Origin of the sequence: Haliscomenobacter sp. (genome assembly GCF_033763495.1) — a bacterium.
Classification (GTDB): Bacteria; Bacteroidota; Bacteroidia; order Chitinophagales; family Saprospiraceae; genus Haliscomenobacter.
In genome coordinates this window covers 1-48707 of sequence record NZ_JANRKL010000037.1, presented here as the reverse complement: position 1 = coordinate 48707, position 48707 = coordinate 1, and the positions used below count along the sequence as shown (strand labels likewise).

35 protein-coding genes are annotated in these 48707 nt (G+C 45.7%); 18 read left to right on the top strand and 17 right to left on the bottom strand.

The features are described 5' to 3' along the window. Positions 1-98: 98 nt before the first annotated feature. Complete coding sequence (locus SFV55_RS04725) at positions 99-4427, bottom strand: PKD domain-containing protein (RefSeq protein ID WP_320028315.1); 4329 nt, start codon at positions 4425-4427, stop codon at positions 99-101. 250 nt (positions 4428-4677) lie between these two features. Between SFV55_RS04725 and SFV55_RS04720 the strand changes: the two genes are divergently transcribed. After that, on the top strand, positions 4678-6180 hold the full coding sequence (locus SFV55_RS04720; protein WP_320028314.1) for a GH3 auxin-responsive promoter family protein: 1503 nt from the start codon (positions 4678-4680) through the stop codon (positions 6178-6180). A 499-nt stretch (positions 6181-6679) separates the two neighbouring features. Here SFV55_RS04720 and SFV55_RS04715 read toward each other — a convergent pair whose 3' ends face one another. Next, a complete protein-coding gene (locus SFV55_RS04715; RefSeq protein ID WP_320028313.1) occupies positions 6680-9472 on the bottom strand; it encodes a histidine kinase in 2793 nt (930 codons plus the stop codon). Here SFV55_RS04715 and SFV55_RS04710 point away from each other — a divergent pair. Next, entirely contained in the window at positions 9461-9637 is a 177-nt protein-coding gene (locus SFV55_RS04710; protein WP_320028312.1) for a hypothetical protein, read from the top strand. The genes SFV55_RS04715 and SFV55_RS04710 overlap by 12 nt on opposite strands. Positions 9638-9809: 172 nt before the next feature. Here the strand turns inward: SFV55_RS04710 and SFV55_RS04705 are convergent, their stop codons facing one another. Continuing rightward, on the bottom strand, positions 9810-10292 hold the full coding sequence (locus SFV55_RS04705) for a hypothetical protein (protein WP_320028311.1): 483 nt from the start codon (positions 10290-10292) through the stop codon (positions 9810-9812). 109 nt (positions 10293-10401) lie between these two features. Here SFV55_RS04705 and SFV55_RS04700 point away from each other — a divergent pair, with 109 nt between their 5' ends. Further along, positions 10402-11823 carry a peroxidase family protein gene (locus SFV55_RS04700; RefSeq protein WP_320028310.1) on the top strand — a complete coding sequence of 474 codons (1422 nt, stop codon included), beginning with the start codon at positions 10402-10404 and terminating at the stop codon, positions 11821-11823. 9 nt (positions 11824-11832) lie between these two features. Here SFV55_RS04700 and SFV55_RS04695 read toward each other — a convergent pair whose 3' ends face one another. The 3 genes from SFV55_RS04695 to SFV55_RS04685 all read right to left on the bottom strand — a co-directional run bounded on the left by SFV55_RS04695 (position 11833) and on the right by SFV55_RS04685 (position 18345). Further along, on the bottom strand, positions 11833-12591 hold the full coding sequence (locus SFV55_RS04695) for a LytTR family DNA-binding domain-containing protein (RefSeq protein ID WP_320028309.1): 759 nt from the start codon (positions 12589-12591) through the stop codon (positions 11833-11835). Between the two features lie 207 nt (positions 12592-12798). Next, complete coding sequence (locus tag SFV55_RS04690; RefSeq protein WP_320028308.1) at positions 12799-17319, bottom strand: T9SS type A sorting domain-containing protein; 4521 nt, start codon at positions 17317-17319, stop codon at positions 12799-12801. Between the two features lie 255 nt (positions 17320-17574). After that, the gene (locus SFV55_RS04685; protein WP_320028307.1) at positions 17575-18345 is read right to left on the bottom strand and encodes a TerC family protein; all 771 of its coding nucleotides are present in this window, start codon (positions 18343-18345) and stop codon (positions 17575-17577) included. A gap of 373 nt (positions 18346-18718) precedes the next feature. Between SFV55_RS04685 and SFV55_RS04680 the strand changes: the two genes are divergently transcribed. Further along, entirely contained in the window at positions 18719-19795 is a 1077-nt protein-coding gene (locus SFV55_RS04680; RefSeq protein WP_320028306.1) for a trypsin-like peptidase domain-containing protein, read from the top strand. Between the two features lie 71 nt (positions 19796-19866). Here the strand turns inward: SFV55_RS04680 and SFV55_RS04675 are convergent, their stop codons facing one another. Continuing rightward, positions 19867-20910, bottom strand: a complete 1044-nt coding sequence (locus SFV55_RS04675; protein ID WP_320028305.1) for a PmoA family protein — start codon at positions 20908-20910, stop codon at positions 19867-19869. Between the two features lie 114 nt (positions 20911-21024). Between SFV55_RS04675 and SFV55_RS04670 the strand changes: the two genes are divergently transcribed. Continuing rightward, the gene (locus SFV55_RS04670; RefSeq protein ID WP_320028304.1) at positions 21025-21627 is read left to right on the top strand and encodes a Uma2 family endonuclease; all 603 of its coding nucleotides are present in this window, start codon (positions 21025-21027) and stop codon (positions 21625-21627) included. A gap of 5 nt (positions 21628-21632) precedes the next feature. Here the strand turns inward: SFV55_RS04670 and SFV55_RS04665 are convergent, their stop codons facing one another. After that, on the bottom strand, positions 21633-23702 hold the full coding sequence (locus SFV55_RS04665) for a S9 family peptidase (RefSeq protein ID WP_320028303.1): 2070 nt from the start codon (positions 23700-23702) through the stop codon (positions 21633-21635). A 110-nt stretch (positions 23703-23812) separates the two neighbouring features. Beyond that, positions 23813-24721: an alpha/beta hydrolase gene (locus tag SFV55_RS04660; RefSeq protein WP_320028302.1), complete on the bottom strand. Its 909-nt coding sequence runs from the start codon at positions 24719-24721 to the stop codon at positions 23813-23815. A gap of 174 nt (positions 24722-24895) precedes the next feature. On the opposite strand from SFV55_RS04660, the gene paaZ reads away from it, so the two are divergent. The 8 genes from paaZ (at position 24896) to SFV55_RS04620 (ending at position 34129) form a co-directional block, all read left to right on the top strand. Further along, on the top strand, positions 24896-26950 hold the full coding sequence (gene paaZ / locus SFV55_RS04655; protein WP_320028301.1) for a phenylacetic acid degradation bifunctional protein PaaZ: 2055 nt from the start codon (positions 24896-24898) through the stop codon (positions 26948-26950). 3 nt (positions 26951-26953) lie between these two features. Continuing rightward, on the top strand, positions 26954-27712 hold the full coding sequence (locus tag SFV55_RS04650) for an enoyl-CoA hydratase/isomerase family protein (RefSeq protein ID WP_320028300.1): 759 nt from the start codon (positions 26954-26956) through the stop codon (positions 27710-27712). Between the two features lie 107 nt (positions 27713-27819). Beyond that, positions 27820-29889, top strand: coding sequence for a thiamine pyrophosphate-dependent enzyme (locus SFV55_RS04645; RefSeq protein WP_320028299.1), 2070 nt, complete (start codon positions 27820-27822; stop codon positions 29887-29889). A 387-nt stretch (positions 29890-30276) separates the two neighbouring features. After that, the gene (locus SFV55_RS04640) at positions 30277-30672 is read left to right on the top strand and encodes a hypothetical protein (protein ID WP_320028298.1); all 396 of its coding nucleotides are present in this window, start codon (positions 30277-30279) and stop codon (positions 30670-30672) included. Positions 30673-30707: 35 nt separating this feature from the next. Then, positions 30708-31628: a hypothetical protein gene (locus tag SFV55_RS04635; protein WP_320028297.1), complete on the top strand. Its 921-nt coding sequence runs from the start codon at positions 30708-30710 to the stop codon at positions 31626-31628. An 80-nt stretch (positions 31629-31708) separates the two neighbouring features. After that, a complete protein-coding gene (locus tag SFV55_RS04630; protein WP_320028296.1) occupies positions 31709-32668 on the top strand; it encodes an SRPBCC family protein in 960 nt (319 codons plus the stop codon). 13 nt (positions 32669-32681) lie between these two features. Continuing rightward, positions 32682-33032 carry a hypothetical protein gene (locus tag SFV55_RS04625; protein WP_320028295.1) on the top strand — a complete coding sequence of 117 codons (351 nt, stop codon included), beginning with the start codon at positions 32682-32684 and terminating at the stop codon, positions 33030-33032. 134 nt (positions 33033-33166) lie between these two features. Then, the gene (locus SFV55_RS04620) at positions 33167-34129 is read left to right on the top strand and encodes a hypothetical protein (protein ID WP_320028294.1); all 963 of its coding nucleotides are present in this window, start codon (positions 33167-33169) and stop codon (positions 34127-34129) included. Positions 34130-34168: 39 nt separating this feature from the next. On the opposite strand, the gene SFV55_RS04615 is transcribed toward SFV55_RS04620, so the two are convergent. Next, positions 34169-34558 (bottom strand): hypothetical protein, encoded by a 390-nt coding sequence (locus tag SFV55_RS04615; RefSeq protein ID WP_320028293.1) that lies wholly within the window; start codon positions 34556-34558, stop codon positions 34169-34171. 157 nt (positions 34559-34715) lie between these two features. On the opposite strand from SFV55_RS04615, the gene SFV55_RS04610 reads away from it, so the two are divergent. Next, entirely contained in the window at positions 34716-35957 is a 1242-nt protein-coding gene (locus SFV55_RS04610) for a dipeptidase (protein WP_320028292.1), read from the top strand. Between the two features lie 157 nt (positions 35958-36114). Here SFV55_RS04610 and SFV55_RS04605 read toward each other — a convergent pair whose 3' ends face one another. From SFV55_RS04605 to SFV55_RS04595, 3 genes are all read right to left on the bottom strand, one after another. Further along, positions 36115-37659, bottom strand: a complete 1545-nt coding sequence (locus tag SFV55_RS04605; RefSeq protein ID WP_320028291.1) for a bifunctional metallophosphatase/5'-nucleotidase — start codon at positions 37657-37659, stop codon at positions 36115-36117. A gap of 477 nt (positions 37660-38136) precedes the next feature. After that, positions 38137-38874 (bottom strand): HAD family hydrolase, encoded by a 738-nt coding sequence (locus SFV55_RS04600; RefSeq protein WP_320028290.1) that lies wholly within the window; start codon positions 38872-38874, stop codon positions 38137-38139. Further along, positions 38871-40031, bottom strand: a complete 1161-nt coding sequence (locus SFV55_RS04595) for a TIGR03364 family FAD-dependent oxidoreductase (protein WP_320028289.1) — start codon at positions 40029-40031, stop codon at positions 38871-38873. Before SFV55_RS04595 ends, SFV55_RS04600 begins: the two co-directional genes overlap by 4 nt. A 241-nt stretch (positions 40032-40272) precedes the next feature. Here SFV55_RS04595 and SFV55_RS04590 point away from each other — a divergent pair, with 241 nt between their 5' ends. The 4 genes from SFV55_RS04590 (at position 40273) to lepA (ending at position 44880) form a co-directional block, all read left to right on the top strand. Next, positions 40273-41136 carry an AraC family transcriptional regulator gene (locus SFV55_RS04590; protein ID WP_320028288.1) on the top strand — a complete coding sequence of 288 codons (864 nt, stop codon included), beginning with the start codon at positions 40273-40275 and terminating at the stop codon, positions 41134-41136. 132 nt (positions 41137-41268) lie between these two features. Next, on the top strand, positions 41269-41688 hold the full coding sequence (locus tag SFV55_RS04585; RefSeq protein WP_320028287.1) for a hypothetical protein: 420 nt from the start codon (positions 41269-41271) through the stop codon (positions 41686-41688). Positions 41689-41826: 138 nt separating this feature from the next. Beyond that, on the top strand, positions 41827-42738 hold the full coding sequence (locus tag SFV55_RS04580) for a UDP-2,3-diacylglucosamine diphosphatase (protein ID WP_320028286.1): 912 nt from the start codon (positions 41827-41829) through the stop codon (positions 42736-42738). Between the two features lie 348 nt (positions 42739-43086). Continuing rightward, positions 43087-44880, top strand: coding sequence for a translation elongation factor 4 (gene lepA, locus SFV55_RS04575; protein WP_320028285.1), 1794 nt, complete (start codon positions 43087-43089; stop codon positions 44878-44880). Positions 44881-44991: 111 nt separating this feature from the next. Here the strand turns inward: lepA and SFV55_RS04570 are convergent, their stop codons facing one another. The 4 genes from SFV55_RS04570 to SFV55_RS04555 all read right to left on the bottom strand — a co-directional run. After that, positions 44992-46020 (bottom strand): rhodanese-related sulfurtransferase, encoded by a 1029-nt coding sequence (locus tag SFV55_RS04570; RefSeq protein ID WP_320028284.1) that lies wholly within the window; start codon positions 46018-46020, stop codon positions 44992-44994. 25 nt (positions 46021-46045) lie between these two features. Further along, the gene (locus SFV55_RS04565) at positions 46046-46411 is read right to left on the bottom strand and encodes a heavy metal-binding domain-containing protein (protein ID WP_320028283.1); all 366 of its coding nucleotides are present in this window, start codon (positions 46409-46411) and stop codon (positions 46046-46048) included. 108 nt (positions 46412-46519) lie between these two features. After that, positions 46520-46900: a heavy-metal-associated domain-containing protein gene (locus SFV55_RS04560; protein WP_320028282.1), complete on the bottom strand. Its 381-nt coding sequence runs from the start codon at positions 46898-46900 to the stop codon at positions 46520-46522. 21 nt (positions 46901-46921) lie between these two features. Further along, the coding region (locus tag SFV55_RS04555) for an efflux RND transporter periplasmic adaptor subunit (RefSeq protein WP_320028281.1) at positions 46922-48707 on the bottom strand (1786 nt) is incomplete at its 5' end.

Here is a 48707-nt window from a genome sequence, read left to right as displayed (position 1 = left end):
CACAAAGGTACATAGTTATTCTGTATTTCGGATTGGGGATTTCAGATTTCAATGAGTTTCAAGCCTGAAACTTAGCGAAATCCGAAATAGTTATACTCCTACCGCATCAATACTACATCCCCCTTATAGGTTTTTGTTTGCCCGCCCAACTGTTCTATTTCAATCCAATAAACATACACCCCGGGGATTGGCACATCGCCCTTGATTCGACCGTCCCAGCCGCTTAAGTTATCCATGGGAAAGTTTTCCTTTTCAAAAATCATCTCGCCCCAGCGGGTATAAATGCGCATCATGCGGATATTGGTGGCGCTAAATGGGCCGCCATAAATGGTGAAAAAGTCGTTTTTACCGTCGCCATTGGGGGAAAATACATTGGGGATAAACACGCCGCAATCGTCGGCATTGACCGCATCATCCAGGCGGAAGGTGTCCCGACAGGTGTTTTCGTAACTGGCGATCAAGGTGATGTCGTAAGTTCCGGCGCTGAATACGGTACCCGGGTTTTCCAGTTCCGATCGTTCACCATTTCCCAAATCCCATTCCCAGCGGTTGGCACCGCGGGAGAGGTTTTGCAGGATGACTGTAAAGGGAGCACAACCTGTGGAGTCGCCATTGATGGTAAAATTGGCTTCCGGTTTAGTCCGAATCAGGATGGGTTTGGTGACCGTGTTTTCACAACCATTCGGGAAATCCTTGATGGTCAGGCTGACATTGGCCATGTTGCCACCTGATTGGTAAATGTGTTGCGGAGAATAAGATACTGAATCGATCTGCCCATCGCCAAAATCCCAGCGGAAAGCCGCTTTTTCATCAGATCGGTTGAGGAATTGGGTCGGTTGCCCCTCACAAGCATAACGTTCGGTAGCAAAATTGACATCGGGCAAGGACTGGATGGTTACTTTCCTGCTCAGGGAATCATAGCCACAACCCGTTCGGGCAATTAAAGTCACCGTGAGGGTCGTATCTGGATCCCGGTAAACATAGGTTGGGTTAGGATCTTGTGAAACACCCCCATCCCCAAATTTCCAAAATACCCTTCCTGGTAAAGGAGTGGAAGCATCTCTGAACTGAATGGGTTTATTGGGACAAATATCGTAATCGTCCAGGCTAAAAAAGGCCTGTACTCCTGGAGAAGTAACTGTGAGTTGGAAAGTATCCATCGAGACCCCACAGAGGTTGCTTACTTCCAGTTTGATCAAATATTGGAGCGTGGTAGTATCTGCCACGTACTTTTGCACAAACACATTGCGGCAAGTGCTGTCGCGGGTTCCATTGCCAAAATCCCAGAAACAAGCTTCGGGAGCGCCCGTTGAGCGGTTGGTGATTGTAGCAGTAACCGGAGAACACTGGTTGCTCAAGGAGTCGAGACCAATCAGTGCTTTGGGGAGTGGCAATACACTGATGGTATTTTCCTCCTTACTCGAACCGCATTGGTTCACGATGTGGAGCGAGACTACAAAACTGCGGATTCTGTTGCTGTCATTGGTGTACACATAATTGGAATCAGGCAGAAAAGTTCGTAAAGAGTCAGCTGTCGTATGGCCAAAATTCCAGGTATAAGTCAGCCCATCCCTTTGTGGCTCATTGGGCCGGAAGCTCACACTAAATGGGGAACAACCTTCGTCCCCACTAGGGGTAAAGGCAGCCGAAGGTGGTGGGGCAATGACTGTTAGCGTTTGGGTCAAGGTATCCGCGCAAGCACCAATGATGGCAATTTGAGTGATTTGCTGATCACCATCCGGGATAAACTGGAAGGGCGGAGGGTCAAGTGGAATATCCCCTAACAACCAGCGTGAGCGCTCTGCTTTGGTGCCACTCAGGTCTATTTGAATCAACTGATTGGAACACAAATTTCCCTGGGGTTGAAAACCTGCTTGTGGGCGGGTAACCCTTACAAAAGCCGTATCGGTATTGCGGCAACCAATGGGATTGACCACCGTATAAAACACAGCTACCGAATCGGTCGGAGCGCTCAATTGGCGGGCATCAAAATTCTCCCCTACAATACAACCCGGGCAAGCAGTTGAACTCCAAGTACCTCCCAATGGTAAACCCTGCAATGGCGTTGCCGAGTTGAAACAAACATCCCCACGTTGGGCTTCCAGCGTAACCCTTTGCACATCAATGATTACAGAATCCTGTTGTGCACAAGTTCCGCTGCCCTGGTTATAGATGATTTTAAAGGAGCCGGCTTCTTGCGGATTAAAGCTGAATTGTCCGGCATTGTTGCTGATGAAGCGGGTATCCTGCCAGGTACCTCCGGCAGCTGAAACCGCCAGATTGAAGGAACCAGAACTTTCACAAACCGAAGTGTCGCGGGCAGGGCTGGTAATTTGCAAGGGATCCGGTGTGCGTACAAAAAATGTATCCGTTACGACCTGAGTGCCACAAACATCGGTTAACGTAGCCTCTACGACATAAGGTGCACTGGTTGCCCCCAAATCCAATGGGAAAGTGGGTACCCTTACCCCGTTCACACTGTACACTGCATTGGGGATAATCGGATTGGGGGTATAACTGATCTGGTTGCACTCGTCTTGTTGTGGGGTCAGGCGCAGAACCACCTTGGCTTGTACTTCAAAAGTAGTGGTGTCGCGGCGCTCACAACTACCGTCCCCACGCACGTAGATGACGGGGAAAGTTCCGGTGTTGACCGGATTAAAGGCAAATCCAGACCCAACCCGAATGACCTGGTTTCCGCGGAACTCTCCTCCCGCAGGTAAGGCAGACAGGCTACGGGCAGTATCTCCCTGGCACACCTGATTCACAGGCAACAAGGGCTGGGTAATCCCTACTGGAAGTGCCCCCGTGACTACAAAGGTATCGCGGGATTCCTGGCGACCACAAGTATTCTCCAGGGTGGCCAGTACGGTATACACATCTCGGTTCGTGCTCACCGTAATAGGTACAGGGAAAGTTGTGATTGGGGCTCCATTTAGGGTATACTGGGCTTTGTTGATTTGAGGGATGGTGGTATAATCAAAATCGACGCACTCATCCGTTTGTGGTCGAATGTTGAGGCGAACGTTTGCTTCCACAGTTACCTGCACAGTATCGCGGCGTTCGCAGGCTCCATTGCCTCGCACATAAATCAGCGGAAAAACGCCAGCCTGACTGGGGTTGAAAACATCCCGATTGCCCTGCCGACTGATATTGCTCCCAAGCCAACGTCCACCAACAGGTCCAGCGTTGAGGGTTATTGCATTGGTTCGTTCGCATACCGTAGTGTCTTTGCTGGGGGCAGAAATGCTAACATTTTCGGGTTGGAGTACAAAAAAAGTATCCGAACGCATTTGGTTGCCACATTCATTGTTGAGGCGTACCTCCACAATATAGGGTGTGTTGGTTGCAGACAGAGTAATGGGGAAATTGGATACTGATATATCAATGCCATTGATTTTATAAGCAGCATTGGTATTGAAGGGCTCAGGGCGGCAGTTCAGCGAAATACAGCCATCTTCCTGTAATTTCAAGGGCAGAAGGGCTTCTGCAGCTTTGGCTTCGATGGTCAAAACTTTGCGGCTCGGACGGTCACAAGCGTTGTTGGCTGTAAAAGTAACTGTATAGGTTCCAGGGTCGATGATGTCCAGGCGAACAATTTCACTGCGGTTGTTGCCTCTGACCCAATGAGTGCGGCCACCACCTGAAATGCTCCAGTTGTACAGGGTGGCATTTGTTGTACCTATACCGTTTAGCCTCACGATGCTGCCTTGTGACAAACACAAGACATAGCGGTCGGCAGCTACTTCGACTACATTCGAGTCGGCTTTTGCCACGGCCTTGGGTTCCCCCAATACCCGAATCTGTTGTTGGATACTTTCCGTACCACAGGTATTTTTAGCGGTGAGTTTTACGGTTCGATTGCCCAAATCGGTGTAAGTATGTTTAGGGCTTTTTTCCACACTGGTAGTACCATCCCCAAAATCCCAGGTAAACTGCATTTCCATGTCATTGTTGGGGCAGGTTTGATTGTTGAATTGAACTTCATTGCCTGTACAAACGACATTATTGGAGTTGATCAAAATCTCGGGTCTAGGGGGCATTTTATAGGTCAAAAACTTACTCACGTTTTCGGGCACGCTGTTGGAATAAGTTGCCAACACCGTAATCTGCACGCAAAAGCCACCTACATCGCCCAAAGGACAGGCATAGGCACATTCATTGAGGTATTGGCTGGTGTTGTATTTGTGGCGTAAGATCAGGGAATCACCCTTGGCAATGGTGACAGGAGCAGTACCATCCCCCCAATTGAGGGTAATGTTGCGTAAGTCCAGACTGGGATTGGGTGTAATTTGTACCTGTACTACACTGTCAGCAACACAACGAACCTCTTTCCCGTTCAGTACGGTAATTTGTACAGTTTGAGCTTTAACAACAAAGGCAGTAGCCACCAAGATTAAAATACCTGAAACAAGTTTCAGCGACATGATTCATGGGTTTTAATTGCGTAAAAGTGCAAAGATTGAACAGGGTAAGCTAGCTACATAACTTTGGGGAACCTTAGAGTAACGCAAAGAAAGCACATTTTTTTATTGAATATAAGTCGCGTGTTTAATGTTTAATTGATTTTTCGGTCATTTTATGTTAATTTTTTGACAAAGGGAAAGCAAAAAATGATGCCTTCTAAAATCCTGTAAAAACTTATTTTTGCGCGACTTAAATAGAACTTGCATCAAAATGGGGTTTCGTTCCAGAATTATCAGACCTTTTGCCAATAAAATTGCCCGCGATATCCAGCGTTGGTCAACATATGCTGTACAGGAGCAAGAACAAATTTTTAATCGTTTGATCGAAGTGGGCAAAACCACTGCTTTTGGCAAAGCACATGGGTTTGCACAAATTCGAAGTTACCAGGATTACATCGAGCGAGTCCCCATCCGCGATTACGAAGGCATTAAACCTTATATTGAACGCATCAAAGCCGGGGAACAGGATGTGTTATGGCGGGGCAAACCAGCCTATTTTGCCAAAACCTCGGGTACTACCTCTGGTGTCAAATACATTCCCATTTCCAAAGACAGCATTCCCAATCATTTTGGTTCAGCGCGCAATGCTTTGTTTAATTACTTCGCCCAAACCGGGAATGGAACTTGGTTGGATGGTAAGTTGATCTTTTTATCGGGTAGCCCGGAGTTGGGCGAAACTGCGGGTATTCCTACAGGGCGTTTGTCCGGCATCTCCAATCACATGATTCCAGCCTGGCTGCGGACCAACCAGATGCCGAGTTACAAAACCAACTGCATTGAAGACTGGGAAACCAAACTGGACAACATTGTAACGGAAACCCTCGGCCAAAACATGAGCCTCATCAGCGGCATTCCCCCCTGGGTACAAATGTATTACGAGCGTTTGCTCGAACGTTCGGGCAAAAAAAGGGTACTGGATATTTTCCCAAATTTTTCGGTTTTTGTTTATGGCGGAGTCAATTACGAACCCTATCGCGCCAAGCTGGAAGAACTGGTAGGGGCCAGTATTCCAAGTGTGGAAACCTACCCGGCCTCGGAGGGGTTCATCGCTTTTCAGGATAGTCAAAGTGAACCAGGGCTTTTGCTCAACTCAGCATCGGGGATCTTTTTTGAATTTGTACCCGCAGAGGAAATTTTTAACGAAAATCCCACCCGGCTATGGCTCAAAGATGTGGAACCGGGGGTTAATTACGCCCTCATCATCAACAACAACGCGGGGCTTTGGGGCTATAATCTTGGCGATACCGTACAGTTTGTTTCCACCAACCCGCATCGTTTGGTGGTTAGTGGTCGCATCAAACACTTTATATCTGCTTTTGGTGAACATGTAATTGGTAAGGAGGTAGAAGAGGCCATGCTGCAAGTGTGCAAAGAACAAGGGGTCAAAGTGGTAGAATTTACGGTTGCGCCACAGGTGAATCCCCCTGCTGGCGGCCTTCCTTATCACGAGTGGCTGGTTGAGTTCGATGAGGTTCCAGAAAATTTATCCGCTTTTGCCGCCCGTTTGGACGAGCTGATGATCGTGCAAAATATTTATTACCAGGATTTGATCGAAGGGAATATCCTCAAACCTTTGGTGATTACCCCGCTGCGCAGGGATGCCTTTCGGGAGTACATGAAAAGCCAGGGCAAGTTGGGCGGGCAGAACAAAGTGCCGAGGTTGGCAAATGATCGGGTGATTGCGGATGGGATGATGGGGTTTCACTTAGGTTAAGAGAAGGAACCGACATAAAAAAATGGAGGCAGGTTTTGACAAACTCTGCCTCCATTTTGCAAAAAAATAAAGGTAATTACACTTTAAATTTTTCAGGATATTTTCCTAATTCGTTAGAATTTTTTAATTGTAGGTACCTAATTATAAGAGGGTATAGTTCTACCAGGGCCGGACAATACTGGGACAATAGTTTATTAATTATCTAGCCAGGATTTCGGGGCAGTATCTTTCAGGAATTCCAGGCTGAATTTGTAAACCATAACGGATGTGGAAAAGACACCTGTTTGTTGAAAACAATAGAGGGATTTAGAGCTTGTATCTTAAAGTGTTGACATGTACAGTCAACTTTGGTAATTGTTGTACATTGTACTCAGCTTCTAAATCAAAAGTACAAGTTGTGATTTGATGACAAACCCCAAAATATTTCAAACTACGTGAAAATTGAATGAAAGGAGTGTTTCAACAAAGCAAGCAGTTTATAACAATTAGAAAAACAACGCTATCTTGCCTTATACGCCAAAGGCAAACGTAGCTCTACCCTGAATCCCGATTGAGAAGGGTCCATATCGGCTAAATTAAACCAGTTTAAAGAGGCGGCTTCTTTACCCGAGTTGGGGAGTAAGGCTATACGCCTTTTAGTAATCTCAATTGCTTTCGATTGGTGAGTATTGCCTGATTCTTTTTTGATAAACCCGTCCCCATCGTCTTCGACCACAACTTCCAACATGCCATTATTCTGACTAAAGTTTACCCTTATTTTACCTTGCCCATTTTTTCTTTTTAATCCGTGTACAATTGCATTTTCTACAAACGGTTGAACAATCATAGTGGGAATAAACACGCCGTCGGGATCTAAATCTTCGGCAATGTTGATCTCGAAATTTATTTTATTGTCAAAACGAAGAGACTCTGTAAGTAGGTAGGATTCCAATAAGTCTTTTTCTTCTTGTAAACTCAAATTGGCTTTGACTGAATCAGTGAGTATTTTACGCATCAGCTTGGCAAAATTACTGATCAAACGATCTGCTTTGTCTACATCTTGCTGGATGATATAGCTTTGAATTGCGGAAAGAGAATTGAAAATGAAATGCGGATTCATTTGTAAGCGCAGCACCTTGAGTTCGGTTTCGGCCTGCTCTTTCAGCCGTTTGATACGTCTTCGATGAATGCCATAGGAAAGGAATAAAATTGAGGCAATCAGTATAAAATAAAATAGGTTTGTTTCATACCACTTGGGTTGAATGTAAAAAGGAAAGCGAAATGCCTGCTCTTTTTTCATCCACAATCCATCTGAGTTCGCAGCAATTACTTCTAAGGTGTAATGCCCTTTAGAAAGGTTGGCCAAAGAGAGTAAAGGTGTTGTGCCTAAAGAAATCCAGGGGGCTTGGTCGTTTCTTCTTTTTAGAAATGACCTTTTGCTTAGACGATATTTAAATTCATTTTCATCTGGACTAAGGTAATCAATGGTAATAAATCGGAAAGAAAGGTTTCTTTGATTAGGTTTAAATTTCCAGGAACTTAAGCGATTGACATTCAAATGGGAAAAACTTTCTCGGCCATTGATGCTTATGCCATCTAAGAGTAACCTAGGCTGGATGGTGTCAGTATTTAAGCGCTCAGGATCAATCATGGTGATCCCATTGGTCCCTCCAAAATACAATTTGCCGGAGAGGTCTCGAAGGGACACTTCCATATTGAATTGACCACTCATGATGCCATCACTCACAGTAAACCTGCTGATCTTTTCGCCAGGCTTTTGAGGGGCAAATCTTAGCAATTGCTCGTTGCTGGATAGCCACAAACAACCCTTCTGGTCCTGTAAAACTCCGTTGAAGGTAACATTCAATAGCTTGTTTGCCTTAGGATTATGGTCAAAAATCCAACCTTCTTTGGTTTTAATTAAATGCATCAGTCCAAGAGTAGAGGATATCCAATACCCATTTTTAGTAATATCTTCAATTAAACCGTTGATTCTACCAACATTGGCCAAATTGGATTGCAATATCAAGTTCTGGCCTTTTATTTTAAAGATAGATAAATCTTTAATTTCTTGATTAATAAAGCAATTTCCTTGTTTATCCGTAAAAACGCCATTAATTGAACTGGGATCAATTGTTTGATTTTTGGAGCTGCTTAATTGCAATTTTGAAGCAATATTGCGGTTGAAATCAATTAAAAACAAACTAGTATTTGTAATAGCCAAAGCAAAACCGTTGGGAAGTTTTGCAATTTGTTGGATTTTTCCTTCAACAGAAATCGATTTTTTAAACGTTAAAGCTTGCAGTGTATTACCATTTACCCCCCAAACTGCGCCAAAAGCATCTGTGACTAAACGGCTGGCATTTTGCATAGTAAGTGCTTTATTTACTACAAGGCGATCGCCTTCAAAACAATAAATAGCATTGGCATCTCCCATACTAGCCCAAATTTTATTGTTATGATCAACAACTATACTATTGGCATTATACTGCCCTTGAAATAAGTTAATTTTATCCGGGATCAGATGCTGAAAAAAGTATTTATGCAAATTGGTGTGGTAAATTCCCGAGTTCCAATCAACCAACCATAAATTATTCATCCGATCAATAAAGGATTTATCCAAACTCAGAATGGGTAGGTATTTTTGATCAATTTTTAGGTATTTTTCAAGAGGGGTAAATAATTTTTCCTTATCAAACAGGTAGAACCTGGCATCTATAGCCCCAATCCAAAGTTTATTTTTTTTAAATATATTGACATCAAAAAATCCTTTTTTCCCAGCCGGAGGTGGGTATAAACTTTTTATTGTGTCCTTGACTAAATCATATTTGATCAGCCCGCTCATGGAGGCAAGCCACAAAATGGAGTCTGCTTCATTGGTTAAATTGGCAATCATATGCTGAGCAAGTCTTCTTGATGTTCTATCCTTATTTTGTTGCAGGTGTTTCAAATAAAAACCCTTTCCAAAATAAGAACCCGCAATCATTTTAGGTTGACCTTGTGCATCTTGAATGACCTTTACTCGCTGAAATTTTGAATCCAAACTAGTTTTAAAAATAGCTTTCCTGGGATTGTTTTGAGATAAGACATACCAATTAGGAGAGTCATAAACCCATAACTCCTTTTCGCCATTTATATAAAACAATTTAGGCAGAGTTAAATAACTACGGTCGTGAGGGCTGTAAATTCTATAGGAAGATATTGTATCCGTTTTAAGATCAATTCGATGTAGGCCACTTTGAGTGGAAAACCAATAATCCCCTTTGACATCTTTAAATAAACTACTGGTAATAATAGGGTTATGACTGAACAATTTATTATTGGGTTTGTACAACTTGGCTTTACGACCATCAAATCGATTATAGCCATCAGTACTGCTGATCCAGATGTATCCACTGGCGTCTTGATGGAAAAAGGAAGCTTGATAGTCAACCAGATTCTGACTTTGGCCCAAATGTTTAAAGACAAAGTTCCCTAGGCTGTCTTGTGCATTTATAGCCAGGAAGACAGCGCAAGTTAGAAGTGTACTTAGATATAGCTTAATCGGGATTAAAAAATAGGAGCTGGACATAGGTAGTATTTTCCAGCTCCTAAATTAAGAAAAAATAGATAAATTCATCTAAATGGTAAATTGGAAGATCAAACTTATATCAGTCTATTGGTGGGGCTTCATGCCAGGGGGGGCAATCAATTTTTGGAGGGCACTCAGATAGTGTGATAAAATTAGCTCCAGTGTCTTGATAATTGCCAAGCTCTTCGTTTGTAGCTACAACCGCAATCGTAAAGCTTGACGCGTCTGTATTCGGGTTTACTGGCATTGCGGGGAAGAGCCCTTGGATTAACTTCTCCGGATTAAAATTAGTTTCATGTGAACTGCTGGTCATATAAAGGAATACGCCAGTTCGTTTAGGCTCTGATTCTGATTCTAATTCAACTAATTCACCATCTCTCTCGACTACCCCTAAAGCTCTAAGTAGCTCTTTTCTAGGGATAAATACACTGTGAGGCATCAAAATATTTCTTTGCCTAAATGCTGTATAGATTAAGTTGACTTGTTCCTTAAAACTTGCCAATTCACCCTGATTTGAAAAATCAAGAAGCCTAATTGAAGGCGCAAAATTCTCGTCTGCCATAATTATTTTTTTTGTTGTACATAAAATTAAATAACTTTGATAATAAACTGCATCAAAAACCAACGAAATGCTCTGCAGAGCTAATATAGTTCACTAAAACCTCAATAAAATGTCTCACTCAGATTCCAACTTCAGTTTTAATGTCCCTAATTCTCGATCTTTTGAACGTGGGAAGTTCGGACGTATGTTCCCCAGTTTACCTCAAGCTCGTTTTAAGCCTGAATTAATAAATGCCATCGCGCAGAAAATGCGCCGCTTTGACGATGAAAACCCTACGGATGATTTAAATTCTATACCAGCAGGTTATACTTATTTAGGGCAATTCATCAGCCATGACCTAACCTACGACCCAACTTCTATCTCAGAAAGGCAAATAGATCCTGAATTTTTATGGAATTTTAGAACCCCTGCGCTTGACCTGGATTCATTATACGGGTCCCATCCAAAAGTTAACCCTGTCTATTATGCGTCCGATAAAGGCAATTTTTTATTGGGGAAGGACGGAAAGGATCTATTCAGAAAACCGATCGAAGACGATGGGGACCCAATTATGGCGGTTATCCCAGACCCCAGAAATGACGAAAATAAAATAATTGCTCAAATTCATCTGTTGTTTCAAAAACTGCATAATTATTTTCTAAAGAAAACAAAAAAATTTGATGAAGCCCAAAAATTAACCAAATGGCATTACCAATGGATCGTTCTGCATGATTATTTACCGCGTATTCTTGATCAGGAAACCTATCAAGAGATATTCGAATTTAGTGCACCCTCCAATGTCAAAAGAAAATTTTATGAGTGGAGGAACGAACCGTTTGTTCCAGTGGAATTTGCCGCAGCAGCATTTAGGTTTGGCCACTCAACAGTAAGAAACACATATAAAGTTGTTAGCAGAAAAAATATTCAACTGCAATCAAGAGGGGTTAGGAGGTCGAAGCCAGTACAAAGTACACTCCCTTTAGCATCGTTGATGAATCGGAATACAAGCGATGTTGAAGTTAACATTAACATCGACCTCTCTTTGTTTTTTGGGCCCCGTGCACAACGCAATCACCTCATTGAGCCAAGAATATCAGCAGGCTTGTATAATATTCCCGGGCTTGGCAATTTAGATAATGAATTTGAGTATAGAAATAGCTTGCCATTTCGCACAATAAAACGCGGTGAGATGGTGGGACTGCCTAGTGGAGAAGACGTGGCAAAAGCTTTGAATCAAAGAGTTATTCCTGTTGATCTTCAACGAGGTGACCCTAAATTTAATGTACCATCTTATGAAGCAGGTTATACACCAACTCCACTTTGGTATTACATTTTACATGAAGCAAAGGAGTATTCTGACATTTACAAAAAAAGTTCCAATACCTTAGGCCCAGTGGGTAGTACAATCGTTGGAGAGGTAATAATTGGTTTGTTACAAGGTGATAAAAACAGCTACATCAACCAGGATCCCAATTGGGTTTCGCCCTATTGGGGAAAGGATTTTGATATGGAAAAATTAGTTGAAGGTCCTCCAGATTATGACAACTGGTAAGACCTGAAATCACAATTTCCTTAAACGCATCAATAACTCTTCGCGATATTGCTCAGAAACGGGTATTTCTGCACTATCTGTCATAACCACACTTTTATCTCCCCTCAGGTACCTTCTTACCTCTTTCAAATTAATCAGGTGAGAGCGATGGGTTTTCATAAACTCAATGTAGGGTTCTAATTGCGGGATATAAGTGCCGATATTACGGCTAGAAATGATTTTTCTACTTTCTCCCTTTAGGAAGAATTGGGTATTGATCCCTTCTGCCTCTAGCCGAATCAGTTTGTCAATATCGATGAAGAGGATACCCTCTGAGTCTGGAATACCTAGCCGACTTGGGCGTACATTTTGTTTTAATTGCTGAAAAGCTTCAATCACTAGCTCAATCTGTTTTTTATACTCCCGATTATTCCGCTCTTTCCGAACTTTTTGAATCACTTCAACAAACTCTTCTTGATCAACCGGTTTTTGCAAAAAATCCAAGGCGCCCAATCTGATCGCTCTAGCTGCATATTTTTCAAAACCAGTTACAAAGACAACCATAAATTCAGGCTCAGCAAATTTTTGCAGTAAATCAAAACCCGTTTCACTCCCTATCTCCACATCCAAAAACACCAAATCCGGTTTTTGGTTAAGAATCAATTGATAAGCATCTTCTATATTATCAGCTCGCCCACACAATTCAATATCAGCAGCATATTTTTGCAAATAGCGCTCTAGAACTGGACCAATAACATCCAATTCATCATCAACGATCACGGCTTTCATGCTTTCCCTCTTTTTGTAATTATGACAGTATAGCCCTCTTCCTACATGGTTCAGTAAAAATACACAATTTGGGTATTTTCGAATCATAAATTTTGTTTCCCCCTCTTCTTCCGTACCCTGATCAAGCTACACCCTAGGAACCACAAAAACAAAGTGGGGAGCGAATGTACATTCTCTCCCCACTTTGTTTTACTTGGTAAAAAACAATTACTCCAGCACTATCATCTTGCGGGTAGCCGTGAAGCCATCTGCTTCCAATGTATAATAAAGCACCCCACTGCCCTTAAATGTCTCTGCATTGATGTTGATCCGATTGCTTCCTTTGGCGAACAAACTGCTGTTTGACCACAACAATCGCCCCGCCACATCCCGAATACTTAAGGTAGCATGAGTGGACTTGGGCAGGCTAAACTCAATTGTCGTTTCTTCCTTGAATGGATTGGGGGTGTTCTGTTGCAGCAGGGGTTCTGCTGAGTTCACTTTGGCATTGCCCCAATCCAACTGTACACCAATGACTTCATCACCATGCGTATAGGCTTCGGCAGGAGTACGCTTACCGTTGAGTTGGAAGGAATTTGGAAGGCTACCTCCTGCTTTTGCTTTGAAATGAAGCAGCAATAAGGTAGGATCCGAAGCAAGCTGCTTGCCATTTTCAAACCAGCTCAGGGTTATGTCTCCTTCCCGAGCAAAAACGCCAAGGTTTTCCGCCTTGATGCTGCGGTATTCTAGGTTTTCCAATGCCAGTAGCTTTGGATCAAAATTTAGGGTGAATTGATACCCTTGCACCGAGGCTAAATCTGTGGAACTCAAAGCCAAGGTCAAACTTTCGCCCGCAATGAAGTTTTGTTGGGTTTTGTTGAGTTGTTCAGCCTTGATGTGCAGGGTCTGGCCACTGCGCAAGGAAACAGCGGTTGCGCTGCTCTTCGTAGCACTTCCATTCACATCCCCCATCTTTATTCCTACAAAATCACTGCTTGTTTTGTCCTTCAGGTCGTTGACGTTGATGAACTGCGGGAACTCCTCTTGCCAGGGGCTGCTTGGGTTTGGGAACTTGTAAGATGTCGGAATAAAGCGCCAGCTTGGTGAAGCTGCAAATTTTTCTTCCAAACCAAGTATCAATTTGCGCACCAAAATTACATCGATGGTGGTGATGGTTCGGGAGTTGTTCACATCAGCGGCAATGATTTGGAAGGGATCCTTGAACAACTGGCTTCCCAGTATATGTTTTTGAATTTGCACCAAATCCAGCGTAGACACCCCATTTAAATAAGCCTTTTCGTACTGTGGCGTAATGGTATAATCGGCCCCCAATTGCAATTTGGAAAAGTTGAATTTACCCGTGGCATCCGAATTCTGACTTTGATTGGCATTTCCACTCACTTGTACATTGATGCCTGAAAGTGGTTCAGCATCCGGAGTAGTGATCAAGCCACTGATTTCGCCCGTATAACTCGCGCCAACCGGACATACCTTGCGATTGTCTTGTACCAGGAGATAGGTCACGCAAAAATCGTGGTTCCCGGCTTCGTCCCAGGCATGGATTTCTACATTAATGGTAACACCCGCATCGGCACAGGTCAAATTTAGTCCGGTTTGTTTAGCGTTAGGTGTCTCCCCTACCCGGTTGATGGAGTATTTGGTCACCAGTTTAAGGCCGTTTTGGGTTTCAGGGCCTTGCCCATTGCAATCGTAAATTTTGGATGCAACAAAATCCGTAGCCCAAACCGAAATCATCCCGCCACCGTTTCCATCGGGCATCAGATCGGTACTCAAGCCATTGGTGCAAATTGGCGCTGGTCCTTTCATGTCCTGGATTTCAAATGGAATTCGGGTTGGCAAGCTCAGGTTACCACACTCGTCCCGAACAACAACAATCAAGTCGTGTTTGCCCTCGGGCAGATCGCGGATGGTCACCTGATAAGCGTTGCCAGCACTCTCGCGAATATTCCAGCGCGGTGTGACGTAAGGAATCATCAGGCCAGGATCGAGCGTTTGGAAAGGAGCTACCATCAATTGCGCCCGTTCCAATTCTACTTTATCTGTACAATTGTCTTTCGCAGTGAAATTGATGATCGCGTCCGCTTGGCAATCCGTTTGGCGGGTCGGGATTTTGTCCAACTTGGGAATGTTCACCAAAGGCCTTTCTTCATCATAAACCTTGATGATTTGGGTGTACATATAAGAGTGGAAAAATTCGCCAATGGGCCGGCCCAGCTCACTTCCTACGTAAGCATTAGGGCAAAAGGCTGGGGTAAAAGATGTATCAATATTTTTTTCGGCCGGAATTAAATTTTGGGACAACCAAAATTCTTCTGTTTGATCCCGATCTTTATCTCTTACCAAAACGTAAATAGGTTCTTTGCCATAATTGTTAAAGATCGCTCGATCTACCAAATATACATTACCAACACTCATCGGGTCGCCACAACGGTCATCATAAGCACACCAGTTCAGTACGGTAAACGTGCGGAAGATTTTGTAACATTCACTATCTGAAGCATCGTAACGCTTATCAATCACATTGACGGTAAGCAAGTCACAAGCTAACTCATCTCTGATCAAACTATCGACCAGTGGCTGGGCACAGGTTTTTTGATCCGCATCTTTTGGAAAACAAATATTGTATTCGTGCAAAGGCAGAACTTTGATGATTTGTGTGCAGGTGGTCGACATTGGCCCTTTGGAAGACTGTTTGGTAATGGTCCAAATCCGCTCAATAGTGCCAACTCCACATTTCAGTTTTTTAATAACCTTGTAAGTAGTATCAATATTCTCGCAGTCATTTCCGCTCAATACAACCACATCTCCGAAGCAACCGTTAGCCGCAGCTCGATTATCTATTGATTTAATACATTCATCTGTGCAAAAAATTGTTGCGTCATAAGGGGCTGAACAGCGTGGAGAAATTTTATCTTCCAGCAAAATTTCAGTCCAAGCAAAATTCCGATTGCCGCTATTGTCTTCTCCCCACAGTTCAATGGTCACTTTTGCCGCCAAATCACAACAGAAAAAATCAACACAAGCCATCAAGGGAGTAAGCAGTTTTCCATCATCAGAAAGCACAAAGGTTTCCCCAAAGCTAGCCAGTTCGCCATCCCCATCTTGGTCAAATCCATCGGCTTTCGTCCAGTCACCATCAGCAGGGAGTGGATCAAGAACTCCGTTGTTGTTGCTGTCGTAACCTTTGCCGATAAAGGATTCAATACAAGCCTGTGGGACATTCCGCCGCACTTTCATCCATTTCAGGTTACAATTGTCGGAGGAGCCTTCATTTACATCACCTATACAAACCCTCGCATATCCCCGGATGCTATTGAGGCCATTGCTTAGCGCAACATGCAGTTCATCGTTGATTACCATAATCGGCGAAATCCGGTCCGCTACCGTAATCCTTATGGAATCTTTCACTCTATTGTAACAAGCATCAAAGGCATCAATGATCACCCAATGGCGGCCAGGATTGAGGCCACCAAGAACACCGTTGGTAATTGGATAAGGGGTTTCAAACCAGGGTTCATCCGGGCCTTTGGTTGCGATGAGAAATCCTTTGGTGTATAAATCTTCACTCTTGACTTTAACACTCAGGTTGGACAAAAAACAATTGTCGAACACATCAACACCAATCGCTTCTTTTAGCCCTTTAACAGTCAAAGGGATGGATGCCTCACAATTGATCGGCCCGGTAGACAATTCAACAGGGTGATGCGGCTTGCTGATTTTTGGCGCTTCAAAATCTCCAATTTTGATCAAAACATTAAAGGTATCCACTATACCACCACCACACCAATCAAAAATGTAAATCTGGCGGTCAATCTTTAAACCCCGCCCATCACAAACGGGAAACTCCTGATCCTTGATCTGCATAGAGTAACTACAGGGTTGTCTATCCAGAAATAGGGTGTCGGTTACCGTTCCGGACAAACCCCGTGTTTTTGTTGCGAATGGGGTAACATCAATGCGCCGAATCAAGGCTTTATCGGGCGAGCAAGAAGCATAGGTTACAACTCTGTCGTAACCCAGCGTATCCCGTCCATTAAAATAAAAATCAGAAACAGGCGGACGACAAACATTGATGATTTGAACCGTATCGATGAACTTTCCCTGACAATTGGTAGCAACCCAGGTACGGAAAATCCGCGCGTAGAGCCCATTTTTGGCCAAAGAATCACAGCCATACACGATGAGCCGGTCACTCCATTTGATGGTAAGCGGGCACTCAGGATCACAGTTGGCAAATTTTACGATACCCAGGTTGGGCACATTGTCTTCTACCTCAGAGTAATTTAAAAGCGTGCCTGGAATCAGTTGGCGCGGGCTACTGGTTCTGGTGGTATAACCAATGGTTTTGGGGTTGTTCAGAATGGTTTCTATCTTACTACAAATGACCGGAGTTGCATCAAACTGCGTGATGTCTATCCGGGGCATGTTTTTGTCTTCAACGGCAATGATCCCCCAACAGCCTTCGGGATTACAGATGGGGTGGCTCAAAAAATACTTGAGGCGTTGCCCAGCGTGTTCACCAGTTAATCGGTTTTTGGTTACTGGTTTACCACTTTTGTCGGTAATCAATAACTCCATGCCTTCAGGTTTACAATCATGGGGATTGAATTCTGCAAGCAATTCGGGCGTTACCTCAAACATACAATTCGCACCCAGAGTCACCTTGACTTCATCAAGACAAGCAATACCTTCGAAGGTATTTTTTTGTGCAATTTCAATCTTTGGCACGGATTTTGGTGCAACAGTACTAACACCCGGTTGTTTTTTCACCCAAGTGTGCTGCAACAAGAAGGGAAGGAGAAGTAGGAAGCTAATTCCATACAATGATACTTGAGCTGCATTTAACAGCTTCGGGAACCACTTTTTCATGAGATCAATGATTTGCCAAAAAAACAGTTAAAGATAGTCACAATTTGACAAAAACAAGCGCAAGTCAGTGTAAATACCAAAATTAGAGTAGTCAAATCCCCGCTATTTTGCAAATTATTTTCTCCGCTCAGGCCAGTTGAAAAAATAGGCGCTAGCCAGTGGCAAAACAAACAAAGCCACCGTTAAGATGGATGTGTACAGGTCGGCGGTCTCTCCTTCGGTAAGGATAGCCATAGTTGATTCAGGGAAATAATGATTAACTGCTGACAAGGTCAATTTTAAGCCCAGAATACCAATCACCACAAAGGCGATGGTCTCCAAAAAAGGGAAACGTTCCATCAAGCCCACAAAGCCCTGCGCTACAAAACGCATCGCCAAAATACCGATAAAAACGCCTATTACAATCAATTGAATACGATCGGTAAAAGCTACCGCTGCAAATACATTGTCAATTGAAAACGCCAGATCCATCAATTCCACCAAAGCTACTGTGGCCCAAAATTGTCCGAGTGACCCCAAAGTAGCACGGTACAACCAATTGGCTTTTTTATCGACATAGTCGTCCGAGGGGTCGTCTGGAGTAGATTTCCCTTTGAAATAACTGTAAGTCAGGTACAAAAGATACATACCTCCTACTGGCTTTAACCACCAAATTTGAACCAGCCATGCTGCAAAAATCAAGCACAGACCTCTGAATACATAAGCACCAATGATGCCATAGCGCAGTGCCCGGCTACGTTGATGAGCCGGTAGATCCATGACCATTGTGGCTAACACCGCGGCATTATCTACCGAAAGCAAGCTCTCAATGATGATGAGGTTTAACACCACGAGAAGGCCAGCTTGGATGTCTGAACCAAAGATGTATTGTAAAAATTCGGTCATGCAGTATGGTTTTAAGGGGCGAAAAAAATAAGTGATTCATTTTGTCAAAGGATTAGATAAGTGAACGATTCATTTTAAGTGGCTTATCTAATCCTTTGACTCAGAAAAAATGAATACTTATTTTTGCCCCACTACTAAAAGTGCAAAGATAGCCCCCTGGCCTAAAAAACAAACAGCTTAGGAACGAGAAAGAAATAAAAACGCAGATATTAAATTCGCGATTCACTATCTTTCAGCCGCAAACTACATTAAGTATGACGCAAAAAATTACTTCCCGATTTTTGGGAGACTTTTGAATAGGAAGCCATCTTAAAATGGAGCATTCAACTTGCTATTCAAAGAAGTTAATTTTTCTACGTTACCAAGCATCACCATGCAAAACGCCATCGACCTATATCATTCCGTTGTAATTGAAATCGCCACACCTTACTTCATTGGCACCGGGTTCTATTTGCGTGATGCTGGCATCATTGTCACCAATGAACACATTGTACGCGACAACCGGGAAGTTGTAATCAATGGCACCCATTTCCCCAAACAATTGGCCAAGGTTTTGTTCATTGATGAACGGCACGATCTGGCCTTTGTTGCGGCTCCAGCTACCGAAACGCCGAGCATCAAACTGGGCGTGGATAGTCCTGTTCGCCAAGGTGATACTGTAGTTGCCGTGGGCCATCCTTTTGGGTTCAAATATTCGGCAAGCCAGGGCATTGTATCCAATACACGGCATGAAATTGAACAGATTTTGTACATCCAGCACGATGCCGCGCTTAACCCGGGCAACAGCGGTGGTCCTTTGATCAACGAAAAAGGGGAAGTAGTGGGGGTCAATACCTTTAAGGTTAAAGATGGCAACAGCATAGGGATCAGCTTACCGGTGCAACACCTGGCGGAGGCCTTGGCTGAGTTTCAAAAAGGGAATGGCCAATTGGGTGTACGTTGTCATTCCTGTAGCAATGGCGTATTCAAGTCGACCATTGAAGGGCAGTATTGCCCCCATTGTGGGGCCAAGTTGAGTTTGCCGGATGGTGTTGAAGAATTTGAGCCGATGGGCGTGGCTGCCACTTTGGAAGAAATGATCGAACTAGCTGGACACCAGGCACCTCTTTCCCGTTCTGGCCCCAATTGTTGGACCATCACCCAGGGCAGTGCCAAAATCAACATCCACTACCACGAAGGCAACGGCATCATTACGGGCGATGCCTACCTCTGTTCCTTGCCCAAAACCAACATCAAGCCGCTCTACGAATTTTTATTGCGCCAAAATTATATCCTGGAAGGACTTGCGTTGAGTATCAAAGACCAGGCCATCATCCTTTCGCTGATCATCCATGATCGGTATTTGAATGTTGAAACGGGTCTCAAGATGTTTCAAAATCTGTTTGAACAAGCGGATCACTATGACAATGTTTTAGTTGAGGAGTATGGTGCTGTATGGCGAGCAGAGTGAAATGATTTCGGATTTCGGATGTGGGATTTCGGCGGCTCCGAGATCCGAAATCCCACATCCGAAATCAAATATCACTTCCCACCAAATTCCTTCGCCAATCCATTGATCTCCTCATCGCTCAATTTCCCGGTAGCTACCACCACCCGGTACTTAAAGGTCACTGATTGTCCTGGTGCCAATTTGAGGTTGAGTGCATCTTTGCCGTTTGAAAAAATCTTGGCACCCAGCGGGTTGGCCGCAAACAGACCATAACCCCGTGCATGCCAGTAAGTCGGATATTTCAGGTTTCGGGGATGATCGATGATACATACGGCAATGTTTTCGTTGCCAATGCGGCCACTGAGGTTCACCCATTTGCCCCGGGTGCTCCACACCTTTTCGCCTTCGATGCCCTCACTGCTGCGGTAATTTCCAGTGATGTTGGTGTTGTCCATTTTTTCCACTCGGGTTACAATCCCGTTGGCATCTACAAAATTATCGGCTCCGTTGGAAGGATGCTCCAATTCACGGGCCAGGCGGATGGCAAAAAAACCGTCTTTTACATCTTTAAAATGAACGGTATCGCCCTGAGCAGTGAGGGTAGTACTGCGGTCGATGATGCGCAGGTTTTGGCGGGCGTAAAAGTCGAAATCCGTTTTTTCAACCAATACGTGTTTGCCCTTGCCATCCGACAAGTACCAATCGGCACTCACCGCAAGAGCGCCTTTACCCTTGCCACTTTTGGTTTTGAGTATCGCTTTGTGTTTGATGGTGCCGTATTTGGAGCGGTCTTTGATGGCTGTGGAATTGTTCCAAAAATCATTGCCATTGACCGATTCATAATTGAGCCAGATGCCAACGTGGTGGGGGTGATCCACCCGTTCACCAGCGCGGGGCATCATAGGATAACCGCGGGTTACCATCGTACCTTGGGGGGTGTATACGGGGAAAAGCACTGGCTTTTTGAGCAAAGAATCACTGGGATAGATGTAGGAAGTAAAGGGTTTTCCATCTACCAAAATGTCAACTTTGCGTTCGCCTGGCTTAGAGACGACGTTTACTTTTTGAGCAGAGATTTGAGTCATGGTCGTTAGGCAGCAGAGGGTAACAAGCCATTGGGCAAGACTATTTTTCATTGTTTTGTTTTTGAAAAGACGAGCGGAATGCATAAAACCTGTACGGCAAGGTAAAGATTTTAGGCGTTTGCACGGTTCGTTTTTTTCAACGATATTTGTGTAAAATGTATTGAAATGAAAGGACAAGCTCAATCCATTTCGCCTTTTGATTCCGATCCCAATAAGCAATACAGCCTTGAGGAGTATTTTGAATTTGAACTTAAGGCTGAGCATCGACATGAATATTGGAATGGATTCATCCGAGCCATGTCTTATACTTCTCCTGAACATGGAGAAATCCAGACCAATCTTTCCGACACCCTTGCTACTTGTTTGAATGCCAAAGGTTGCAAGCGGTATTCAGCGGATCGGATGGTTTATGTTCCTAGTTGTAATAAAGTGTTCTATCCTGACCTGGTGATCGTTTGTGGCGAACAAGAGTTTTTCCAATACAAAAAGAAAATGAAGGCCACAATCAATCCAACCGCCATCATAGAGATATTATCGAATAGTACTGAACAACAAGACCGCATCGACAAATGGATGTGTTACCGTAGTATTCCTTATTTGCAACAGTATGTGATGGTGCAACAAGATGTACGGAGCATCCACAGTTATCGGCGCAAAAGTGAACGAGAATGGGAATACGCTTATGCGGATAAAGCCGAGGATGCAGTTGAGATTTTGGAGTGTGTGGTGAAGTTGGAGGCGGTGTATGCAGGGGTTAATTTACCTTAGAGCGCCTACTCCCCCATCACCACATCTTCCCCCCACAAATATTTATTGAACCACTCCCAGTTGTGCCACATGGCCGCCAGTCTTTCCTTAGGCTTAGTGATACCGTGGCCAAAACCTTTGTACACCACTAATCTTGCCGGAACCCGATTGTCTTGTAAGCCTTGTAATAACTCATACGCATTCGCGATAGGCACCCTCCGATCAAACTCCCCGTGCTGAATCAAAGTTGGTGTTTTGGCATTCCTGATGTTCGTCATCGGCGAGGTTTTTTGGTAAATCTCGGGATCGCTCCAGGGCGTAGCTTGCAGGTATTGGCGTGTAAAGGGGTGGATATCGGTGTTGACGTAGTAGGTCATCCAGTTGGAAATACCCGCTCCAACTGAAATCGCTTTGAAGCGGTCGGTATTGGTGGTCAAGAATGCCGAGATGTAACCACCCTGGCTCCAGCCCATACAACCCATGCGGTTTTCGTCCACTATCCCTTTACCAACGAGGTGATCTACCCCAGACATCACATCCCACATATCGCCTACCCCCAGGTTGCGCACATTGAGGGAGCGGAATTTTTCGCCATACCCAGCTGAGCCCCGATAATTCACCCGCAATACCAGGGCTCCCTTTTCCAGCCATTGAATCACTGGATAAACACTACCGGGTACTGGCTGGGGCAAGTCGATGCCCGTAGGGCCACCGTGAATCATCACCAGAAGTGGATATTTTTTAGCAGGGTCGTAGTTTTGAGGTTTGTGAAGTACGCCTTCAATTTCGGCTCCGTCTTTGCTTTTCCAACGAATCACTTCACTCACCGCAGTTTTCCAGCCTGCAATTTGTTTGCTCATCTGGGTGATTTGCACCGGTTTGAGGATCGCAGCAGGCGTTTTGAAAATTTCACTGAGGGTGGTAGCACTGGAGCTGCTGTAAGCCAGAGTTTTGCCATCTTTGGAAAAACTGTAGCCGCCTAAAACTATCTCATTCCCACTGATCAAGGCTTTGTATTGACCGCTGATAGGATCAAGCCGGAAGAGCCACCTTTTGGCCCCCTGAAAGGCAGTAAAAAAGACACCCTCCGTATTCCAGCTCAATCCACTGATGTCTTCATCAAAGTACTGGGCCAGCTGATTGGGTTTTCCTCCCTGCAAATCGGAAACCAGCACCTGGTCGTTTTTGTAATAATAAGCAGTGGTGTCATTCAGACTACTGGTGTACAAAATCTTTTTGGAATCTGGCGACCAGGCCGCAAAGTTGTCCACGGATGGGTTTTTCACACTGAATACCACTTTTTTACTCGCCACCTCTATCACCTCAATATCAGAATACAAGGAAAAATTGATCAATGGATTGGGTTGCCTCGTGTAAGCGATCATCTTTCCATCGGGCGACCAATCAAAATTGCTGATGGTAAAGGGGCCTTCGGTGAGGCGCACTGCTTTGGGGTAATTGATGCAATCACTTTTTTTACTCGAATCTTTTTTCTCTTCGTAGCAAGGCATTTCACTCGGCGCGGGGAGCAGATCGGGTTTAAAGTCCAATAACCAAAGGTGCGAAAGGCGGTATTCTGCGTCATCCGCAGCCCAGCCACCGAAGCGTTCTTTGCGTTTTTTTTCCTCCTTACTCTCCGGATTTTGTTTAAACAGGGCAAATTGTTTGCCATCCGGCGACCACTCAAAGCCACCTATCCCATCCTCTTCAAAACTCACTTGTTGCGCTTCACCCCCATTGGGGCGAATCACAAAGATTTGGTTTTTGTCGTTACGGCTGCTGCTGAAGGCAATCCATTTCCCATCGGGCGACCACTTCGGCGAGGTGCTGCTGCTTTTATTACTGCGGGTCAGTTGAAAAGGTTCCTCCCCATTTCGCGCCAGCCAGATTTCAGTGTCATAACCGTTTTCCTTCCAATCAGTGCTGGTCACGGTATAAAGAATGTGTTGGCCATCAGGCGAAAGAAGCGGCGTGCCCACATTGCGCAGCGCGATTACTTGCTCAAAGCTGGTGCTGGCTCCTTTTTGGGCCACAACTTTATTGGATAAAACACTACAAAGCGCCAATAGGAAGATGGGTAAAATAGGCATTTTCATTGTCAGTCGGATTTATGATTAAAGTTGAGGAGTTGAGGGGTTGAGAAGTTAAGGCTACCGCAGCCACTTGGACGCTACCGCCCTCAACTTCTAAACTCCTCAACCAAAAATTATAAACTTTTCATCCAGTTCCCCAGTCGATCAAACCACTTATCCGTTGTCGTTGGGTTGTTCATACCGTAGCCGTGCCCACCCTTGGGATACAGGTGCATTTCCACCGGGATTTTGAACTTGTTGCAAGCCTGATAAAAAGCGATACTGTTGTCCACTTTTACCGTGCCATCATCTGCTGAATGCACCAAAAAACTTGGTGGCGTGAGTGCAGTTACCTGTAGTTCATTGGAAAATTTGAACTGTTGGGCTGTGGTATGTTTTACCCCCAGCAAATTATTCCGAGAGCCCCCGTGTGCCAACTCGTAACTGAGACTAATGACTGGATAAATCAAAATGGCAAAATCAGGCCGCACACTGGTGGTGTCTTTTTCGGTAGGGTCAGCATTTTCATAAAAATGGGTAGCTGCAGTGGAGGCTAGGTGTCCGCCTGCCGAAAAGCCCATGATCCCTACTTTGCGCGGATTAACCTTCCACTTAGCCGCATTGTTGCGCACCAGTCGAATGGCTTGTTGAGCGTCCTGGAGCGGCGCAATACTTTTGTCAATACAGGAAGTATCCAGCGGCATACGGTATTTTAGCACAAAAGCAGCCACTCCGATGGCATTAAAAGCTTTGGCCACATCGAACCCTTCATGATCAATGGCGGTGCCCGAGTAGCCGCCTCCAGGGCAAATTACGACGCCTTGCCCATTTGGTTTTTGAGGAACATATACTGTTAAGGTGGGCTCAACGGTACCGAAAACAAACCGGGTACCATTGGGCCGTTTGTCAACTCTTTCCTTTGCCGCTGTGGGTTTGGAATTGGGAATGGAGCCTGGATAAAGTGGAATTTCAGAGGGTGTTTGTGCATTGGACATAACACAGATTAAGTTGAGCAAAATTCCAATTTGAAAGATCTTTAGCATGATGCAGGTGGTTTAAATGCATGGTTTTGTCTGAAATTAAAGGTAAAATACAATCTTCGGCAGGAAAGCTCATGGCAAAACACAAATTAATTATGTCTTAGTTTAAAAATCTTTTACCTTTGCAAACGAACATTCATTCGTATTGCTCAGTCTTTGACCAAATAGAACCAAAACATGTCTACCAAGCTCCACAATTACTTACTGGGAGCCTGGGTACCCCATGATGGAGAGGGTATCCCTCAATTTGACGCCATCGATGGTACACTCATTGGTACTTGCGGGAGTGAAGGGTTGGATTACAGTGCCATCCTCCACTACGCCTGCAAAGTGGGTGGACCAGCCTTGCGCAAAATGAGCTTTCAGGAGCGCGGGCGGATGCTCAAGGCCCTGGCCTTGTTCCTCAATGAGCAAAAGGAAAAGTACTACACTTTAAGCTACCGCAGCGGTGCCACCCGGGCGGATAGCTGGATCGACATCGATGGGGGCATTGGTACCCTCTTTGCCTACGCTAGCCTGCGGCGCAAGTTGCCCGATACCCGCTGGTACCTGGATGGCGAAGCCGCCAAATTGTCAAAAGAAGGCAGTTTTATCGGCCATCACCTCATGGTCCCCAAGCACGGGGTAGCCATCCACATCAATGCTTTTAATTTTCCCATTTGGGGCATGCTGGAAAAATTGTCTGCCAATTTGTTGGCAGGCATGCCCGCAGTAGTCAAACCCTCCGAAGTCACTTCGTATCTGAGTGAAATCGTGGTGCGCGACATCATTGCCTCGGGCATTTTGCCAGCAGGGGCACTACAATTGGTTTGTGGCAGCGGGATAGGTATTCTTGATGACTTGTGTGAGCAGGATGTGGTCACCTTCACCGGTTCGGCAGCTACTGGCCAACAATTGCGGGCTTTGCCCAGCATCATTCAGGCTAGCGTACCTTTCAACATGGAGGCAGATAGCCTCAACGCTATCGTGTTGGGCCCGGATGTAGAACCGAGTAGCCCGGATTTTGAGCTCTTCCTCAAAGAAATTCGCCGCGAAATGACGGCTAAAACCGGGCAAAAGTGCACGGCTATCCGCCGTATTTTTGTACCTGAAAATCGAATTGACGCCGTACAAAATGGCTTGTCCAAAATGCTGGCACAAACTACACTTGGCGACCCTCGTACCGAAGGAGTGCGTATGGGTGCCTTGGTCAGCAAAGTCCAACAACAGGAAGTTTCCCAACAAGTGGAAAAATTACTCCAGCATTCCAGTCTGGCCTTTGGCAACCTGGAACAATTTGAAGTACTTGGTGCCGACAAAGCCAAAGGTGCATTTTTCGCCCCTATCCTCCTGCGCAATGATCAACCCTCGAAATACACCAACACCCACAACATTGAAGCTTTTGGCCCAGTCAGCACCTTGATGCCATACCACGATCTGGAAGAGGCCATTGAATTGGTCAATCTGGGCAAAGGCTCACTTGTCAGCACCATTGCCACGGCCGATCCTCGTTTTGCGCAGGAGTACGTCATGGAAGCAGCCCCCTATCACGGGCGCATCCTGATCCTCAATGAGGCCAGTGCGAAGGAAAGCACTGGTCATGGTTCACCCATGCCCTTGTTGTCGCACGGTGGTCCGGGCCGGGCTGGTGGGGGTGAAGAACTGGGCGGTTTGCGGGGCATTAAACACTACCTGCAACGCACCGCCATTCAGGGGCATCCGAGTATGTTGAGCCAAATCACCGAAGTGTACCAGGTAGGGGGCGCTCAACCCGAGGCCGAAATTCATCCTTTCCGCAAATACTTCGAAGACTTGCAAATTGGCGAAACCCTGAGTACCCATAAACACACGGTTACCGAAAGCGACATCATCAATTTTGCCAACCTGACCGGGGATCATTTTTATGCCCACGTGGACGAAACTGCGCTGGAGGGAACTCCTTTTGAGCGCCGGGTTGCCCACGGGTATTGGATCCTTTCCAAAGCGGCAGGGATGTTTGTAGAACCGCGCAAAGGACCGGTTTTGCTCAATTATGGCCTGGAAGAATGCCGCTTCACCAAACCCGTTTATCCCGGCATGACCATCGGGGTGCGCCTTACTGTAAAAGAAAAAATCGCCCAAGAGCAACGCGATGAGAACGATGTGCCCAAAGGAATCGTTAAATGGTTGGTAGAAGTATTTGACCAAACGAATGAGACGGTGGCCATTGCCACTATTCTCACGATGGTCAGGAAAAAAACAAGCATTGCGTAGCGTATGTCAACAACGATTCAATCCGGCCAGGTGGGCTATCATGTCGAAAATGGAATTGGGGTCATCAGTTTTCATCACCCCACCCACAACTCCATGCCTAGTCCCCTGCTGCAAATACTGAGCGAAACCATTGAACAAGCCAGTCAGGACCCTGCAGCAAAAGTCATCATCCTGAAAAGTGCGGGTGACCGTACGTTTTGTGCAGGAGCCAGCTTTGATGAATTGGCGGCCATTGAAGATTTTGCCACAGGGAAACGATTTTTCACGGGTTTTGCTAAAGTCATCAATGCCTTGCGCAAAAGTCCCAAACTGGTGATCGGGCGCATCCAGGGCAAAGCGGTCGGCGGTGGCGTTGGCCTTGCCGCGGCTTGTGACTACTGCCTGGCTACCCAGGATGCGGCAGTCAAACTAAGCGAACTGGCCGTAGGCATCGGCCCATTTGTGGTTGGGCCTGCAGTAGAACGCAAAATCGGCACCTCGGCTTTTTCCCAAATGGCCATCAACGCCACGGAATGGTACTCCGCCCATTGGGCCATGGAACGTGGCTTGTTCGCCAATGTTTATCCCAGCATTGCAGAACTGGACCAAGGCATCCATGCTCTGGCGCAGAATCTGGCCCAATCCAGCCCCGAAGCCATGCGCGAGTTGAAAGCGATTTTTTGGGAAGGAACCAGCCATTGGGATCAATTTTTGGAAGAACGGGCTGCCATTAGTGGCAGATTGGTATTGACAGAATATGCTAAACGAGCAATAAAAAAATAGGAGTTGTGGATTTGAGAAGTTGAGGAGTTTAGATCGGTCGCTGCGCGGAGCCAAAGTGTCTATCTAAACTCCTCAACTTCTCAACTCCTCAACTACACCCTTAAACCATGACCATTATTAAAACCAAATTATCCATTCCGTCCAAAACCCTGCTTGAAGCCTTTCGTCTGATGGCTACCGCCAAAAGTATGTCAGACTTGTACGAAGAAAACTTCAAGCTGGTGTCCAAATACGTCCACGCCACCTCCCGTGGGCACGAAGCCGTGCAATTGGCCTTGGGCATGCAAATGTTGCCTCAGGATTATTTGTTTCCTTATTATCGGGACGATGCCATGTTGTTGAGCATCGGGATGCGGCCTTATGATTTGATGCTACAATTGTTGGCTAAACGCGACGATCCTTTTTCTGGCGGGCGTACTTATTACTCCCACCCCAGTCTGAGGGATGCCGACAAGCCCAAAATTCCGCATCAATCCTCCGCCACGGGTATGCAAGCCATTCCGGCCACAGGGGTAGCCTTGGGTTTTTGGTACAAGGAATCCCGCGCTTTGACCAAAGAATATCTGGTTGATAAACCCATCGTCGTCTGTTCGCTCGGCGATGCCTCCATGACTGAAGGCGAGGTGTCGGAAGCCATGCAAATGGCGGTGTTGAAAAAACTGCCGATCCTTTATCTGGTGCAAGACAATGGCTGGGACATTTCTGCTAGTGCCGCCGAGGTGCGCGCCCAAAGCGCGGCTGAATACGCAGCCGGATTCAAAGGCCTGGAAACCCGTAGCATTGGAGGCAACGACTTTTTTGAATGTTACGAAACCCTGAGGGAAGTCATCGATACGATCCGCAAAGAACGGCGGCCTTTTTTGGTGCACGCAGAAGTGCCCCTCCTGAGTCACCATACCTCCGGTGTGCGCAAGGAATGGTACCGCGACGATATGGATTACCATCTCACTCGTGATCCTTTCCCTTTGTTTTGGAAGCACCTGCTGGAAGAGGGCGTGGCGAGTGAAGATGAATTAGAAAGCATCCATCAACGAGCTCAGGCACAAGTCCGGGCAGATTTTGCAGCGGCCCAGGAAGCAGAAGATCCCGCACCTGGTGAATTGTATTTGCACGATTTTGCCCCCACTCCAGTCACTTCGGAAAAAGGCCAACGCCAACCCGCCCAGGGCGAAGAAAGCCTGATGGTGGACTGTGCCCTACACGCAGTAGAGGAACTGCTGCAAAAATACCCCGCATGCCTCCTGTACGGGCAAGACGTAGGCATGCGCCTGGGTGGCGTGTTCCGCGAAGCGGCCACCTTGGCCCAAAAATTTGGCAAAGAACGCGTATTCAACACGCCCATTCAGGAAGCCTTCATTGTGGGGAGCACGGTTGGCATGTCGGCTTTGGGACTCAAACCTATCGTGGAAGTCCAATTCGCCGATTACATCTGGCCAGGGCTCAACCAATTGTTCACCGAAGTCAGTCGCTCCTGTTACCTCTCCAATGGCAAATGGCCAGTGAGTTGTGTGATTCGCATTCCGGTGGGTGCTTATGGCAGCGGCGGGCCCTACCATAGCTCCAGCGTCGAATCGGTGCTGAGCAACATCCGAGGCATTAAGATTGCCTACCCCAGCAATGGTGCCGACATGAAGGGCTTGATGAAAGCGGCTTACCATGACCCAAATCCGGTCATCGTACTGGAACACAAGGGCTTGTACTGGTCTAAAGTAAAAGGCACCGAAGCGGCTAAAGTCATTGAGCCGGATGCAGAATACATGGTGCCACTGGGTAAAGCCCGATTGGCCCTGGAAGCCAGCGCTTCAAACAATACGCTTTTTGTAGTCACTTACGGCATGGGTGTGCACTGGGCTTTGAACGCGGCCAAAAGTTACCCAGGCCGCATCGAAATCCTCGATTTGCGGAGCATTGCTCCACTGGATGAGGAGGCGATTTATACTGGGGCTAAAAAACACGGCCGGGTGCTGGTGATTACCGAAGAACCCGTAAATTGTAGCTTTGCCCAAAGCATCGCTGCACGGATTCAGCAGAACTGCTTTAAGTTTTTGGATGCGCCAGTGGTGACGATCGGGGCAGCGAATGTTCCGGCGATTCCGTTGAGTGAAGTGCTGGAACGGGAGATGTTGTTGAGTGCGGAGAAAGTGGCTGGGGAGATGGGTAAAGTGTTGGGGTATTGAGCCACAATTAGCCCTGAAGGGGCGACATCTCTGAAGAATGGGCAGCGCCCTTTCGACACACAAGAATGATCAAACTTCTCTATAGCCCTGAAGGGGCGACATCATCCGACCAAGAGATGCCGCCCCTTCAGGGCTAGTTAATGAACGATGTGGTGGTTATTAGAACGGGCTGTGCCCATTCTTCAGAGATGCCGCCCCTTCAGGGCTAGTCCGACGAATGGACGATTCCCTTATAGACATGAACCAATTACAAATCCAATGAATAATACCTTCATCCACCTATTTTTATCTCTCATAGTCTTACCCCTGCTCCTCCCCGCGCAAAGCCCAAAATCCACCTACGCCCCACAAAAAATCAGCAAATCCATCCTCCAAATCGCCAAAGACATGGCCAAGGAGAATGAAGTACACAATGCTGCGATAAGTGTCGCGGGTGAAAAAACCCTGCAATATCGCCGATTTGAGGGATTGGTTAAAAAAGCGACTTTAAATGAATTGCTTGAGTTGGTCGAGCACCCCAATCCTGCCGTTCGAGTTTATGCGTTTTGGGCTTTGGCCAAAAGGGAATTCGAAAAGTTGGAAGCTGTATTGATGGCGCATGCTGCTGATGAGCAGTTGATTTACTATATTGAGGGATGCCTTGGTGGAGACCTCAAAGTGATTGATTTTATGATTCGGGTAGTTACGCCTGAAATGATTGATTGGGAATGCAAAAAATTAAATGCTGCTGCGTTAGATAGATTGCAGGAAAGGCGAGGTCTGTTAAAAAAATCAAGAGAGTGATTGGGTAAAAAGTCCACAATAAACCATAAACACTGATGAGTACAAATAGAAAAGAGAGGCAACAATTGCTGAATTGCCCCAAATGCAGAAGAATTAGGTTGATGTCCTTATTAATGGCATTTTGTAGTCTGTTCAGCACTTGTACGGACCGTGCTGTCTCTCAATCTAAAGTCCCCAACGCCCAGCCAAGTACAACTCAAGAACTAACGGATAGCCTCATCTTAAAGTTAATCTTTGGCAATGTAGCCCAAAAAAAAGAGGTAGGTTATATCAAAAATTATGATAGCTTTTACGCTAACGCAAGCTTGGATTCTACAACATTTTCTGCCAAAAATTGGGCCAATTTAGGTCGTGAGGGCTTCACTCATTATTTTGTGGAATCCATTTATGACATTGAAGAAGCAGGAGTTGAAAAAAAATTAGTCATCCTGAGTGGCGAAGGAATAAGTTGCCATGTTTGCGCAGGAGTGAGCGGTGCAGCGGTTTTTTCCGAGGAAGCTAACGAGTGGAAATTGGAAGTCTGGGAAAATGACATTGCCGTGTTGGGCACTACGGGTTATCCAGTAGATCAGATAGAGATTAACCCGATCGGTAAGGGACGTTATGCTATTGTGCTAAAAAGAGGTAGCATATGGCAAGGTGTCGAATTCCGTTTTTTCACGCTGGTGCTTTACGAAAAAGGAATTTTTAAGGAAGTATTAGATAAACCCATCACTTTTTCTTCAAATAACTGGGCCAACGCCGAACCCGATGGAATGTTCACCAAAGCATACTCCTATACAGCACCCGTATATTTCGATTGGCGTAAAGCAGGAGAATATCCCAACATGGTAATGCATTTTCAAGGCACTACACTTAGCAAGAGTGGCACTGAATCAATACTTTTGAACCAGAAGGTACGATTTGAATATAAAGAAGGTAAATACATGACTCAGCAAAAAATTCCGTCTGAATAATCTAGAACACCCTAAAAACTGAAGCAAATTCCCTACTTTCACCACTACACCCATACAATAACCCTAAAACCTCCTCCTCCATGCGCCAGCTTATTGAAAAAGTCCTCCCTGAAAATGACCTAGCCCTCAAGGCCCTCGCCATTGGCGTAACCGTCTTATTAGCAGGGCTATTGTCCCTCTGGGGCATTTATCAAATTGGGGAATACGGCCTGGCCTTATTCATGTTGACCCCCTTATTTATAGGTGCAGCGCCGTGCATTTTATACGGCATAAAAAAAGAAATAAGTAGTGCAGAAGCCAGGAACCTAGCCTTACTGAGCCTTTTGGTTTTTACCCTTGCCTTAATCATTTTCGCCATTGAAGGTTTACTGTGTGTTGCCATGGCTGCTCCAATCGGCTTGTTTTTCACCTGGATTGGCAGCCTGATCGGCTACGCCATCACCAAAAACACACCGGGCAATGCACCAACAGCGATGTTGGCCCTGCTCTGTGCCATTCCCGGTTTAGCTTTTGTAGAAAAAGAACAAGACATCAAACTGACTACCGTGGTCAGCTCCATTGAAATAGACGCCGATCCTCAAACCGTCTGGAAAAACGTAGTTGAATTTCCACAACTGGAAGAACCCAGCGAATTCATTTTTAAAACCGGGATTGCCTACCCCATTAATGCCAAAATAGAAGGTACGGGAGTCGGTGCAATCCGGCACTGCAATTTCACCACCGGAAGTTTTGTAGAACCCATCACCGTTTGGGATGAGCCCCGGCTTTTAAAATTCGATGTACTCGACCAACCTGAGCCGATGAAAGAGTTGAGCTTTTGGGACATCGATGCCCCCCACCTGCACGATTTTTTTGTATCCAAACAAGGGCAGTTTAAATTGACGGCCTTGCCCAATGGCAAAACCCTGCTGGAAGGAACAACCTGGTACCACCACCGCATCAAACCCGCATTTTATTGGCAGTTGTGGAGCGACCAGATTGTCCATGCGATCCACCAGCGGGTTTTAACCCACATCAAAAAAAATTCAGAGCAGCAATAAAAACCAGGAACTGATGCGTGAAGTACTTGACGAAGTCGAAGCTGACAAACCATTGGGCGGAAAGGTATTTTCAATCTTGTCTTTTTCCTTTGCCATGCTGACCATTGTGCTAGGCACCATTTTAATGCTCCTGATTTTATACCGCGAAAATGCAATGCTTTTGTGGCGTCCACCAATGATGTTGATCAGGGGATTTCAACTGACCTGCCTTGCTGGTCTTGTTTTTGCCATCACCAGCATCGTCAAAAAAGAAAAACTGCCCTACCTGAAAGCAATAGGTGCCGTGTTGAATATTTTGATTTTCGGGTTGATCCTGGGGCTGATAGTATATGCGGCGATTCTTGATATGAGTCGGCAGCAGTAAGTCGCCCCCTCACAAAGTCATATAAAATCCGGTTAGCTATCTTTTTGACAGGGTAGGCCTTATCCCTTATTTGAAAAGTCCCCCGGATTCCCTATTGACTTCAAAAATTGGAAACTTGCAAAGAACGTACATCAATGGAAAAACTACTCGGCATTGGAGTCCTACTCATTCTAATGGGCTGCGCCAATTCAAAATCCAGCGTGAAACAGGCCGCCTCAGAAAAATCCTACAGCATTGCCTACAACATCCATCTCCCCGACAAAAATAAAGACGACTGGGAGATCATGCGGATGAACATGGATGGTTCGGACAAAAAAAACATCTCCAATCACCCAGATGTGGCCTGGACCTACCACGCCTACCAAAACCGGCTTTTTTTCATCAGCGACCGGGATACATCCTACCGCTGTTTCTTCCTGTATGAATGCGACCCGCAGGGAAATAAGGTTAAAAAAATCAGCGACTTGCGTCTGGAAGATAGCTGGATGAGTACGCGCAACAAAGGCAAAGAAATGATTGTAACGGGTAGAATCGGCAAGGCGATTCGTTATCAGTTTTTTATCCTCAACACCAGCACCGGAGCATACCGCCAGATCACCACAGATACCGCAGCCATGTATAGCGATCCCTGTTTTTCACCAGATGGCAAAAAAATCGTCTTCAGCTACAAAAAGAACCGCCGGGACAAATCGACCCACGAAGAATTGTACCTGATGAACGTGGATGGTGGTCCTATGACGCAACTCACCTATTATCCCGAAGACAACCCATCGGCCAAAGATTATGGCTATCGGGCAGGTTCGGCGCGCTGGCATCCTACGGAGAACTTCATCACCTACGTTTCCAAGCAGGATGGCCGGAACAGTATTTTTGCCGTCACCCCAGATGGCAAAAAACAATGGAAGCTGCTGGACAATCCCGATTCTGATGGCTGGCACGACTGGAGCCCAGATGGCCAATGGTTGGTGTTCAACAACTCTGACAATGCCGAAACCCAGTACCACATTACCTTGATGAATTGGAAAACCAAAGCACAGAAACAGCTCACGGATACCACTTATAAATCACAGCTAGGCCCTGTTTTTGTGGGCAAATAATCCGGTTCCAGGGTTGAAACGAACCCTGGAACCTTCTTTTTATTCATACGACACAATGGTTGTAATGTAACTCCCCGGATATCCCAATCTTTCCAATTCCGCCTTCAAGCGCTCCGCCTCGGCTCTACTCTTAAACGTCTTTTTAGACTCCACAATCCATACCTGCTCACAGGGCTGATAACGGGCCGCCAGGCTATTGTGAAAATGGTAATTGCGAGGGTCGGTATCTTTGAGTACGGCCACTTGCACCCGGTATTCCAATCCCGGTTTGGTATTAAACACGGGCAAGGCTTTCGGCTTGGGCTTGGCATCATAAGCACTGGGTAAGTTGTCGCAGTAGACTGGTTTCGCTTTGACTGGACTTTGTGCAAAAGCTTTTAGGCCAAAAAACAAAATACAAAGGCTTGGGACTAGGATTTTTCCAAACATGGTTCACACTTTAGATTATGATTGAACAGTTGCGTTTTTCTTGCATGTAAAATAAAAGAACTCGTACCGATTTTGACGCAAAAACGCCGAAAAGTATCTACATTTCCAACTTGAACTATTTTTAATACCAACTACTTTGTTTTAAAATTTTGTAGTCATGCTCAAAAAATTGCCCTACCTATGCCTACTATTGGTGCTGAGCTGGAGTTGTTCACCCAAGGTAGCCCTTAAAAACCAATCGGATGAAGCCACCCGTGCTTTGGCCGACCAATTGGCCCACAAGTACATCATCATCGATGGACATGTAGATTTGCCTTTCCGGCTCAAGGTGACCAATTTCCAGCTGACCCGCCAATACATCGGGATTCCGGTAGAAACCAAGGAAGGAGACTTCGATTATGTGCGCGCCAAAAAAGGTGGCCTGAGTTGCCCCTTCATGTCGATTTATGTCCCTTCGTCTTACCAGCTCAATGGCAAAGCCAAGTTGTTGGCCGATTCCCTGATCGATATGGTGAGTGGCATTGCCCGCGAGATTCCCGACAAGTTTAAGATTGCCCTCTCTCCTGCTGAAGTGGAGGCTAATTTTAAACAAGGCTTAATTTCCATGCCTATGGGTATGGAAAACGGCGCTCCGGTGATGGACGACATAGCCAATGTCGCCTACTTTCACCGCCGGGGTATTCGCTACATCACCCTCACGCACGGCAAGGACAACCAGATTTGTGATTCTTCTTACGACACCACGAGTACCTGGAATGGACTGAGCCCTTTTGGTGAAAAAGTGGTTCAGGAAATGAACCGGGTTGGCATCATGGTTGACGTGTCGCACATTTCAGATAGTGCGTTTTTTGACGTGGTCAAACTCACCAAGGTCCCGGTCATCGCCTCTCACTCTTCTTGCCGCAAGTTCACACCAGGCTGGCAGCGCAACATGAGTGATGATCAACTAAAGGCTTTGGCCAAAAATGGTGGCGTCATCCAGATCAATTTTGGCTCCACCTTTTTGGACTCCAAAATCCCGGAATACAACAACAAAAAACGCGATGAACTCAACGAGATCCTCAAAAAAGCGGGCCTTAAAGATTCTGACGCTGCGGCTAAACCCCTCATCGAGGAATTTGGCAAAAAGAACCCAAAATTGTACGCCGATGTAAAAACGGTAGCCGATCACATTGATCATGTGGTGAAACTAATTGGTATTGACCATGTTGGTATTGGTTCTGACTTTGATGGAGTGGGCGATTCCCTCCCCACCGGGCTCAAAGACGTATCCCAATACCCCAACCTCATTTTTGAATTATTGAAACGTGGATACAGCGAAGAAGACATCGCCAAAATTTGCTCCAAAAACGTACTGCGTGTATGGAAGGCGGTAGAGAAAGCAGCGAGTAAAAGTTGATTAAACACGTTTGAAACAAAAAAGACCCGGCCTAAACCGAGTCCCAAAGATTGCTTGACCTTTATTACAATTTCCATGCTGTAAAAATGCAAAGTGCCTTGATGAAAATCAAGGCACTTTGTGCTTGAAATGACCACCCCAAATTTGGGTTATTGAACTAATATGCCGTCGACATGTACTCTATCACCACATCCCGCACATCGTTTTTGATTTGTTTGCCTTTCGTGGTGGTCAGCATTTTGGGTTCATCCGCTTTGTATTTGCCCATAAAACCCAGGTTCGCCTCACTGCCTGCTGCCACAAAGGAAGAGATGACCAGTTTGTAGATTTGTTTATCGTCAATGGGTTTGCCGTTGATCTGCCAGGCACCGTTCACCTCACTGATGTGGCTGACTTGCAGGTACCCGCCTTCGGTTTTGTTCTTTTTCAGGCCATTGTCCAGCAAGTTTTTCAATTCTGATCCTGGAATTTCCTGTCGGGCAAAACCCCCTCCAAATGGGAAAGAGCGTACCACGTCATATACTGTCATGGTACCAGCCAGGTTATCATCCATCCGCATAGAGCCCGAGTTGATCAAATAAGCATCAGCACCCGGCATGGCGTATTCCATGGCTTGGGTAGTTATGGCACCAAAATTGGTTTGGCGACTGCGAATATCGGTTTCTTTACATTCCAGGGGCTCGCGCAGGGTAGCAATTTTTTGCTCCGGTTGGTAACCATTGTTGCGCAGGGTCTGGTCCACCTTGGAAACCCATTTGTTTACTACAGCCTCAGTTGCAGGATCAGAAGGAATGGAGGCATTGACATATTTAAGTGAGGACTGAATCCGCACCAATTTCGAGTGGGGATCAAATCTGCAACGGTGAATGTATACCGTTTTAGCGTTGGCATCCGCTTTGGTGATGATGGTATTGTCTACGTAGTGATCCTGATGGTCGTGGTCGTGACCACCAATGAAGAGGGGTACACCCGGCACTGCTGCCGCCAGAGCCCGATCGTCCGCAGCGGCAAGATGAGTCAGTGCTACCACTACATCACTCTGGGTTTTGGCTTGGGCAACAACCCGGCGAAAATTTTCTTCCACTGGCAAATAATGCACATAGGGTCGTTTGGTAAAGGGCAATAAAACCCCGGTGAAGGCCAACTTCATGGAGTCTCCCGCACTGTTTTTGAACGTATGATTGATAAAATCGGGAACGAGTTCGGTTTTTCCCTTGACGGTTTGTTTGAAGGGTGCAATGGCACCGCCTGTGTAGACCCGCCGCACATTCGCGCTCACAAAACGGAATCCGCATTGGTTGAAGCGTTTTTGTACCAGGGCAGAGTCCCTTTCGTCGAACTCGTGATTGCCAAATGTGGCGTAGTCCAGCCCCATGGCATTCAGGGTTTCAATCATTTGCAATCCAGCTATTTTTTCGCCAGTTTCCAGTTTGAGGTTGGCAGTAAGGCTGGGAGAAAGGAAGTCGCCAGCAATAACCGTAACTACGTTGGGGTTTTCTTTAAGCAATTCCTTCCGAATGCTGGCAACCCTTGCCAAACCACCCGCATTGCCACCTTCCAGTGGGGCGATCTCATAAACGTCATTGAGTTGAAGGATGATGAAATCGATGGGCTGTGGTATGCGCTGTTGTGGAACTTTTACCGCACAACTTCCTAACAGGAACAAGAGGAGCAAGAGCCCTAGAGGTTGGAACTTTTTCATAAAAAGATTTTAGGCTAAAAAAGAGAAGAAAAAAATAGGCAGGAGTCCTATTTAATCCACGAAAAACATGGATAAAAATAATAAACTAAACCCCAGTAAAGGATTTTTTCACAAATAAAAAAGACCGAGGATCAATAAGTTCCCCGGCCCTAAGTAAAACTAAACCCCAGTTAATGTTCTTCTTCGAAATTCTCGAAATCAATAACAATTTTTTTGTTGTTGATTTCGCCTAAATTGAAATTAGGATCGAATTAAGGCAGAAGAATCACGAAGCAAATATAGGCTTAATCTTTCTAAGATGCAAACAAAAAACAAAGTAAGTTAATTTTTTTGCACAAAAAAGGTCTACCTTGTCTAAAACTTGCATAAAAAGGCAAAAAACCTTGCACTTTTTTGAACTACATGCAACTTTTCGCAATTAGTGCGGTGCAAAACTAAATAGTTTTCGGAAACAACTAAATTTTTTTTAGAAAAAAATTAACATAGGTCATTTTCCTGCAAATAAGTGGTCAAATCCCGAAGTGTGCCCAATATTTTTGTCGGTTGGTGTGGAGTTAACAAATCGATGGGATGGGTTCCGTTGGCTACAGCCAAGCAGTGTTCAAGCTGGGCATTCTGGCCCGCCTGGATATCGGAAGGAGTGTCCCCTACTGAAATTACATTTTTCGCAGATTCAATTTTCAGCAAATTCATGGCAAGAAAGATCATATCGGGGGCAGGCCTTCCACTGGCAACCTGATCACTCGAGATGGAGCAATCAATAATGGCATTGCCCTTCACATTGAGATAGTCCTCATTTAGTCCTTGTAGCCAGCCCAAACGCTGCAAAATAATATCGGTTACTTTGCGATAAAACCCAGTGGTCAAAGCTATTTTAATGCCCTGTTCGCGTAAAAATGCAAACACCTCCAGAGCTCCTTCGGTTGGTTCAATAGGCTGAGTAGTGTAATGGTTTTCAAGAATTTGGGTGAAAGTCAAGAAAGAATGATCAACTTTCATTAACCACTGCTCGTCGCGTTGGCCCAGTTGCCGCTCCCAATAGGTTTCAAAAACAAAACGTTTGCCCCAGCCTTGTACGGCCAAAATTTCGGCCTCACTCATTTCCAGGCCAGTTTGCAGGGCAGCTTGCCGAAAGCAGTGTTCCACTTCGTGTTCGTCGCGAACGGTAGTGCCCGCCATGTCAAAAGCAACCAGTTTGATTTTATCTTTCATCATGACCAAGTTTGTTGAATGATGGCACCTGCCAAACCGATTCCTGAAGTCATTCCCTTGCCCCCAATTCCAGTGACGATTTGAATGTGTTCATCAATGTGGTGATGAAACAAATCCGCCCCTTTGACCTGAGCGTAGTACCCGTTCCAATATTGTTGAATGTTCCAGTTTGGCAAATTCAGAATGCGTTGAGCTTCTTCCAGAATGAGTTCGTTAATTTCCTGATTGGTGTCAAAACCCAGTTGATCAGCCTGGGCTGCCGGAGCATATTCATGGGAATCCCCAATGATGATGGAACCATCAATGGCTTGTTTAAAAAGGATATGGATGCCGTAGTCCAGCAATGCTTTGGCATAGACGCTATCGTCTTTAGTGGCCCAGGAAGGGCATTGCTGAAAACTTTCATATCGCCGGATCGATAAACCAGTCAGGATATTGCCCGGTAAAATAACTTCTGGCATAGGGCTGGTTTGCATCATTTGTAGCTTGGATACCACCAGATTGCTGCTGCGGAAAAGTTCAGGATATAGGAATCGAAATTCGCGGCCGGAACAAATGATGATCTTTTCTGCCTGCAAATATAGTCCTGTGCTGGTTTCTGCGGTTGCCAATCCGTTCTTCGATGTACATCCCACAACCGGAGTGTTGGGTAAATAAGTAAAGGTATCGGGGTATTTTTTTTTCAGGTACTCCAACAAACGGTGGATCATGGTGCGAGGCTCAATGCTGAGCTCCAGCGGAAAATAAAGGGCTGCCAGGCAATAGTCTTCCCGCAATGGGGCCAAACGTTGCAAACACTCCGCTTTACTGAGCCATTGACAAGGATAATTGTTCTGTAGGTTGATCTGGTAAAGTTCTTCAATCAACTGTAATTCCCCTGGGTTGGAAGCAATATAATAGGATCCGTTGTTGCGCAGGCCCAGATCAAATTCCGCCTGGACGCTTTGATACAGCGCTAAACTGTCTAGTCCATATTGTTGCCATTTGCCAGCTGGCAATCCAGAAATAACTGCCTGTCCAAAATTACGCACTGTTGCTTCTTGTGGGGCATTGTCTTTTTCGGTTAAGGTCACCGAGTAGCCTCTGCGCAGGGCTTGCAAGGCATGTCCAGTTCCCAGTATACCTGCGCCAACAACCAGTAAATCAGTTGATTTGACCATGAATTTGATTAGAATTAACTTTTTTGCCTAATAGTAAAAGTCTCCAAAGGTAGCCCGGTTCTTGAAAATCCGGCCTATTTCTATTTTAAATCTAAGCAAAGTATGGGTTAATTTTTACACCAATCCGACATTATCAGGCAACTTTTAAGAGAAAAAAGGCGTTACTTTTGATGCAAATTTGACTTTATGGCAATTTTTTCGTCCAAAAGAAGTTAATTTAGTTTTAGTTGAAGAACCGACTATGAAACCATTGTTAGAAAAAATTGATCCAGTATTCGGAAGTTCCTTTGCAATCCGGGAATTCACAGATCTGGATCCAGTTTATAAGCCCTTTTGGCATTTTCACCCCGAGTACGAAATTGTCTACATTTCCAAAGGAAAGGGCAAGCGCCATATTGGCAATCACATTTCCTATTACGAAGACGGAGACCTGATTTTTCTCGGGCCTAATTTGCCACACCTCGGCTTTACGGAAGGGCATTTTAAGGACCAGGTTGAAATCGTAGTACAAATGAAGGAGGACTTTTTGGGAAAAGATTTTCTCAAGGCTCCCGAAATGCGTGAGGTGCTCCACTTGTTTGAACGTTCGCGCAAAGGCATTATTTTTCACGGCAAAACGCGCGAATGGGCAGGCGCCCAACTGCGGGCCATGGCACATATGGAGCCTTTCGACCGCTTGGTGGAGCTGCTTAAAGTACTGCGTGAATTGGGAAAAACCGAAGAATTCAGCTCCCTAAATGCCGATGGTTTTGCTTTTGATGTGCAGGCTCAGCATTTGGAGCGCATTCAGGAAGTATACGAATATGTGGAAGCTAATTTTCAACAAGAAGTGACTCTGGACGAAGTTTCCCGTCGAGTAAATATGACTGTACCTGCATTTTGTCGCTACTTCAAACGATTGACGGGTAAAACTTTCACCCATTTTGTCAACGAAGTAAGGGTGGCTCATGCTTGTCGGTTGTTGGCCAACGAGCATTTGAGTATTGCTGCGGTCAGTTACGATAGCGGTTTTAATAACCTCTCGCATTTCAATAAACAGTTCCGTTTGGTGGTAGGAACCAGCCCCCGGGCATTCCGCCAAAACCTGCGGCAAATAGTTGAATAGTTGAGGGAGGTCGAGGCTGCCGCGAGCGATTCGGTCACTGAGCGTAGCCGAAGTGCAAGAGTCACTTGCGGCAGCCTCAACCTTCTCAACTCCGTATAATCCCTGATTTTAAAAACATCCAAAAGAACTATTATGTCCCGAAATCTCAGTACACTATTTTTGCTCCTTTTGGTTTTACTTTGCGGCTGCCAAGGGCCCAAGGTGAAAAAAGAATTGATTGGTAGTTGGCGTTACGACCTGGATTCGATGAAAAGAGAGAACCTGCGCAACCAGTCCGATCCCACCCAACGCAATTACATGGAAAGTATGATGCTGGCACTGCGCATGGCCAAAATTGAACTGCTCGATGATGGTTCAGCTGTATTCAGCCTGGATGACACCCTGCAAAAAGGCAACTGGCACGTGCAGAACAATGGTAAAGAATTGGTGATGCGGCTGAAAGATGGCCCACAAGTTTCACGTATTCAACGAATTGCACAAGATACTATTTTCCTTGATCCGGTATCTGCACCCGGGCCACAGTTCACCCGCATTCTGGTGCCTGCCAATTGAGTTCAGCCTTGCTCCAATTTTTACAAATATGCAAATTTTGGAGCAAGCTCAATTTTTCCTAAATCTTAATCTTTTCATAATCAAATATTCACATACAGTTAATATTGAGAACTGACCTTTGTTTTGTCAAATAATCCAATGGACGACCGTTTGTACAAAATGAAAAAGGAACTCGATCTTGTAATACTGTCTGATACTCACCTTGGAACTTATGGTTGCCACGCCAAAGAGTTACTGAATTATTTGAAACACATCAAAACAAATGCCCTTGTACTGAATGGTGATTTCATTGACATGTGGCAATTTCGCAAAAACTATTTCCCTCAGGAACACCTTCAAATCATCCAGCGCATCTTGCGCATGGCGGCCAAAGGCACCCAGGTTTATTACATCACTGGCAATCACGACGATGCCCTGCGGCGTTACTCCAATTTTTCTTCGGGAAACATTCACCTGCGCGATACCCTCGAATTACAAATCAAAGGCAAATCTTACTGGATCTTCCACGGCGATATTTTTGACATATTCATCAAATATTCTCCTTTCATCGCCAAGTTGGGTGGCAAAGGTTACGATTACCTGATTTTATTCAACCGCTGGGTCAACAAAATTCGGGTCTTTTTTGGACTGCCCCGTCTGTCTTTTTCTCAAAAAATCAAATACAGCGTCAAAGAAGCGATCAAATTTGTTGACGATTTTGAAGAAAAAGCCATTGAACTGGCTGCTGAAAAAGGATACGACTTTGTCGTCTGTGGCCACATTCACCGCCCCCAAATCAAGACCCTGGAGCGTCGGGGAAAACAAGTTACTTACCTCAATTCCGGAGACTGGGTTGAAAGCCTGACCGCACTTGAATACAAATGGGGCGAATGGTCCATTTATGAATACAATGAGGCCGATTTTCTGGTCAGTAACACCAATTCCTCCCTTCATCCGGTTGGCTTGGATGAGGAAGAAGATGAACAAGCCATTACCGGTGAAGCACTGAGTACTGCGGCCATGTTTGAACAAATTGTCCGTCAAACACCAACCCGGCGGCGCGCTGGGTAAGCACTACTCCTTTACACAACTTACTTTAACCATTCAATAGCTGTTTCGGGTACAGGGCCATTAAAGTGCTGTACCTTTTTTAGTAGTAGGGCAAATATAAGTGTTCGTTTTTTTGAGCCAAAAGATTAGATTAGGCATTTAAAATGAACCTTCCTCTTACCTAATCCTTTGGCAAAAGGAATCCTTATTTTTTAATCGTCCCTAAGCTTTTACCATTTAAAAAATTAATTAGCCTACCTTTGCAGCAAAATTCTGAAGCACAAGTTTGTGTTTGGTTTACGGATTTTTTAGAACTTTGCGATCCAATTGCCCCGAAACTTGTTTCGTGTAGGTAGCATCTTGAGGAATATGAAGAACATTCGAAATTTTTGTGTAATTGCCCATATCGACCACGGTAAAAGTACCTTGTCCGACCGCCTGTTGGAATTTACCAAAACCATTGATAAACGCAACATGGTGGCTCAGACCCTGGACAACATGGACCTGGAACGCGAACGTGGCATCACGATCAAAAGTCACGCCATCCAGATGTCGTATGTCCACAGCGATGGGGAGCGTTACACCTTTAATATGATCGATACCCCCGGGCACGTCGATTTTTCCTACGAAGTATCTCGCTCCATTGCTGCATGTGAGGGTGCACTACTGCTCGTGGATGCCACTCAAGGTATTCAAGCACAGACCATCTCGAACTTGTACCTGGCCATCGAGCACGACCTGGAGATCATTCCTGTGCTGAACAAAATCGACATGGAAAGTGCCATGATCGAAGAAGTTGCGGATCAGGTCATCGATTTGATTGGTTGCAAAAGAGAAGATATATTGCTGGCTTCTGGTAAAACGGGAATTGGCATTCAGGAAATTATGGATGCAGTAGTAGCCCGGGTTCCTGCCCCCAAGGGCGATCCTGAAGCACCCTTGCAAGCCTTGATTTTTGACTCAGTTTTTAACTCTTTCCGTGGGGTAATTGCCTATTTCCGTATTCTGAATGGGCGGATGCGCAAAGGAGAAAAAGTTCGCTTTTTCCATACCAGCAAAGAATACGAAGTAGACGAGGTAGGCATCCTGCAAATGAACCTGATTCCCCAAACTCACCTGGAGGCCGGGAACGTAGGTTACATCATTACTGGGATCAAAGAATCACGCGAGATTAAAGTTGGGGATACCATTACCAATGCCATCAATCCTTGCACGGAAGCCATTCACGGTTTTGAGGATGTAAAACCGATGGTATTCGCGGGGATTTTTCCAATCGACAATGATGATTTTGAAGACCTGCGCGACAGTTTGGAAAAATTGCAGTTGAACGATGCCTCTTTGGTCTTCGAACCTGAAACTTCAGTGGCACTGGGTTTCGGTTTCCGTTGCGGCTTCCTCGGTATGTTGCACCTGGAAATCATCCAGGAGCGCCTATCGCGGGAATTCAACATGGAAGTAATCACCACCGTACCAAACGTGTCTTATTTTGCTACCAATACCAAGGGGGAAAAATTCGCGGTACGCACGCCAACCGATCTGCCAGATCCCAACTATTTGCAAGAGGTACAAGAACCTTATATCCGCGCTCAAATCATCACCAAACCGGAATACATTGGGACCATCATGACCCTGTGTATGGAAAAACGGGGAATTTTGACTCGCCAAAGTTACCTCACCACCTACCGGGTAGAGTTGACTTTTGAGTTGCCACTGGCGGAAATTGTATTTGACTTTTACGACCGCCTCAAGTCTATCTCGCGGGGTTATGCTTCTTTTGATTATTATATGCTCGATTACCGTGCCTCTGATCTGGTCAAACTGGACATCAAGTTGAACGGTGAAAATGTGGATGCACTTTCGGCACTGGTACACCGCACCAAAGCAGAATCCTTTGGCCGTAAAATCTGCTCGCGTTTGAAAGAATTGCTGCCTCGTCAGCAGTTTTTGATCGCCATTCAGGCGGCGGTTGGTGCCAAAATCATCGCCCGTGAAACCATCTCTGCTTTGCGCAAAGACGTTACAGCCAAGTGTTATGGTGGGGATATTTCGCGTAAACGCAAACTGCTCGAAAAGCAGAAAGAGGGTAAGAAAAAGATGCGCCAGATCGGTAGCGTAGAGGTACCGCAAAAGGCGTTTTTGGATGTATTGAAATTGACTGATTAATACTTAGGTGCCTCTTTGGTGTCTAAAGTTTCTCAGGTGGTGAAATTATGCCTCGCTTCGCAAGGCTTTATTTTTTCACCACCTGAGAAACCTCCTTAGGCACTTAAGACCTCAGGTTCTTCGCAGCGCCCGGTACCTGCCCTTTCCAAACCGTGTCCCATTAAACTCCACGGTTCCCTTCAATTTTTCCTGTTCCTCCACAGGCAATTGGCTAAAGTCCGCACATTCCTGAGAACAACAAGCATGGTATTTCGCAGCACAATCTTCACACTGAATGAAGAGTACATGGCATACGTCATTTGCGCAGTTGCGGTGAGTATCACAAGGTTGGCCGCATTGGTGGCAATGGGCTACTACGTCTTCGGAAATTCGTTCGCCCAGGCGTTCATCAAAAACAAAATTTTTGCCAATGAACTTGTTGGGCAAGCCTTGCTCTTCACATTGGTGGGCGTATTCAATAATACCCCCATCGATCATAAAGACATTACTGAAGCCTTTGTGCAGATAGTAGGCGCTGGCCTTTTCGCAGCGGATTCCACCGGTGCAGTACATCACAATATTTTTATCCTTATCTTCTTTCAGTAAGTCTTCAACCAGAGGCAGTGCTTCCCGGAAGGTTTCCACATCCGGGCGAATCGCCCCTTCAAAATACCCGACTTCACTCTCGTAATGGTTGCGCATATCAACTACAATCGTTTCTGGCTTATCCAGGAGTGCATTAACTTCTGGCGCACGCAGGTGTTTACCCCTTTTGGTCACATCAAAGGTGGCATCATCCAGACCATCCGCCACAATTTTTTCCCGCACTTTGATGGCCAGTTTGAAAAAGGATTTACCGTCCTTTTCCACGGCTATATTCAAACGAATACCATTCAGCCAAGGGATGCTGTAGAGGGCGGTTTTAAAGGGCTCAAAATTTTGGGTAGGCACAGAAATCTGGCCATTGATCCCTTCATTGGCCACATAAATCCTGCCCAACACACCACATTCGCTCAACAAGAGGTACAACTCATCCCGAAAAGTATGAGGGTCTTTGAGTTGATGGTATTGGTAGAAAGACAAGGTCGTTCTTGGCTCATTGCTTTCCTCCAAACGTTTTTTTAGCTCCCGGTTGTTGACGCGATTGAATAATCTCTTCATAATAATCAAAAAATAAACTCAACTATTAATGGCCAGGCCCTTCGTGTCCAGCCGCTGGTTTGGGGTTATCTGGGTCGATTTGGGGGTTTTCTTTGAACAATTTTTTATTGATTGCTGCTGCATCAGGCAGGTTGGGATTGTACATGTAACGCATGCCGCAAACGGGACAACTGCCGTAGTTTTCACTTCCACTACCGGGGCAGTGCATCGGGCACTGGTACTTGGCCGTAAATTCGACGCCATCGGCGGTTGGTTCTGAGGCAGCTGCTTTGGCCTCGGTTTTAGTAGTCTCGTCAGTTTGATCTGCGGTTTTATCCGAGCCGCCACAAGCCCAGGTACTGAGTACCAAAACCAACATGCTGATGCAAATGCGCATGGAAATTTTATTCATGATACAGTGATTTATAACTTTTGAGCCGCAAAATTAAAGATAAAAGCTGAATGGTGAATAGAGAATCTCTACAATTTCACCATTCAGCTGGTTTTAAGCCAATTAAGCTTAATTGCTGTTCGGCCTATCGTACTGACAGCAACCATGTAGCGCTTTGTATACTTTGTCCTTGGCGCGGGTTTCATCCGTGTCATGGCCTACGGAGGCTACTTTTTCCTTGATTTGTTTCAAAGCACCTGGGGTATTTTCATAAGTCACGGTAAGCTTTTTCTCATCCATGTCCCAGTTCGCTTTGCTTACACCGGGCAGTTCTTTGGCCGCGGTTTCAATGCGTTTTTTGCACATGCCGCAGTTGCCATACACTTTAAAGGTGGATTCTTTTACCTCGGCATTTGGGCCACCTTGGGCTTTTTCGACGGTTTGAGCCAAGGCTTGGCTAGCCCCCAATAGCATTCCTAAACAGAGCAGGAGAAAAGTCAGTTGTTTCATTGGATTAAAATTTAAATTTGGTTATTGAACGTTTTCTTTGACAAATCCACAATTCAGCATTTCATCGCCGAAATAGGGATTGAGGATTTTTTCTTCGCTGCTGAGCCAATCTGCTCCCCGGTTGTTGAAGGCCATGGGGCAATGTTGAACGAATAAGGCCTCTTTTCCAGATCCAAAAACTTTAAAGGTGTGGATCAGGAGTTGGGACACAAAATCAAATTGCATCCGTTGGGCTTCCACATCGGTGCTGGCTTTGATGCGGGCCACGTGTTGGCGTAGGTCATTGTATTGGGTTTTCCAAAAAGCCAGGGCTTCAGCAGGCAAGTTAGGGTTTTGCATTTTTTCCAATTGTTTGGCTAAGTCCAGGGCATGTTTAGAACTGGCTTTAGCGTTGGTTTTGACCAAATCATCTTTAACCCGTAAGTAGGTTTTAGACAAGGCGTCCAAGTCCTTACGGAAGGCAGGCGAAACCATAGCTCTAAAATCTGGCATTTCCATGGCCTTGGCCTCCGTTTTAGCCACCAGTTTGTTCATCATGCTTTGCTGGTTGTTGAGTTGGGCTGCAGCATCTATCACAAATGCACCATTGGTTACCACCTCATCACCAGCTTGCAGGCCCTTGAGCACGAGGTAGGCATTGGCGGTAGATTCGCCCAATTCTATTTCGCGGTATTCGAAACTGGGTACTGCTGCATCTGCCTTTTTGAGGTATACCACCGAGCGTTTGCCCGTCCAGAGAACGGCGGTTTTGGGCACTTCCAACGCCGTTTTTCCAGCAATGTTGGCATTTACTTCACCTTGAATGAACATTTCCGGCTTCAGCAAGCCGCCTGGGTTCTGGATTTCTGCCCTCAATGAGGCCGTACGTGATTGGGCATCAATCAGGGGATCAATAAAGGTAATCCGCCCGCTGAAGGTACGATTGGGCACCGAGGGGGTGCTGAACTGTACCGTATTGCCCACCCGAATATGGGCTAAATCAGTCTCATAGGCTTCAAACAAAGCCCATAACTGGCTGAGGTTACTCAACTCAAACAGCGCCGAACCTTCTTCCACATAATCCCCTACGGCTACTTTTCGGGTCATCACCACCCCGCTGCGATCGGCATAAAGAGTGATTTCGCGCTGGATTTTGCCTTCCTCTTCTACTTTTTGGATGAATTCATCCGACACTTTCCAGTAGCGCAACTTGCTGCGCGCCGCTTCGGCCAATTCCGAACTTTTGCCCTTGAAACGAATGGCTTCCAATAATTCCTGTTGCGCAGCCACCAGAGGTGGGGAATACATACGGGCCACCGCTTGCCCCTTGCGCACTTGTTCTCCCGTAAAAGTGATGAACAGTCGCTCAATTCGGCCAGGGATGTGGGCAACCTGCGTGGAAATGGCTCGTTCATCGGGTTGAATTTTGCCACTGAGGCTCAATTTTTTTCCAGCGCTTTGCCCCTGCCCTACCACCGTAGTTTGGATATCAGCCAGGCGAATGGCGTCTTCACTCATTTCCATCACCAAGGGGTCGCTGCCCGTGCTGGCATTCATTGGCGTAAGATCCATTTCACAAATGGGGCAAATACCCGGCTCCTGTTGGCGGATTTGGGGATGCATGGAGCAGGTGTAAGTGGTAGCAGTAACACTTGAATCCGTTCCTGCCACACCACTTTCGTGTTGGTGATTGCGCCCAAATAAGAGATAGCCCAATACCAGACCGACCAGGAGGGTTGCGGCAGGCAAAAAGGTACGGGGTGAAAGTTGATATTTTGGTTTCATGTTTTTTTGGTTGAGGAGGTTGAGGAGTTGAGAAGTTGAGGCT

Bases quoted from the DNA above. Each gene is read 5' to 3' on its own strand.
- SFV55_RS04725 (WP_320028315.1), bottom strand. From the start codon at position 4,427: ATGTCGCTGAAACTTGTTTCAGGTATTTTAATCTTGGTGGCTACTGCC.
- SFV55_RS04720 (WP_320028314.1), top strand. From the start codon at position 4,678: ATGGGGTTTCGTTCCAGAATTATCAGACCTTTTGCCAATAAAATTGCC.
- SFV55_RS04710 (WP_320028312.1), top strand. From the start codon at position 9,461: ATGACTGAACAATTTATTATTGGGTTTGTACAACTTGGCTTTACGACC.
- SFV55_RS04705 (WP_320028311.1), bottom strand. From the start codon at position 10,292: ATGGCAGACGAGAATTTTGCGCCTTCAATTAGGCTTCTTGATTTTTCA.
- SFV55_RS04700 (WP_320028310.1), top strand. From the start codon at position 10,402: ATGTCTCACTCAGATTCCAACTTCAGTTTTAATGTCCCTAATTCTCGA.
- SFV55_RS04695 (WP_320028309.1), bottom strand. From the start codon at position 12,591: ATGAAAGCCGTGATCGTTGATGATGAATTGGATGTTATTGGTCCAGTT.
- SFV55_RS04685 (WP_320028307.1), bottom strand. From the start codon at position 18,345: ATGACCGAATTTTTACAATACATCTTTGGTTCAGACATCCAAGCTGGC.
- SFV55_RS04680 (WP_320028306.1), top strand. From the start codon at position 18,719: ATGCAAAACGCCATCGACCTATATCATTCCGTTGTAATTGAAATCGCC.
- SFV55_RS04675 (WP_320028305.1), bottom strand. From the start codon at position 20,910: ATGAAAAATAGTCTTGCCCAATGGCTTGTTACCCTCTGCTGCCTAACG.
- SFV55_RS04670 (WP_320028304.1), top strand. From the start codon at position 21,025: ATGAAAGGACAAGCTCAATCCATTTCGCCTTTTGATTCCGATCCCAAT.
- SFV55_RS04665 (WP_320028303.1), bottom strand. From the start codon at position 23,702: ATGAAAATGCCTATTTTACCCATCTTCCTATTGGCGCTTTGTAGTGTT.
- SFV55_RS04660 (WP_320028302.1), bottom strand. From the start codon at position 24,721: ATGCTAAAGATCTTTCAAATTGGAATTTTGCTCAACTTAATCTGTGTT.
- paaZ (WP_320028301.1), top strand. From the start codon at position 24,896: ATGTCTACCAAGCTCCACAATTACTTACTGGGAGCCTGGGTACCCCAT.
- SFV55_RS04650 (WP_320028300.1), top strand. From the start codon at position 26,954: ATGTCAACAACGATTCAATCCGGCCAGGTGGGCTATCATGTCGAAAAT.
- SFV55_RS04645 (WP_320028299.1), top strand. From the start codon at position 27,820: ATGACCATTATTAAAACCAAATTATCCATTCCGTCCAAAACCCTGCTT.
- SFV55_RS04640 (WP_320028298.1), top strand. From the start codon at position 30,277: ATGGCCAAGGAGAATGAAGTACACAATGCTGCGATAAGTGTCGCGGGT.
- SFV55_RS04635 (WP_320028297.1), top strand. From the start codon at position 30,708: ATGAGTACAAATAGAAAAGAGAGGCAACAATTGCTGAATTGCCCCAAA.
- SFV55_RS04630 (WP_320028296.1), top strand. From the start codon at position 31,709: ATGCGCCAGCTTATTGAAAAAGTCCTCCCTGAAAATGACCTAGCCCTC.
- SFV55_RS04625 (WP_320028295.1), top strand. From the start codon at position 32,682: ATGCGTGAAGTACTTGACGAAGTCGAAGCTGACAAACCATTGGGCGGA.
- SFV55_RS04620 (WP_320028294.1), top strand. From the start codon at position 33,167: ATGGAAAAACTACTCGGCATTGGAGTCCTACTCATTCTAATGGGCTGC.
- SFV55_RS04615 (WP_320028293.1), bottom strand. From the start codon at position 34,558: ATGTTTGGAAAAATCCTAGTCCCAAGCCTTTGTATTTTGTTTTTTGGC.
- SFV55_RS04610 (WP_320028292.1), top strand. From the start codon at position 34,716: ATGCTCAAAAAATTGCCCTACCTATGCCTACTATTGGTGCTGAGCTGG.
- SFV55_RS04605 (WP_320028291.1), bottom strand. From the start codon at position 37,659: ATGAAAAAGTTCCAACCTCTAGGGCTCTTGCTCCTCTTGTTCCTGTTA.
- SFV55_RS04600 (WP_320028290.1), bottom strand. From the start codon at position 38,874: ATGATGAAAGATAAAATCAAACTGGTTGCTTTTGACATGGCGGGCACT.
- SFV55_RS04595 (WP_320028289.1), bottom strand. From the start codon at position 40,031: ATGGTCAAATCAACTGATTTACTGGTTGTTGGCGCAGGTATACTGGGA.
- SFV55_RS04590 (WP_320028288.1), top strand. From the start codon at position 40,273: ATGAAACCATTGTTAGAAAAAATTGATCCAGTATTCGGAAGTTCCTTT.
- SFV55_RS04585 (WP_320028287.1), top strand. From the start codon at position 41,269: ATGTCCCGAAATCTCAGTACACTATTTTTGCTCCTTTTGGTTTTACTT.
- SFV55_RS04580 (WP_320028286.1), top strand. From the start codon at position 41,827: ATGGACGACCGTTTGTACAAAATGAAAAAGGAACTCGATCTTGTAATA.
- lepA (WP_320028285.1), top strand. From the start codon at position 43,087: ATGAAGAACATTCGAAATTTTTGTGTAATTGCCCATATCGACCACGGT.
- SFV55_RS04570 (WP_320028284.1), bottom strand. From the start codon at position 46,020: ATGAAGAGATTATTCAATCGCGTCAACAACCGGGAGCTAAAAAAACGT.
- SFV55_RS04565 (WP_320028283.1), bottom strand. From the start codon at position 46,411: ATGAATAAAATTTCCATGCGCATTTGCATCAGCATGTTGGTTTTGGTA.
- SFV55_RS04560 (WP_320028282.1), bottom strand. From the start codon at position 46,900: ATGAAACAACTGACTTTTCTCCTGCTCTGTTTAGGAATGCTATTGGGG.